Raw genomic sequence first — 56,345 nt, 5'->3', positions numbered from 1 at the left:
GCACCCACCAGCGGATAGATTTGGCGGTCGTGGGGGGCCGGGTTTTGCAGGATGGCGGCGATGACGCCGGCCTGGTCGCGCCCGGCGATGGGAGCGTGGCGCCCGTTGCCGAACGGCAGCCGCAGCACACCCTCATCGCCGTTGCGTGCCCATTGCCATTTGAGCCACTCGGCGAAGAAGGTCGGGCGCAGGTGTGTGGTACCGAAGGCGAATCGGTCCAGCAGTCGCTCGGCGATCCAATGCTGCTGCGCGGCATTGCTTTTCGCCTCGCGCCGCGCGGAGATCTGGGACATGTTGACCACCGCCCGCACGCCGGCCTCGCTGGCGGCCTGGGCGAAGATGGCGGTGGCGGGCAGCAGGCTACCCGGGGCGATCGGGTAGCAGAAGTAGGCGGCGCGCACGCCGGACATCGCCGCGCTCACCGCATGGAAGTCGAGCAGATCGCCCACGACGATCTCGGCGCCGAGGCCGGCGAGCGCGTCGGAGCGCTGGTCGCGGCGGTGCACGAACGCGCGCACCGCGTGCCCGGCGTCGAGCAACATTTCGACGGTGGGCGCGCCGGTGTTGCCGGTGGCCCCGGTGATGAGAAACAGCTGATCCGATGACATTTCCCGACTCCCTTGCTGAGTAACGATTGCGTTAGTAAGATACTAAGTGGAGTAGGCTGAATAACGCAAGCGTTATCCAAAGGGAGAGCGATGGAGTTCGAGAACCGGCTGCAGGACCGCCAGCTCTGGTCGATCGGCGAAGGCTGTTCGATGTCCAAGGTCCTGGAGCTGCTGAGCACCAAGACCGCCTTTCAGGTGGTCCGCGAATTGTTTTTTGGTACAACACGTTTCGAGGATTTTGTGGAGCGCATCGCGACGTCGGCACCGGCGGTGTCACGGGCGCTCAAGCAGCTCGAGGCGGCGGGTATCGTCGCCCGCGTCCCCTACCAGGAGCCGGGGAAGCGCGCCCGCGACGAGTACCGGCTGACCGAGGCCGGGGAGGATTTTCTGCCGGTGTTCATGTCGCTGGTGCAGTGGGGAGACGCCTATCTGCAGGACCGCCCCGCCCCCCTGTCGTTCGTCGACGCCGACACGGGCCGCGCCGTCGGGGTGCGTGTGACCACCGATGCCGGCACACCGGTCAAGAGATCGTCCGACATCCGGATCCAACGTGGTGCCGCGTCCCGGCGACGCACATGATTGGGTAGTTCGGGGCCTAGGAGCCGGGAGGAAACGCATGACGCTGGTGGCCGGGCGGGGTCCGCTCAGCAGTGATCCCGCGGGGCGCTTCTCGCCCGCGATACCCAACGACGTCGTTTACGTCGAACCGCATCCCCGGCGCGTGCAGGCCGTCAAGGACGGGCGCGTGGTGATCGACACCGAGCGGGCGCTGATGGTGCACCGCCGGGGCCGGCCGCTGAGCTACGTGTTCGCGGCCGACGAGGTCGACGACCTACCGAACGAGCCGGAACCCGAGGCGCCGGGTTTCGTCCGGGTGCCCTGGGACGCGGTCGACACCTGGCTGGAAGAGGGGCGCGAGCTCGTGCATTACCCGCCGAATCCCTATCACCGTGTCGATTGCCGTCCGACCCAACGCCGCCTGCGCGTCCGCGTCGCCGGTACCACGTTGGTGGACACCGACGACACGGTGATCGTCTTCGAGACCGCGCTCGCCCCGCGGCTGTATGTCGATCCGGCACATGTGCGCACCGATCTGCTGCGGCGTTCCGAGACGTCGAGTTATTGCAATTACAAGGGCTTTGCGACGTATTGGTCGTTCGTCTCGGGTGAGCATGTCGTCGAGGACGTCGCCTGGAGCTACCCCGGCCCGCCGCCGGAAAGCCTGCCCATCAAGGGATTCCTCAGTTTCGACGACACCCGCGTCGAGGTGACGGCCGAGCTGCCGGTCAGCGGCCGTAGCTAGGACGCCCGAGGCCCAGCTCGTGCTGGGCGATCATGTTGCGGAACACCTCCAGGGTGCCGCCGTAGATTCCGGTCGGTACGGCCAGCCGGAACAGGTACTCCACTGCGCCGTCGGCCGCGGAGCCTTCGGTGTCGGTGGGCAGCGCCGCGGCGGTCCCCATGACATCCATCAGGTCCGGGGAGATGTCGCGCATGGTCTGGGCGATGGCCACGCGGCCGTACATGCCGGGGGTGTGCAACGCCGCCTCCATCCGGGCGGCCGCGCGCCCGAGCCGGTATTTCACCGACTCGTCGTCCACGCGGCGCTGTCCGTCCGGACCGGGCCGCGCCACCACCGCCGCGACCGCGTCCACCGCCTCGGCCATCAACACGCCGTGGCCGGACATGGTCGCGACGTTCTGCAGGCCGTGATCTTCTCGATCGACGATGCCGTGCTCGGAATCCAGCGCCGAACGCATCACCGTCCAGCCGCCGTTGACCTCGCCGATGCGGTAGAGGTCGTCGACGCGAACGTCGCTGTAGTAGACGATGTTGGTGCGGTCGCCGTCGACGGTGCGGATGCCCTGGATCTCGACTCCCGGGGAATCCAGCGGCACCAGAAACATGGTGAGGTTCTTGTGTTTCGGGCCTTGCGGATCGGTGTTGGTGAGCAGGAAGACATACGTGGCGTTCTGCGCGTTCGAGGTGAACATCTTGGCGCCGTTGATGATCCACGCGTCACCGTCACGCACCGCACGGGTCTTGCAGGTGGCGACGTCCGAACCGCCCTCGGGTTCGGTGTAGCCCAGGCAGAGCCGGGTCTCCCCGGACAGCACCCCCGGCAACACCCGGTCGCTTAGTTGCGGTGCACCGAACTGCCGCACCAGCCGCGCCACCACCGACGTGGTGCCCCAGTGATACCAGGGCGTGTGGGCGCGGCCGATCTCGAGCTCGAAGATCCGGCGTTGAACCGGGCTGAACCCGCCCTCGGTCTCCAGCTTCCAGTCCGACGCCAGATATCCCGCCTCGCCCAGCGCCAAATGCACTTCCTCGTCGAAGTTTTCGCCGGTCTCGCGGTCGCGGCGAAGTACCTCGTCGGTGACGTGTTCGGCGATGAACGCCCGGGTGCGTTCCTCGAAGGCGGCGTCGTCGGCCGAAAGTTCGACCCGTGAGAAGTCCATGTCCCGTTAGGCCGCGTCGATGACCAGGGTGCGGAACCGGTCGAGAGTCTCGAGCGCATGCGCCATGCTGTTGCCGGGCAGGTGGATGCCGAACACGTCACACCGAGCTTCGCCAGCGTGTCCAGACCCTGGAGGTAAGCGTCGGCGTTGAAGTCGTCATTCGCGGGGCTGCCGCCCTCGAAGTTGGTGAAGGTGATGTCGATGGTCGACCAATCCCGGCCCGCCGCATCGCATCTGCGCCGCAGATCGTCGATGCCGTCAGCGAGCGCGCGCACGGAGTCGATGACGGCCGTGCCGGCCGTCTGGGCCAGTTGCGGCGGGGCGGGGAACGGGCACCAGCCGTCGCCGTACTGCGCCACCCGCCGCCGCGACGACGACGTATTGCCGCCGATCCAGATCGGCGGATGCGGATCACTGACCGGGCGGGGATGCGCGGTGATGCCGCGCGCGCTGAAATGCTTGCCCTCAAAGGAAATGTCATCGCCGGCCCAGATGGCCCGAATCACCTGTAGGGATTCCTCGAACAGCTCGGCGCGCTCGTCATAGCTGACCCCCAGCGCCGCGAACTCGCGCTTGAGGTAACCCACGCCCACCGCGAGGGTGAATCGCCCACCCGACAGCAGGTCCAGGGTGGCACCGGACTTGGCCACCACGAACGGGTTTCGATACGGCAGCACCACGATGTTGGGGATCAGCCGCAGCGTGGACGTCGTGGCGGCGGCGAAACCCAGTGCGACGAAAGGATCTAACGCATCGTGCCCGCCGGCCTCAAGCCACCGCTGCGAGGGTGCCGGGTGGTCGGTGAAGCCAAAGCCGTGGATCCCGGCCGCTTCCGTCGCGGCGGCCACCTTGCCGATACCGTCCCCGCTCACCAGCTCCCGGTTGTAGGGATGACTGTGCATCGGGTGGGTGATGGTGAACCGCATGGCCGTTAGAACCGCGCGCGGGAGTCGATCGTCGTGTCGCTGGTGCGCAGCGGACGGATCAGCGCCTCCTGGGCGAAGGAGGCCAGCAGCTCGCCCTCTTCCGAGTGCACGGTGCCGCGCACATACGACATCCCCGCACCCACCTGGGTGCTCTCGTGGGTGTAGAGCAACCACCCCGTCCAGTCCACCGGCTCGTGGAACGCAACCGAGATGCTCATCGGTGCGGTGGACACGGTCAAGTGCGCCTGGGCGGTGCCGATGCCCTCATGCGGGCGCATCGTGGTGGAAATTCCGAGATGGCCGGTGAAGTACGCCAGCAGCGCCTTGGCCAATTCGTCGCGGGTCGGGATCGGGTCGTAGCGCAGCCACGCGTAGAGCTCCGGCGGCCCGACCTCGTCGGGGCTGTTGACGTCGACGACGTCGACGAGGCGCAGCTCGCGACCTTTCATCGGCATCGCCGAGTGGTGCGCATCGGCCGGGGCGGCGACATCGGGGCGCGGAAGATGGTGACGGATGACGTCGGCGGTCGGGACGTCGGCCAGCACGGTGATGCTCAGGCAGCGCCGGCCGTTCTGATGCACGGCGACGACGGCGGTGGCGGTGGAGCGGCCTTCGGCCACGACGTCGAGAACGAGTTCGATGGGCGCGCCGACGGTGACCGCGCGCGAGAAGACCGCGTGCGCCGAGCGCACCGACTTGTCGGGAAAACGCTTCGCCACCGCGACAATCGCCTGCGCGAGCACCTGGGTGCCTTCCACCACTTGGCGTTCGTCACCCATGGCAATGCCGGTGTCACCGGTGAACCGGTCGTCCCCGTCGGCGGCCTGCACGTCAAACAGATCCAGCAGGCCCTGCACGGTCCACTCGGTCTGCTCAGATTCCGTGGTCAATCCAGTCCACCTCTCGCGCTCGCAGCTCAGCGCTCAGCGTGACACTTTGAGTAGGATTTGTAAAGCTTGGCTAACAAGACGGTGGCCCAGCCGATCGATGTGACGACCGAACACCTAGGGAGGCAACAGAATTGGGTATCGTGACCACCACTTCGGAGACCGCGTTCACGCAGTCGGCCGAGACGGTGTACGACTTCGTCACCAATCCGCAGAACTGGACCAAGACCTACCCCGGCAGCGCGCACATCGGCGAATTGCCGGAGCTGCCCATGAAGGTCGGTGACACCTGGGAGGAAGCCGGCCCGGACGGCGACCGCGTCTTCAGCTGGCAGCTGGCCGCGGCGGTGCGCCCGTCGCTGTTCGTGTTCACCTCGATCGGCCGCCTGGGCCATGACCGCGACGATCCCACCGGTCTAAAGAGCGGAATGGAGGGCCGCATCACCGTCTCCTACCGCTTCACCAGGCCCGGGCAGGACATCACGCTGTTCTCCCGGACCATGACGATCGAGGCGTACAAGCACGCGCCGCTGCCCGATCAGCTCTTCGTCCAGGCCAATCCTGCGAAGATCGACGCGTACCACGAGGCCGTGGCGCGGGAGCTCGCCCGATCGGCAGATTGACACCGGTACCCGCGGTGCATGACACTTTTTCGGTGTTTTGTAAAGCGGACCGGTTCGCCGAAGGCAGGGACGGATGATTCCCGAGCCGCTGGCCAACGGATTCTGCTTCGGCGAGGGCCCGCGCTGGTTCGAGGGCCTGCTGTGGTTCTCCGACATGCTGGGCGAGGCGGTGCACACCGCAACCATGGGTGGATCGCTGACCACGCTCCCGTTGCCCGGGCACTCGCCATCCGGGCTGGGCTTCCGGCCCGACGGGTCGCTGCTGATCGTCTCGACCGAGGACCGGCAGGTGCTGCGCTATGACGGCGAAACCGTCGCCCCCATCGCTGATCTCGCCGAGCTGGCGCCGGCCAGCCTCGGCGACATGGTCATCGACGACGCGGGCCGCGCCTACATCGGGTGCCAGGCGTTGCGCGGCGGCGTCATCATTCGTCTCGACCCCGACGACGGCGTTACCAACGCCACTATCGTGGCGACAGACCTCGACTTCCCCAACGGCATGGCGATCACCCCGGACCGCGGGACGCTGATCGTCGCCGAATCGACGGGCCGGCGGCTGACGGCGTTTTCCATCGCCACCGACGGCGCACTGTCCGATCGCCGAATTTTCGCCGACGGCCTGGACGGGCCGCCCGACGGCATCGCGCTGGACGCCGAAGGTGGCGTGTGGGCGTCCATGACGCTGGCCCACCAGTTCGAGCGGATCGTGGCGGGCGGCCACGTGACCGACCGCATCGACATGGGCGAGCGGGTCGCCATCGCCTGCGCCCTCGGCGGCCCGCAGCGCCGCACCCTGTTTCTGTTGTCGAGCACGGAGGCCTATCCTCAGCGCCTGGTCGGCACCCGGCTTTCCCGGCTGGATGCCGTCACGGTGACCACTCCCGGCGCCGGCCTGCCCTGACCGAGAGGTTGACGATGACCGACGCCTATTACGAGCTGATCGACCCGACCGGCGGAGACGCCGGCGTCCTGGGCGAGAAGTTCCGGGCGACCGATCTGGCGCGCGGCACCTGGTCGGCGGCGATCCAGCACGGTGGCCCGGTGTCCGCCCTGCTGGTCCGGGCGCTCGAGCGGTGCGAGCAGCGCGACGACACGCGCCTGTCCCGCGTCGTCATCGACCTGCTGGGCGGGGTGCCGTCCGAGGGCGATCTGTGGGTGCGCGCGCAGGTGCAACGCCCCGGCAAGCAGATCGAACTGCTCAGCGCCGAGATGCTGGCCCCCGGCCCCGACGGCGCACCGCGGCCGGTGGCGCGCGCCAGCGGATGGCGGTTGCAGCACCAGGACACGGAGCCCCTGGCGCACGCCGCGGCCCCACTGCCCCGGCCGCGGGCCGAGGCCTTCAACCGCAACCTGAAAGCACGGGACTGGGACCGCAATTACGTGCACAGCCTCGAGTGGCTATGGCTGACCGAGCCGCTGAGTGAGGGCCCCGGCGAATCCTGGATCAACCCGACCGTCGACCTGGTCAACGGCGAGCCCATGACGCAGCTGGAACGGCTGTTCGCGGTGGCCGACTGCGCCAATGGCATCGGCAGCAAGCTCGACATCACCAAATGGACGTTCCTCAACACCGATCTGGCGGTGCATGTCTTTCGTGTTCCCGACGGTGACTGGATCGGCATCCGGGCGGAAACCAGCTACGGGCCGGACGGCATCGGGACGACCATCGGCACCTTGTTCGACGAGCAGGGCGCTGTCGGCGCCATCCAGCAGTCGGTGCTGGTGCGCCGGCGCCCGCCTCGGGCCTAACGTGAGAGCGAATGACCATGACACCTCGGCGATACTTCGAAAAGTTTGAATCATGAGCCAGCCGGCCCGGGCGACGACGATCGCCGAAACGGACACCTCGACCCGTCAGCGCATTCTGGCGGCCACCGCCGAGGTGCTCGGCCGCAACGGCAAGACCAAGCTCAGCCTCTCCGACGTCGCCACCCAGGCCGGGGTCTCCCGCCCGACGCTGTATCGCTGGTTCGCGTCCAAAGAGGAGCTGCTGTCGGCGTTTTCGAGCTATGAGCGCCAGATCTTCGAAAGTGGTCTGGTGAAGGCCACCGCCGGCCTGAAGGGCGTGGACAAGCTCGACGCCGTGCTGCGGTTCATCGTGGAGTACCAGCATTCGTACTCCGGTGTTCGCATGGTCGACGTCGAGCCCGAGCACACCATCGCCCAGTTCTCCTGGGTCATCCCGCAGATGCGCGAAGGCCTGCAGCGGCACATGCCCGGGCCCAACGCGGCGGTGAAGGCGGCGACGGTGATCCGGATTGCGATTTCGCACTACATCGTGCGAAGCGACGACGCCGATCAGTTCCTGGCGCAGTTGCGGCACGCGGTGGGAATCAAGGCCAGCTGACTCGCTCAGTGTTGGCGGCGACCAAACGTCCGCCGGTAACCGAGTTGTCGATCTCGATACTGATTACTCGCTGCGCTTGTCAACTCGGCTGAACTCGACGGATAAGATTGCTAATCCCGCAATCCCGCACACCCGACGACCCGTGCTGGCTTGGGATAGAACTTCTCGCCGATCGAACCGGTCCGGTCGTCATCGCTGCTACCCGCACCAGCTTCAGAGAGCTTGACGTCGACGAAGCGATCGAGCGCATCCGAGTTGGGCGCGATCGCCGACCTCGCATACCCGCGAGTCGCCTGGACAAGAACCCCGCCTGTTCTGAGTCCGCGCGGGCCAAGCTCTTGGGGGATTTTCACGAGCCGCCAATCGGGGCGCTGGTGCGGCGAACCTGGCGCGCCACGTGGACCAGTTAATCTTCGCTCAATCCGTGGGCTCTGCTGCCAGGTCGACTGACGGTACGTCACCTCTGCCAATCCCAGCGCCAGGATCAACCTTGGTTGATTCCTGCGAGCGTGCAATAGGATTCGGTCCATACCGGTCAGATATACCAGCGCCTGCAATGCACGAACCCGCGCGGTCTGAGCCACATCGAGGAGACGTTGCGTGCGAATCAAATGCTTCCGTGTCCAGAATTTTCGACGGCTCAAGGATGTTCTAATCCACCTTGACCCGCGGCAAACGATTTTCGTCGGCGCGAACAACAGCGGTAAGACGTCGGCGACCCATCTGTTCCACATGTTCCTCTGTCAGCACTCCCCTTTTCAAATCTACGACTTCTCCGCCGATTGCTGGGATCAATTCAGTTCCTTCAGTCCCGCTACTGGTAATGCCGACACCGAATTGCCACAGATCACGTTCGACCTCTGGTTCGACGTCGACAGCGACAACGTCCATCGCGCGCTGGACATCCTTCCGAACCTGGACTGGGCCGGCGAGCCGGTCGGGGTTCGGATGGTCTACGCGCCGCGCGACGGGTCGCGACTAGTCGCCAACTACGTCGAGGCCCGAACGAAAGCCGAGCAGGAAATCGCCGACATCAAGGACAGCGCTTACAAGCCTTGGCCGCAGACGATGTTGGACTACATGCGAAGACGGCTGGCCGACGAATACGAAATCAAATACTTCAAACTTGACGCCAACCGATGCAACGCCGACTTCCTGCCCGATGACGGCTACCAGCCGTTTCCTATGGGCACTCAGGCCAGCGGTGCTGCGAAGGTGATGAATTCTATTGTCCGGGTGGACTTCCTCGACGCTCAGCGCCATCTGTCTGACATCGATTCACGCGGCCGAAGCGAAGACCTGTCGAAACGGCTGAGCCGCTTCTACAACCGCAACCTCCAAAAACTGGAAAACGATTTCGACGCCCTAGCCACAATCGCCGACTCCGAAGCAAAGCTGAACGCACATTTCGCCAAGGTCTTCAGCCCAACCCTCGACCGCCTCGGAGAGCTGGGCTATCCCGGAATTAGCAATCCCGGGTTGGTCCTCAAGGCATCCTTCGACGCGCGTGGCATCCTCAACACGAGCGCCAAGATCCACTACGCCCTGCCCGTGGAACAGGGCCTTCCGGCTATCGATGAAACGTTGCCCGATCAGTACAACGGGCTGGGCTTCAAGAACCTCATCTACATGGTCATCGAGGTCCTCGACTTCCATCAGGAGTGGGCCGACAAAGAGATAGACCGCGCGCCAATACATCTGGTGATGATCGAAGAACCAGAGGTGCATCTGCATGCCCAGCTGCAGCAGGTCTTCATCCGCAAGATCCTAGACATCCTGCCAAAACCTGAATCGGGCTTCCACACCCAGCTGGTTGTCACCACGCACTCACCCCACATCATCTACGAAAGCAACTTCACACCAATCCGCTACTTTGCCCGATCAGCACCACACGGCCTCCACCTCACCGACGTCAAAGATCTCTCGATCTTCTACGACAACGAAGAGATCCCAACCCGCGAATTCCTCCAGCAGTACATCAAACTCACGCACTGCGACCTTTTCTTCGCCGATGCGGCCACCCTGGTTGAAGGCAACGTCGAGCGACTTCTACTTCCCGCCATAATCCGACGATTCGTGCCTGCCCTGCGTTCGTGCCACCTGACAATATTGGAAGTCGGCGGAGCCTTCGCGCACTGCTTCGAGAAGCTGGCGCACTTCCTCGGGCTACCAACCCTGGTGATCACTGACCTCGACAGCTGCTCTCCGGCAGCAGCCGGCCAAGACCCTGACGAGCAAGCCGACCTCACCGACGACAGCGACGATTACGGCCCGGCCTGCATGGTCGACACGCCGGGTGCCGTTACATCAAATCAGACACTGCGGCAATGGCTTCCCAAGATGAACACGATCGCACAGCTGCTAAACGCCGATGAGGGCGCCAAATCGCCACCCAATCCTGACGGCTCGGCGGGCCTGGTGCGAGTCGCGTATCAGACTGCGGAATCAGTGTCCTGGCAGGGCGAGACCGAGGAACGGACCGGTCGAACATTGGAAGAAGCATTCGCGCTGCAGAACCTCGCGTGGACACAAAGCGACGCCGGCAAAGACCTGGGCCTCAAGATCGCCAATGCTGATCAGCTGCCGATTGCACAGTTGCACGTCAAGCTGTACAGCCGCGTGAGGCATTTCGACAAAACCCGCTTCGCCCTGAGCGTCATCGCCACACTGGAACCCACCTGGGTCGCGCCGGCCTACATCATCGACGGGCTGCAATGGTTGCGGGCCAAACTCGAGCTCCCGATCATCGACGGCATCGACAGCGACACGCAACCACCGGCGGCCGACCAATGAGCTCGCGCATCGACGCGCCGGACACCGCCGCCGACCGGCGAATCCGAGAGATACTCGATCTCGACAAACTAACCGGCTTCACCGTCGCGGCCGGTGCGGGTTCGGGCAAAACAACTTCGCTCGTCAAGGCCTTGGCGCACATCACCAAGACACGCGGCCCCACACTCCTGCAGCGGACCCAACGAGTCGCCTGCATCACCTACACCGAAGTCGCCGCCCAAGAAATCCACGCTGACCTCGACAACGATCCGCTGGCCACTGTCTCCACCATCCATAGCTTTCTGTGGGCGTTGGTAAAGCCGTTTCATGATGACATCGGCGCCTGGGTCTCGAAGCGAATCGACGATGAAATCGCAGCCCTGCAAGACAAACAGGCGAACTACACGTCTCGCACGCGCCCGCAGACCATTGAGAAGGATGCGGCTGACCTGGAACGCCGACGACACCAGCAGAGCGCAATCCCAGGCGTCTCGCACTGGCAATACGGAATCGGAAGTGATTACACGCGAGGCGTTCTCGGTCACACCGACATCATCAAAATGGTTCCAGAGATGATCCTCACGCGAAACCTTCTTGCTCAGCTGACGTTACGACAATTTCCATTCATCTTTGTCGACGAGAGCCAGGACACCTTTCCTGAAGTCGTCGAATGTTTGAAACATGTCTCGTCGTTAGCGTCCGGGACGATGTGCCTCGGGTTCTTCGGCGACCCGATGCAACAGATCTATACGCAGGGTGTGGGGGCCATCAGCCCCGAGCCGGGCTGGGGCGAAGTCAAAAAGCCCGAGAATTTCCGCTCGTCGAAACGCGTCCTTGCCTGCGTCAATGCCGTGCGCGCAGAGGGCGATGCACTGCAGCAGGTTCCCGGTCGCCCGGATGAGCAATCCGAAGGTCATGCTTACTGCTTCATCCTGCCCGCCGACGACAAGCGCAGCGAAAACCTCGATCGGGTCCGCAGCTGGCTCGACGAGCGCAGCCACACAGGGGCCTGGACACGCGCCGCCGGTGACGGCGGCGCGAAAGTGCTCATGATTGTCCACCGGATGGCCGCTCGCCGTCTCGGTTTCGACGGCCTGTACGCGGCCTTCAACGACCACGGATCCGGCAGCCTCTCGGAGGCATTCACCGAAGGCACCGCGTGGCCACTTACGCCATTTCGCACCGTCATCCTTCCGCTCTGCCTAGCCGCGGGACCGGGATCCCCGACCGTGCTGGCCGCCCTCCGAAATGAGAGCCCACCGATTCGTGAAGCACGGACATCAGGTGGGCTTCAGACCGCGCTCAGTACAGCCCGATCGGCGGTAGCCGAACTGCAAAGCCTCGCTGGCGATCCAGCGCAGGTGACGCTTGGACAGCTCCTCAGGCTCGCGGTGGCGCAACAACTTTTCGAACCCGATCCCCGCTACAGCGTTTACCTGGACCCCGACGGTGAGCACAGCGACGTGGTTCTCGACGAGAAAACACGCACAGTGCTCGATGTGATGAGCCAGTGCACCCTCTCAGAACTCACCGGTTACTACACCTACATCGATCAGGAATCGCCCTACTCGACGCAGCATGGCTCTAAAGGCGCGGAATTCGATCGAGTTGTGGTCGTCCTCGACGACGACGAGGGCAAATTCAGTCAATACTCCTACGACAAGCTGTTCGGACTCAAGCCTCTCTCCGCCACCGACCTCGAAAATCAATCTCAGGGCAAGGATTCGGCTATCGAACGAACCCGGCGTCTGTTATACGTCTGTATCTCCCGAGCGAAGGAGTCGCTGGCGATCGTACTGTTTGCACACGATGCTGCGAGCGCCGTCGATGCGGTGCGCAACGCGCCTATCGGCGCATATGTCGACATCGTGACGCCAGAGGTGCTTTTGGGCTGAGTCTCATGCACGCCGGCGATGACCCGATTTCGTCGATCCTGCTGAGTGGCGGTCGGCCGAGCGTAAATAAGCATCTCTGCAGCTGCTGCAGGAGGCGGCCAAAGAACACACAGGAGCGCATTCGACAGGATTCCCGTGTGATCGTGCGAGTTGCACTATCGACACTGGAGTTGCCGGACAAGAAGGACGAGCCGATTCGCTCATAAAGCGTCCAGAGTACCGCTCGACCGCGCACAATTTGAGTGAGTTGCGAGCCGGACCGGGCCCCGAAGGCTGCAACCAAGCGTCTGCCTCGCCGGAAATGTCCGAGGCAATGCTGGGCGCATCCCGGGACGTCTGCAGTGACGGTCACAAATAGTCTGAGGAGCGCCGTGAAGTATCCCGAGAATCCGCCGCTGAAATGCGACATCGTAATGAAGGGCGGAATCACCAGCGGTGTGATCTATCCCCGCGCTATCTGCGAACTCGCGAAGAGCTACCGACTGGCTTCGGTCGGCGGGTCCTCGGCAGGCGCCATCGCCGCCGCAGGCGCCGCTGCCGCTGAATTCGGCCGCATCACAGGCGGATTCGAGATACTTGAAGAGCTCCCGGCTGCGATAACAGAGAAATCACCGGCTGGCGACTCGGTCCTATTCCGCTTATTCCAACCGACGAAACGCGCGTATCCCTTGTACCGGGCCCTTACCGCCGGAATGAGCAAACGGGCCAAGGCGCCGCGCATCATTGGAGCACTGTTGGTCGGATTCTGGTTGCCGGCATTGGGCGGCGCGTCCCCCGGGATCCTGCTTATCCTTCTCAGCCGTTTTGGCCATGGACCTGCGGTGTGGGCCGCGGGAGCGGGCGGTTTGGTGGTGGCAGTGGTGGGCGCCGCCGTGTGTGTTGCCTGGGCGGCCCTCGCACGGCTCGCCGGCGCCGCCAGCGCGGGATTCGGCTTGTGCACCGGGATGCCGGGTGTGGGCGCGAAGGGTGCGGTGGCGCTCGCACCGTTTCTGCACCAACAATTTCAAACCATGTCAGGTCAGCCCAACGGAAAAGTGCTGACGTTCGGTGACCTTCGGGCCAAGGACATCGACCTGCGCGTGATGACCACTAACCTTACTCGTCGCCAGCCAATGCCGATGCCGTGGGCAACGAAGGAATACTTCTTCGAGCCAGCCGAGATGCGCGCGCTATTTCCTGAGGACGTGGTGCAGTGGATGGAGGACCATCCACCCCCGCTCACACCGGGGCCGGACGGAAAACCGCCGTCCGACATAGTCACTCGCGCACAGAAACTGCTTCGAGCGCAAGCCGGGTCCAAGCGGCCTTGGCCGGCGCCGGACGACGTACCGGTGATCGTGGCGACCCGGATGAGTCTCAGCTTTCCGCTGCTGATTACCGCCGTCGCCCTCTACGCGGTGGACTACTCACTCGTCGCCAACCAGAAGGCGTCGGCCGCTGCCCAAAAGTGGCTGCGCGATAACCCCAACCGGCCCGCGGCTGAGGGCGCACGCGACTTATCCGATATTCCCCTTATCTTTGACCGGAACTGGTTCTCCGACGGCGGCATCTGCGCCAACCTGCCAGTGCACTTCTTCGATACTCCGTTGCCCGGACGCCCGACATACGCCATCGACCTCGAGGAGTTCCCACCCGACCGTACGAAGAGCAAACACGAGCCCGACAACTGCTATCTGCCCACAAACAATGGGGAGGGCTTACTGCGACCGTGGACGAGGCTCCAAACCTCGAGCGCGACAACCGTGGCCGGGATTAAGGCACTTGGGTCGTTCCTGTCTCAGATTGTGAATACCGCTCGCGGCTGGCTGGACGCCGCGCAACTGGTGACGCCCGGCTACCGCGACCGCGTGGTCACGGTCTACCACGACAACACCGAGGGCGGCATGAACCTGACGATGCCTGCCGAAGTCGTCACAGAGCTCGCCGACCGCGGCCAGGCCGCCGCCGCCAAACTCGTCCAAAAGTTCGTAGGTACGGTGGGAGACAAGCCCGAGGGATGGGGCTGGAACAACCAGCGGTGGATCCGATTCCGGACGTCCACGGCCGGGCTGAACACATGGCTGGCGAAGTTTAACGAGAACTACCATGCAGCCGCTTCGGGAGCTGCACTGCCTTACGCAGATCTCGCCGGCCTTAATGCGTCCGCTCCGTTACCATCCTATCCCCCCGGTGACCGCGCGGCGGTCAACAACCTGACAAGCAGCCTGCTGGATCTCGCGACGGCTTGGGGACCTAACAACGCGCTATCAGTAGATCCGCCCAAACCGCCGCCCCAGTTGCGCCTGATGCCGGACGACGGAGCCGACCGAAACCCCCTGGCTTCGCCGACTCCCGAGCCATAAACACCTGGCTCCGCATAGGAGGAAATTTCATAGGAGACATCGATCGCCGTAGCAAATGCCGTTTACGGGGGGCCAGATCGGGGTGCATTCGGTGACTGCACCGCGTTTCGGTTCGTGCTCGCCTAATCGAAAAGCACTGCGGCATTGAGGAACCCGGTCGGATCCAGCGCCTCTTTGAGGGTCCGCATCGCGGCGATGTCGGCGGGCTCGCGTGACATGGCGAGGTAGGGCCGTTTGCGGGTGCCCACACCGTGTTCGGAGCTGACGTTGCCCCCGCACCGCGCGATGAGGTCCATCATCGGCTCGTAGAGTGTGCGTTCGCGATCGGCCGGGCAGCGCAACACATTCAGATGCAGGTTCCCCTCGCCGATGTGGCCGAACAGTACCGGCAGCGCGTCGGGGGCATGCGTGTGAACCAAATCGACTGCGTGCCTTTCGAATTCGCTGATCGCCGACAACGGCAGCGAGACATCGAACTTCAGCGGCGGCCCGTACACTCCCAGCACCTCGGCCAGTGATTCGCGGACCTGCCACAACCGTTGCTGCGCAGCAACATCCACGCCAACTGCGGGATCGGCGCGCATCGGCACGTCGTCGAGCAGCTCGGCGAGTCGCTCGGTCTGGTCGTGATCGGCGGCCAATTCCACCAGCAGCAGCCAGTCGCCGGCGACCGGGGCGCCGACGCCGCGATGCTCCTGGGTCAGCGCGGCCGCCCGCCCGTCGATCAACTCCAGGGCCGCGATGCCGTCCACATCGCGGAAAGTGCGCCCGGCGGCCACCAGCGCGTCGAGGTCGGCGAACCCGCAGATCGCCGTCACCCGGTGCGACGGGGTGGCGTGCAGCCGCAGGTCCAGCTCGGTGATGACGCCCAGCGTGCCCTCGGCCCCCACGAACAACGCCGGAAGGTCGTATCCGGTGTTGTCCCGGCGCACCCGGCTGTGCCGGCGCAACAGCGCGCCGTCGGGCAGGGCCACCTGCACGCCGACCACCTGCTCGCCCATGTTGCCGTAGCGGACGGTGCGCAGACCGCCGGCATTCGTCGACGCCATGCCGCCGACGGTCGCGGTGTCGCGGGCAGCCAGATCCACACCGAACACCAAACCGGCCGCGCCCGCGGCACGCTGCACCGCGGCCAGGGTGGTTCCGGCACCGACCTCGATGCGGCGTTCGACGGTGTCGACGTCAGCCATGGCGTGCAGCCGCTCGGTGGACAACAACACGTCGTCGTGTTCGGGGACGGTGCCGGCCACCAGCGAGGTCCGGCCGCCCTGCACCGTCACGTGCGCCCCGGCATCCCGGCACACCCGCAGCACTTCGGCGACCTGCTCGGCCGTGCCGGGCCGCACCAGCGCGCTCGCCTTGCCCCGGTAGCGGCCGGTGTGGTCGACGCTGCGCGCCGCCAGCACGTCGGGGTCGGTGACGACGTGGTTCGATCCGACCAGGTTCGCCAGGCTGCGCAGCATGCTCGCGGTTATAGCACCGCCCTAGAACTCCTTGTGATTCACGTCGGTGACCAGGCCGCCGTCCATCACGTACTCGCTGCCGGTGGAGTAGGACGACTCGTCGCTGGCCAGGAACAGGATGAAGGTCGCGACTTCCCGAACCTCTCCCGGACGCCCGAGCGGAATGGTCACCATGTCCTCGGGGAGGTGGGCGGTCATCGGGGTGCGGATGAAACCGGGGTGCACGGAGTTGACCCGGATGTTGTGCGGCGCCAGCTCCAAGGCCGCCGACTTCGCCAGGCCGCGCACGCCCCACTTGGACGCGACGTAGGGGTGCACCATGGGCGCACCGCGCAGGCCCTCGATGGACGACACATTGATGATCGAGCCGCCGCCGGCCGCCATCATCGGCTCGACCGCCGCCCGCATGCCCAGGAACGTCCCGGTCAGGTTGACGTCAATCACCTTTTGCCACTTGGCCAGATCGAAACTCTTCAGCGCGCCGAGCGCGACGGTGCCGGCGTTGTTGACCAGCACGTTGAGTTTGCCGAATTCGCCGATCGCGGTGGCGACGGCGGCGTCCCACTGGTCGGGCTGGGTGACGTCGAGGTGCACGTAGCGCGCGGAGTCGCCGATCTCGTCGGCCAGCGCCTTGCCCTGGTCGTCCAGGATGTCGCCGATAACAACCTTGGCGCCTTCCTCGACCAGCAGGCGCGCGTCTTCGGCTCCCATACCGCCGGCGCCACCACTGATGATCGCTACCTTGCCGTCTACCCGACCCACACGGGTCTCCTTTCGTTATAGGTGGTCACCAAAGTGCTCGGTGCGTAAAGGCCTTTGCCGGTTACCAGCGGTAAATCGAGCGTGCTCCGAATGCCCGGCGGCGCCGCGATCACCGCGGGGATGGCATTGACGATGCGGCCCGCGGCGCCCGCGATCGCCGCGTGGTTGTGGTCGCCCTTGCGGCTGCTGGGAATGATGTCGACCGCATACGATGGCTCGCCGGTGATCTCGACACGGTACGAGCCGTCGCCCGCGGCCGGCTGGGGCAGGTCGGGGCGCAGGTCCGGCCGCAACCGGGTGACGTGCTCGATGACGATGGCGGGATGCCCCTTGACCATGCCGCGAATCTCGAACTGCAGCACGGCCACGGTGCCCTTGGCCACGTGGCCGACCGCGATGTCGAAATCCTCGGGAGCGGGCTCGCGCTGGTATGACTCGGTGATCTCGTCGACCTCGAGGCCGAGACCGGCGGCCAGCTGACGGATCGCCGTGCCCCAGGCGATGCTGAGGATGCCGGGTTGCAGCAGCATCGGGATTTCGTCCATGGGCCTGGCGAATCCCATGTAGTGCATGACTTCCGCGCCGTCGTAACTGGCATAGTCGTGAATCTCCATGCAGCGCACCTGCTCGATGCGCTGACAGGTGCCGGCGAGCGCGAACGGGATCAGGTCGTTGGCGAATCCCGGGTCGACGCCGCTGATGAAGATGCTCGAATTGCCTTGCTTGGCAGCGTCTTCCACGCGGTCGATGTACTTGTCGGGCATCACGCCCCACGGATATTGCAGCAGCCCCGGCGACGACCCGACGACGTTGATGCCGGCGGACAGGATGCGCATGACGTCGGCCATCGCTTCGGGCAGCCGGGTGTCGCCCATCGCGCAGTAGACGACGCACTCGGGCTTGGCGGCGATGATGGCGTCCAGGTCGTTGACGGCCGCGACGCCCGTGACCACACCCGTGTCAAGGCCGACGCCGCACAGCTCGCCCGCGTCCCTGCCCACTTTCTCGGGCGTAGAGACGCAGACCCCGGTCAGCTCGAACTGCGGGTTGGTGATGAGTTCGGCGAGGGCCAGCCCTCCGACATTTCCGGTACCGACGTGCGCGACTCGGATCGCCATGAGAGTCTCCGTCCCTCGAACCTGGACAACTTTTCTAGACAGTAGTCCATAAATTTTGGGGAGCATACCTGCGGGACGGGCAGCGGTCCGCGGGGCAGAATCAATCGCTGATGACGCAACGCGAAGACCTTCGGTTCCCGTCCGGCGACGACCTGATCAGCGCCTGGCTCTACCGGCCCCCGGGCGGTGGACCCGCCCCGCTGCTGGTGATGGCGCACGGCCTGGGAGCGGTGCGGACTATGCGGCTGGACGCCTATGCCGAGCGTTTCAGCGCGGCCGGGTACGCCTGCCTGGTGTTCGACTACCGCAACTTCGGCGACAGCGACGGCCGGCCGCGGCAAGTCCTCGACGTCGGCATGCAGCTCGCCGACTGGGCCGCGGCCGTCGCCTACGCCCGCACCGTCCCGGGGATCGACCCCGACCGAATCGGGTTGTGGGGCACTTCTTTTGCCGGCGGCCACGTGATCGCCACGGCGGCCCGGCTGCCGGGCATCGCCGCGGCCGTCGCCCAGTGTCCCTTCACCGACGGCCTCGCGTCGGCACGCACCATCACCAACCCGTTGATCGTCGCGCGCATCACCGCCCGAGCGGTGCGCGACCTGCTTGCACGCCGGCGGGGCAGGCCGCCGGTGATGGTCGCGACCGTCGGCAAGCCCGGCGAGGTCGCGTTGATGAACACGCCCGACGCGTATGCGGGCTACCTGCGGCTGGTGCCCGAGGGGGTCGAACTACCCAATGAGGTCGCCGCCCGAATCGCGTTGCAGGTCTTCACCTATCGCCCAGGTCGCGCCACGCCCAAAATCGCCTGCCCGATCCTGTTCTGCGTGTGCGAAGCCGACTCGGTGGCCCCCGCGGCGGCGACGCTGCGCCACGCGGCGAAAGCCCCCCGCGGCGAGGTCAAGCTGTATCCCGAGGGCCATTTCGCGATCTATGTCGACGACGCCTTCGACCGTGTGGTCGCCGACCAGCTCGCGTTCCTCGATAAGCACCTGAAAGGTGCGCGCGCCTAGGGTCCCAGCGGTGAGGTCGTGCGGATGCCTTCGTCGCGGATCAGCCCACGCAGCAGTGCGGTGCTGAATTCGGCGGCGATCTCCTTGGCCGAGCGCCGTCCGCTGGGCCGCAGCCAGCGGTAGCTGCCCAGCGTCATGCCGATGTAGCCCAGCGCCAGCACATGTGAGTCGCACTGGTAGAACTCACCGTTGGCGATCCCGCGGTCGATCAGGCCGTGCACGTGGTGGTAGACCTGAGCCTCCTTCTCGCGGACCTCGGCGACCTGCTCACTGGTGAACCATTCGGTGATGTACGGCTGCTCCTGGAAGTACACCGCGGCACGCTCCGGGTCGCTGGCGATGCCCGTGAGCAGCCGGACGGTGTACTGGTAGAGCGCCTCGCGCGCCGTCCAGGACGGGTCGTCGTGCACGGCGGCCAGCGTGCCCTCGGCGGCCTGCCGATAGATGTCGAACAGGATCAGCGACTTGCTGGCGTAATAGTGATAGACGGTCGCCTTGTTCAGACCGATCACGTCGGCCACATCGTCCATCCGGGTGCCGTGATAGCCGCGCGCCGCAAACAGCTTGGTGGCAACCGCCAGCAACTCTTCGCGCCGGGTCAGCCCATTCGGGGTGATGCTGTCGGTGGGCATCTGTTCTCACTATCGTCGGTATGGCCAGGCCAGGGCCGGTTCGGCCCAGAATAGCTATCAATCAACTGGTTGGACAGTTTATGCAAAACGCCGGGTGTCACGTGGCGCGTATGCGACTAGACTCCTCATTGAACGAGATGAGTCGAGAGGTGGGGCCGATGGATCCGAGTCCGGATTACGACGGAAGCGACGAGATCGAGTTCTTCATGCGATACCTGACCTGGGGCTTGCGTGGGGTCACCGACGGGAACGGATACCCGCCGCCGGCATACCCGCCCGTCTAAACTCCCAGCGCACAAGACGCCTTTGGGCGTACCTGAATTGCTCGACTACAGCGCTTTGAGCTCCTCGGCGACCTCGGTCACCGATTTCTTCGCGTCACCGAACAGCATGCTGGTGCCCTCGCCGTAGAACAACGGGTTGTCGATGCCGGCGAAGCCGGAGTTCATCGACCGCTTGAGCACAATTACCGACTTGGCCTTGTCCACGTTGAGAATCGGCATGCCATAGATCGGGCTGGACGCGTCGTTGCGGGCCGCCGGGTTGGTGACATCGTTGGCGCCGATGACGATCGCAACGTCGGTGCGGGCGAATTCGTCGTTGATGTCGTCCATGTCCTTCATGGCGTCGTAGTCGACCTCGGCCTCGGCCAGCAACACGTTCATGTGCCCGGGCATCCGGCCCGCCACCGGGTGGATCGCGTACTTGACCTCCACGCCCTTGTCCTCCAGCAGGGCCGCCATGTCCTTGACGGCGTGCTGAGCCTGCGCGACGGCCAGGCCGTAGCCGGGCACCACGATCACCTGGTTGGCGTAGGCCATCTGGATCGCGGCGTCGGCGGCCGAGGTGGCCTTGACGGTCTTGTCACCGCCGTCACCGCCGCTGGGGGCGACCCCCCCACCGCCGAAGCCGCCGGCAACGATCGCCGGGATGGAACGGTTCATGGCCTTGGCCATCAGGTTGGTCAGGATCGAACCCGACGCGCCGACGATCATGCCCGCCACGATCATCGCGGTGTTGTTCAGCGCCAGACCCGCGGCCGCGGCCGAAAGCCCGGTCATCGCGTTCAGCAGCGAGATGACCACCGGCATGTCGGCGCCGCCGATGGGCAGCACCACCATCAGACCCAGCACACCCGCGGCGGCGAGCAGCCCGATCATCCACCACAGTGATGCTCCGGCTGTCCCGCCGGGAGGGCCGGGATGGGCGTGCAGACCGATGACCACCGCGGCGACCACGGCGGCCGCCAGCAGCAGCAAGTTGATCAGTTGCTGGGCCTTGCCTAAGCCGATCGGCTTGCCGGGGATGATCTCTTGCAACTTGCCGAACGCGATGATCGATCCCCAGAACGAGATCGACCCGATGATCGCGGCGAACAACGAGGCCACCACGATGTGCACGGTCGGGGATTCACCGTGCTGGAAGGCCGAAAAGCCTTTGGTATCCATGAATTCCGCAAGCGCGATCAGCGCGACCGTGCCACCGCCCACGCCGTTGAAGAACGCCACCAACTGCGGCATGGCGGTCATTTTGGTGTAGCGGGCCGGCGGGACACCGAGCACGACGCCCACCACCAGGCCGGCGATGATCAGGATCCATTGGTCGGTGTGGCGGATCTTGATCAGCGTCGCAGCCACCGCCAGCGCCATTCCCACCGCGGCGATCAGGTTGCCCCGCACCGCCGTCTTGGGTCCGGTCAGGCCCATCAAGCCATAGATGAAGAGGGCGAAGGAAATGATGTACAGGCCGATTACCAAGTAGTTCATTTGGCCGCCGGCTCCTCAATCTTCGCGGGCACGGGCTTCTTTTTGCCCTTGAACATGCCCAGCATCCGGTCGGTGACGATGAAGCCGCCGATGACGTTCAGCGTGCCGAACACCACCGCGACGAACAGGATGATCTGCACCGCCAGCGAGGGGTGCTCAACCGAGCCGAACACCACCAGCGCGCCCAGCACCACGATGCCGTGGATGGCGTTGGTGCCCGACATCAGTGGGGTGTGCAGCGTGTTGGGCACCTTGGAAATGACTGCGAACCCGACGAATCCGGAGAGCACCAGGATCGCCAGGTTGGCCAAGAGTTCGTCGTACATCTAGGAATCCTTCCCGGGAGTCTGGCGCGTCACGCATGACTCGGCGACGACCTGGTCGTCGAAGTCGGGGGCCAGCTTGCCGTCGGTGAGCAGCAAGTCCAGCAGTGCGGTGATGTTCTTGCTGTAGAGCTCGCTGGCGTGCTCGGGCATGGTCGCCGGCAGGTTCAGGGGCGACGCGATGGTGACGTCGTGCTTGACGACCGTCTGGCCGGGCTCGGTGAGCTCGCAGTTTCCCCCGGTCTCTCCGGCCAGGTCCACCACCACGCTGCCGGGCTTCATCGCTTCCACCGCCGCCGCGGTGACCAGACGCGGCGCCGGGCGGCCCGGCACCAACGCCGTGGTGATCACGACGTCGAATCCGCTGATCGCCTTTTCCAGGGACTTCTGTTGCTGGGCGCGCTCCTCGTCGGTGAGCTCACGCGCGTAGCCGCCCTCGCCGGACGCGTCGATGCCGATGTCGAGCCACTGGGCGCCCACCGAGCGCACCTGGTCGGCCACCTCGGGGCGGACGTCGTAGCCCGTGGTGCGTGCGCCCAGCCGCTTGGCGGTGGCCAGCGCCTGCAGACCGGCCACCCCGACGCCGAGCACCAGCACGGTGGCCGGCTTCACGGTGCCGGCCGCCGTCGTCAGCATCGGGAAGAACCGGGTCGACTCCGAAGCCGCCAGCAGCACGGCCTTGTAACCGGCCACGTTGCCTTGTGACGACAGCGCATCCATCGCCTGGGCCCGCGAGATCCGCGGAATGGCCTCCAGCGCGAACGCCTGCACACCCGCCTGCTTCAACGCGTCGATCGAGTTGTCGGCGTTGCGCGGCGCGAGGAAACCGATCAGCGTCTGACCGCTGCGCAACTTGGCGACCTCGGCCTGCGTCGGCGGCGCCACCTTAACCACCACATCGGCGGCCCACGCGTCCCCGATGCCGGCCCCGGCCTCGGTGTAGAGCGCGTCGGGCAGCAGGGCCCGCTCGCCCGCACCGGACTCGACCACTACCGCCACGCCGCTGCCCACCAGCGACGCCACCGCCTTCGGCACCAGCGCGACCCGCCGCTCGTCGGCGCCGGATTCGGCGACCACTCCTACCGTCGTCTGCGCATTTGTCATGGCGCGTACATCTACTTTCCGTACTTTCTCGTACTGTCCCTGCCGATGGACGTGGCGCCGGCTCGGCCGCGCGCTTCGCTACCTTAACCAGGTTTCACCATGGACGTGTGATCGGCTCTGGGCCGCCCGAGGCCGGGATACCCCGGCCGCGGTCGATCGACCCCGGTCGATGGTTCGCCCCCGCGAGGCGATGCAGTAGCGCCCGCGCCGTTGTGACGTCACAAGACACCGTTGTTGCGCCAAGTTCGATTGCGCGACTCCTCCGCACCCGGCTACGCCGGCCGCATCGTCACCACGCCAAGTTCGATTGCGCGACTACCACAACGGGATGTCGTGGCCGTGTTCGGATTCCGGACGGGGCCCGAAGTAGCGCCGCTGCGATTGCTCGATCGGCACGTCGTTGATGCTCGCCTCGCGGCGCGCCATCAGCCCCGACTCGGTGAACTCCCACAGCTCGTTGCCGTAGCTGCGGTACCACTGGCCGGACTGGTCGCGGCACTCGTACTGGAACCGCACCGCGATGCGGTTGTCGTGGAAGTCCCAAAGGCTCTTGCGCAGCGAGTAATCGAGTTCGCGCTGCCACTTGCGGGTCAAAAACGCCACGATCTCATCGCGGCCCACGACGTGTTCGCCGCGATTGCGCCACTGCGAGTCGACCGTGTAAGCCAGGCTGACGCGTCGGGGATCGCAGGTATTCCAGGCATCCTCGGCCGCCTGCACCTTCTGGATCGCGGTTTCCCGGGTGAACGGCGGGAACGGGGGGCGGGCTTGCGAGCTGTCGGTCATGATGTCCATGGTGCGCGCAGCGCGGCCGGCAACTTGAGCCCACACCGGGTGTCTTCACCGTCGATTCAGCGTCGCGCCGGCGACCGGAAACTCGCCCGACTCGACACGTGTCCTATGGTGACGGGCATGGACTTCGCGATGTCGGCCAAGGCCAGCGACTACCACAAGCGGCTGTCCGAATTCATGACCGAGTATGTGTTTGCGGCCGAGGCCGATTACGACAAGTTCCGTCACGAAGCCGGTCCGCACGACCACACCGTGCCACCGGTTGTCGAGGAGCTGAAAACCCAGGCGAAAAAACAGGGCCTGTGGAACCTCTTCCTGCCGGCCGAGTCGGGCCTGACCAATCTGGAATACGCGCCGCTGGCCGAGATCACCGGCTGGAGCCTGGAGATCGCCCCCGAGGCGCTCAACTGCGCGGCGCCCGACACCGGCAACATGGAGACCCTGCACCTGTTCGCCACCGAGGAGCAGCGCAAGCAATGGCTCGAGCCGTTGCTCAATGGCGAGATCCGCAGCGCCTTTTCGATGACCGAGCCCGCGGTGGCCAGCAGCGACGCGCGCAACATCGAGACCTCGATCGTGCGCGACGGCGGCGACTACGTGATCAACGGGCGCAAGTGGTGGACTTCGGGGGCGGCCGACCCGCGCTGCAAGATTCTGATCGTGATGGGCCGCACCAACCCCGACGCGGCCAGCCACCAACAGCAGTCGATGGTGCTGGTGCCGATGGACACCCCGGGCGTGACGGTGGTGCGCTCCACGCCGGTGTTCGGCTGGCAGGACCAGCACGGGCACTGCGAGATCACTTACGAAAACGTGCGGGTGCCGGTCACCAATCTGCTCGGCGAGGAGGGCGGCGGCTTCGCCATCGCGCAGGCCCGGCTGGGCCCGGGCCGCATCCACCACTGCATGCGCGCGCTCGGTGGTGCCGAACGCGCGCTGGCCCTGATGTCCGACCGGGCCTCCAAGCGGATCGCGTTCGGCCGTCCGCTGGCCGAGCAGGGTGTGGTGCGAGAGTCAATCGCCAAGTCTCGCAACGAAATCGACCAGGCGCGGCTGCTGTGCGAGAAGGCGGCGTGGACCATCGACCAACACGGCAACAAAGCCGCGCATCTACTGGTCTCCCAAATCAAGGCGGTGGCGCCGCGGGTGGCGTGCGACGTCATCGACCGTGCCATTCAGGTGCACGGCGCCGCCGGTGTCAGCGACGACACGGTGCTGGCCCGTCTCTACGGCTGGCATCGCGCCATGCGGATCTTCGACGGCCCGGACGAGGTGCACATGCGGACCATCGCGCGCGCCGAGCTCGGCAAGGAGAAATCCGCGCTCGCCGCGGCGGTCACCGCGCATGACTGAGGCTCTGCGAGAACTGTCCGGCGCGTGGAACTTTCGTGATGTCGCCGACGGCGCATCCGGGTTGCGGCCGGGGCGGTTGTTCCGTTCCGGCGAACTGAGCGGGCTCGACGACGAGGGCCGGGCGACCTTGACCCGGCTGGGCATCACCGACGTCGCCGACCTGCGCGCGACCCGGGAGGTTGCCCGGCGCGGCCCGGGATTGGTTCCCGACGGCGTCGAGGTGCACCTGCTGCCCTTCCCGGATCTGGGCGAACAGGAGGCCGGGACCGACGATCAGGCCCCACACGAGCACGCCTTCCAGCGGCTGCTGACCGGCGAGGGTGCCGACGAATCGGAGCAGTCTGTCAACGCAGCCGCCAGCCGCTACATGATCGACGAATACCGGCAATTCCCAACACGAAACGGGGCGCAGCGGGCCCTGCACCGGGTCATCTCGCTGCTGGCCGCCGGGCGCCCGGTGCTGACGCACTGCTTTGCGGGCAAGGACCGCACCGGCTTCGTGGTGGCGACGGTGCTCGAAGCGATCGGTGTCGATCGCGACATCATCGTCGCCGACTTCCTGCGCAGCAATGACGCCGCTCCGCAATTGCGGGCACAGATCTCGGCGATGATCGCCCAGCGTCAGGACACCGAATTGACCCCAGAGGTGGTCACCTGGACCGAGGCGCGGCTATCCGACGGCGTGCTCGGGGTCCGGGAGGAGTACCTGGCCACCGCCCGTCAAACGATCGACGAGGAATTCGGGTCGTTGGACGCCTACCTGCGCGACGCGGGTGTCAGCGAGGCGGACGTGGAACGCCTGCGCGGCGAGTTGCTCGCCTGACTCGCTGACCACCCGGTCGCACGGGCTTACCCCAGCTTGAAATCGGCCTGCTTTGCCGCGGACAGGTCGGTGATCTCGCCCCACTGCGAGGCGATGTCCTCCACCGTCGGCGGCGTGTCGTAGTTGACGCCCTCGTTCTGGAACAGCGCGACGCGCTGCACCTTGCCGCCGCCGACCACGAAAACCGAAGCGCTGTTGGGGTTTTCCTCGGTGCACAGGTAGGCCACCACGGGTGCGACGTATTCGGGCGTCAGCTTCTCGAGCACCTCCTTGGGCAGGATGTCTTCGGTCATCCGGGTTGCCGCGATGGGGGCGACCGCGTTGGCGTGGATGTTGTACTTCGCACCCTCCAGCGCCAGGCTGTTGATCAGGCCGACCAGGCCGAGTTTGGCTGCGCCGTAGTTGGTCTGGCCGAAGTTGCCGAACAGCCCGCTCGTAGAGGTGGCGACCACGACACGGCCGTAGCTCTGCTCACGGAAGTGCGGCCAGGCCGCGCGGATGACGTTGTAGCCGCCGTAGAGGTGCACCTTGAGCACGGCGTCCCAGTTCTCGAAGGACATCTTGTGGAAGGTGCCGTCGCGCAGAATGCCGGCGTTGCTGACCACGCCGTGCACGGCGCCGAATTCGTCGAGTGCGGTTTTGATGATGTTCTCGGCGCCCTCGGGCTCGGCGACGCTGTCGTAGTTGGCGGCCGCCCGCCCGCCGGCGTCCTTGATCTCCTTCACCACCTCGTCGGCCATGTTGTGGCCGGCGCCGGTGCCGTCGCGCGAACCGCCGAGGTCGTTGACGACGACGCTGGCGCCCTCCTTGGCGAGGGTCAGGGCGTACTCACGGCCCAGTCCTCCACCGGCTCCGGTGACGATGATGACGCGATCCTGCACTCCGGGCATAAGTTTCCTCTCTGCTGTGAAAAAGTTTGCCTGGCAACGGTTTCAGTGAAGCCAGGTGTCAGAACATCCTGCGGGCCATCTTGAAGGCCCGCTCGGTGTACGGAGGGTAGATGAAGCTCGACAGGTCGGGCCGAGTGGGTTTGGTCAGCACCGACTTGCGGTGGCTGAACTCCTCGAATCCGTATTTGCCGTGGTAGGCACCCATTCCCGATGCGCCGACCCCACCGAACGGCAGCTTGGCCGTGGACACCTGGAAGGCGATGTGGTTGACCAGCATGCCGCCGGCCGGCACCTCCTTGATCACCCGCTCGCGGGTCTCACGCCGCTTGGTGAACAGGTAGGCCGACAAGGGCTTGGGCCGCGAGTTCACGAAACGTATTGCCTCGTCCAGGTTTTTGACGGTGACCACCGGCAGGACCGGACCGAAGATCTCGTTCTGCATCAGCGGGCCGTTTGGGTCGGGGTCGACCACGACGGCGGGCTGGATACGTAGGTTCGTGGCGTCGCAGGCTCCGCCGACGGTGACCTTGCCGTCGTCTCCGGACAGGTAACCACTGATCCGGTCGAATTGGCGCTGATTGATCACCCGCATGCCGTTCGGCTTGTCGGAGGCGAATTTCGTGATGGCGGCACCGATCTTGTCGACCAGCTCGTCGCGGATCGTGACGTCCGCCAGGACGTAATCGGGTGCGACGCAGGTCTGCCCGGCGTTGAGCAGTTTCATCCAGGCGATCCGCTTGGCCGCCACCTCCACGTCGGCGTCGGCCGCAACGATGACCGGGCTTTTGCCGCCGAGTTCCAGGGTGCAGGGGGTCAGGTGCGGTGCCGCACCCTCGTAGACCTTGCGGCCGATCTCGGTGCCGCCGGTGAACAGCACGCGGTCCAGACCCTGCGCGATGAGTTCCTGGCTTGTCGCGCCGTCACCCTCGACCACCGTAATGGCGTCGTTGTCAAGATATTTCGGCACCAGCTCGGCCATCAAGTGTGCGGACGCCGCGGCGATTTCCGAGGGCTTGAGGATGACGGCGTTTCCCGCGGCGATCGCTCCGACGGCGGGACCCAGCGTCAGGTAGAAGGGGTAATTCCAGGCGCCGATGATCAGCACGGTGCCGTAGGGCTCGTACTGCACCCAGCCGCGCCCGGGTAGTTGCGGTATCTCTAGCAGTTGATACTTGCGCCGCGTCCACTTCCGCACCTTCTTGGCCGCGTACTTGGCTTCACCGGCGGTGGTGGCGATGTCGGCGATATAGGCCTCAAAGGGGCTGCGATCCAGGTCTTCGGCAAGGGCGGCGGCGATCGCGGCCTCGTTCTCCTCCATCAGCTTCACCAGTTGCAGCAGCTGCCGCTTGCGCCATTCGACGTCGCGGGTACGTCCGGTGGCGAAGGTCTGACGAAGCCGGGCAACGGTGGCGGGGATGTCGCCCGGTGCGGTCCCGTTGGTGGAGTCCTTGGAGAGCGATGTCTTCGATGCAACCGATTCGGTGGTCATCATTGTCCTTCCCGAGCAGAGTCCCGCTGCATGGCGGCCGCTCATCGGTGATAACCGCGATACTAACCATCCGGTTGGGGGAGCAGTAGGAAGGATCCGGCCAACTGCGGTCTCGACGCGTCGGATCGCCGCGGACCCAAGCGTAGATGCGTGGCTACTTCACGCAGGGGACGTTCGCCGCGCTCATCTGGCTGAGGTCCGTCGGCGCCGGAGCGCGGTCGCCGGTGCCGGTGGCGGCGACGGCACTCACCTGCCCGGACCCGGACGGGTCGGTCGTTGCACCGGGATGGGCGAGATAGTCCGCTGCGGGAAACCGCGTTCCCACGGTCAGTCGCACCGTGCCGGCGGCCACGGTGCCGTTCGCCGTCGCCGGCACGTGCAGTTGATCGGCCAGCACCTGCGCGCCCGGGTCGGCCCCGGGGCCGTAGTCGATGATGCTGTCGTCGGCCGGGACCGCCGCGGTGGTGGCGCTGCCGCGCGTAAAGCCGCGGCCCGCGAAGGCCTCCTCCAGGGCGGCCGCGAGTCCGTCACGCGAGGTGGCGTTGACGACGTCGAGAATCGCGGGTTCGGCCAGTGGGGGCGGTGGCTGCGTGGTCGGTGACGCGGCCTCGAGCGCGGCAGGTGTGTCCGACATGAAGCGCTGATTGACGATGCGCCGGATGGTCGGAAGGTCGACCTGGTTGATGTCGGAGCCGTTGGCGTCTTTGCCGAAGCCAGAGATCGGCAGGGTGTACAGCGACAGCGGCCGCTCGCTCAGTTGCGAGGCCCGCGAGGCGAATTCCATGATGTCCAGGCCGTCGTCGACGGCGACGTTGTCGCGGGCGACCTGCAGCAGTTTGCGCAGGCCGCTCACGCTGGACAGCACACCACCGTTGCGGGCCGCCTTGACCAAGGCCACCAGGAACGCCTGCTGTCGTCGCGTCCGGTCGAAATCGGTGAAGGAGCCATCGTTTTCATCGCGCCGCTGCCGCACGAAGGCCATCGCATCCGCGGCATCGATGCGCTGAACCCCTTGGCGGAAGTCGGCACCCGAATAGCTGTCCCGCGTATCGGCATTGAGACACACGGTGATCGGCTCGACGGCCTTGGCTATCTGGAAGAACGCGCCCAGCGTGACCTCGACGAAGTGGTCGACCGAGATCCCCAGAAAGTCGTTGACGGCGCTGATTTCGGCCTTGCGGCCGGCCTCGCGGGCAGCCTGCTCGCGGGCCACCAAATTGGTGGCGCCCGCCCCGCCCGAATTCCCGGCCGCCTGCGAATTCAGCGACTGCTGATACGCCAGCCCGTACGCCTGTTTGATCTTGCCGGCGCAGACCGACCCCGGGCACCCCGGTAACTCCGCGTAGTCGTCGCGCGGGATCGATATCGCGGTGACCGGTCCGTCGCCGTCCGAAATATGCACGACGATAAGGACATTGGCGTTGTAGCCGCCCGAGCTTTCGTCACCGGCGTGCAGCGCCTCATAGATCTCTTGCGGCAGGGGCTGACCGTTCTGGTCCAACCGGCTGTCCAAGCCCATCAGCAGAATGTTCTGGTTGCCGTCCAGCGTCGTCGACGCATTCGGTAGTGCGTGGGAAATGATGATCTTGCCCAGGGCGGTGTGGTAGCCCGCCCATCCGACACCGGTGATGGCCATGACGAACGCCGAAGCGATACTGGCGACCAATCGGCCTTTCAACAACACCCAGCGGTGCGATTGATCGGATCCACCGCTGCCCATAATGAGTGCTCATTGTTCCCGATGACCTGGCGAATTCCCGGTAACCGCAACCGCGAGCCAACGGTGAACGTGCGACGGGCCTAGGACGCCGGGCGTACTGCGGCGTGGGTACTCAGGGCTTGCTTGCCGTCACGAAGCTGTTTGCGAACGGCCGGTCTTCCGGTCCCGGGGCACGGCCAAGTCGCAGTCCCTCGTCACGCGCACTCACCGTCGTGGTGGTCCAGCCATGCGCGGTGAACCACTCGGCGCAGTCCGGCCGGCCTTCATCAGCGAACCAGAGGTCAAAGGGGTTGAACGAAGTGTCCAGGCCACGGGCTTCGCGCTTGGCCCGCCGTTCCTGCCACTTCTGCTCGGCCTCGCGGCGCTTCTGGGCGTCGATCCCGAAGTTCTCGACGGCCACCCTGCTGCCCGATCCGCTCAGCCCGTCGATCGAGGCGAACAGGGCTTCCTGCGCCGAGGCCGGCAGGAACGGCAGCAGCCCCTCGGCGAGCCACGCCGTCGGCTGACCGGCGTCGAAACCGGCGGCGCGCAACGCCTTTGGCCAGTCATGGCGCAGGTCGACGGGCACCGGACGCCGATCGGCGTTGGGTGTGGCGCCGTGGTTGGTGAGTGTCTCGCCCTTGTACTCGAGCACCTTCGGCAGATCGATCTCGTACACGACGGTGCCCGCCGGCCAGTCCAGGCGGTAGGCACGTGAATCGAGGCCGGCGGCCACGATCACGGCCTGGCGGATACCCGCGCCCGCGGCGTCGGTGAAGTACGCATCGAAAAAGTGGGTGCGCACCGCCTGGTAGTTGATCATGTGACGGGCGTCGGGGGCGTCATCCTCGGGGTCGTCGTCCGGCTCGCCCGCCCACCACGCGGCGACCTGCTCACGGACCCCCTCGAGTGCGGGCGTGGACACCAGCGGCTCGGCGAACTGATCCCGGATGAGCGGATCGGCGCTGGCTGTTTCGGCGGCACGGGCCAGCGCGACCATCACCGCGGTCGCCCCGACACTGGTGGCGATATCCCAGGAGTCGTCCGTGGTGCGTGCCATTACAACCGTTCGGCGACGACGAAGTCGGAGAATGCGTCCTTGTCGTCGGCCAGCGGGACGTTCTCGATCCAGCGGCCCAACCGGCGCATCGCGGCGGTGGAGTGCTCGGCCGTGGCGCGCCAGCCGTGTTCGTTGAGCCAGTCGGTGACGTCGGCGCGGTGGTCGTCGCGGTACATCAGCTCGCCGACGTCGACGGTCTGCTCCATGCCGATCTCGTCGGCCACCTTCTTGAACCGCTCCCGCATCTGCTGACGCCGCTCTTCGGCGTGATTGGGTGCGGTTTCCGCCGAGACGCGGCTCCCGGCCGGGCTCAGCTCGCCGATCAGCGTGAACAACCGGTCCTGAGCCTCAGCCGGCAGGTACATCAGTAAGCCCTCGGCCAGCCACGCGGTGCGCTGCGTCGGGTCGAAGCCCGCGGCACGCAGCGCGGCCGGCCAGTCCTGACGCAGGTCGATGGCGACTTCGCGGCGATCGGCCGACGGCGTCACCCCGTTCTCGGCCAGCGTGGTCGATTTGTAGGCCAGCACCTCGGGCTGATCGATCTCATAGACCGTGGTGCCGGCGGGCCAGTCCAGCCGGTAGGCGCGGGAGTCCAGCCCGGACGCCAGGATCACGATCTGGCGGATCCCGGCGGCGACGGCGTCGGTGAAGAAGGTGTCGAAGAAGTGCGTCCGAACCGCTTGGTAGCCGCGCATGTGGTGCAGGTGCGCCGCGGAGTCTTCGTCGAGGGCTTCGACCTTTGCCGCGACCTCCGGGTCGAGCATGGCCTCCCACAGGACGCCGGCGCCGGCGTTGCTGACCAGCAGCCGGGCGTACGGATCACGGATCAGCGGGTCAGGCCCTTCGGTCTCGACGGCGCGCGCGGCGGCCACCATCACCGCGGTGGTGCCGACGCTGCTCTTGATGTCCCAGGTGTCGTCGTGGGTGCGCAGTGAACTCATGTCGTTGCTCCTTGGATCGATCCTTGGTCAGGCGGTGGGCTTGCCAAGACGCGCCCGCACCAGGGTGCTGCGGACCGCCTCGTCGTTCAGGTCGTCGGGGACCGGACGGCCCAGTCGGGCCATCTCGTCGCGGTTGCTCACGCTGTGCACCTGCCAGCCGTGGTCGGCCAGCCACGCCGCGGCGTCCGAACGGTCCGGCTCGTGGTAGGTCAGCGCCTGGACGTTGACATCCAGACCGAGCCGTTCCCGCATCCGCAGCCAACGCTGCGAGTTGCTCCGGGCGTTCATGCCGAACATTTCGATCGCGACCTGACTGTCGGGGGCGCTGAGCGCGGTGAACATCTCGAACAGCCGGTCCTGAGCGTCGCTGGGCAGGTACGGGAGCAGGCCTTCGGCCAGCCACGCGGTGGGTCGGGTGCGGTCGAATCCGGCGGCCGTCAGGGCCGCGGGCCAATCGTCCCGCAGGTCCACCGGGACGGGGTGCCGGATGGCGGAGGGCACGGCACCGTGCTGGTGCAGGATGCCGGCCTTGTACTCCAGCACCTGGGGCTGGTCGATCTCGTAGACCGTGGTGCCGGTCGGCCAATCCAGCCGGTAAGCCCGCGAGTCGAGCCCGGCGGCCAAAATCACCACCTGCCGGATCCCGGCGCCGACGGCGTCCGCGAAGTACTCATCGAAGAAGTGGGTGCGCACGGCCTGGTAGTCGATGCCGCACCGGTGCGAGCGCTGTCCGTGCTCATCACCCTCGAGCCAGGCGAGCTCCGGGTCGGCCAGCCGGGCCCACTCTGGACCGGCCGACGACACCAGCAGGCGCGCAAATTCGTCGCGAATCAGAGGGTCGGGTCCGGCGGTTTCGGCCGCCCGCGACGCGGCGACACCCAGCGCGGTGGCGCCGACGAGTTCGGTGATGGTCCAGCTGTCGCCGGAAGATCGGACGGAAGGCGGTAGTGAGGCATCCAGATCAGTCATATCCCGTCCATGATACCGGGATAAGTTAGTTAGCCTATGCGCTTTGTGCGCAACTTCACTGCGCCGAAACGCGCTAGGCCTCCGGGCGCCAGAGCGCGCCTTCCAGGACCTGGCGCAGCATTCCCACGACGGCCAGCATATCTTTGTAGCTCTTGATGTAGCCCGCGTAGAGACCCACGCCGGAGATCACCACCAGCAGGGTTTCAACCAATGCCGAGGCATCGACGCCGGCGACGACCTCACCGCGCTCGATCGCGTCGTTGACGACGCGCATCAAGAATTCTCGAGCAATCCGTATGGAATCATTTTCGGTCCCGCTCCATTCCGGGTGCCGCTGCGATTCAAGTACGCCGCCGATAATGAAAGCCGATCCGGCTGGATTCTCCGAATTTGCTTTCACTGCCGCGTCGATGAACGCCGTCAGCTGCGCCACCAGCGAGGTCTCGCCTTGCGCTTGTTTAATACCAACCCCGAGGATGAATTCATTGGTCTCGTCCATAACTTCCCGATATAGCGCGCGCTTGCTCGAGAAATAATGGTTGATCGCCGGTCGGGTAAGGTCAGCGCGGGCCGCGATGGCCTGGAACGTCGCGCCATCGTAGCCGCGTTCGCTGAACACCATACGAGCAGCTTGGATGATCCGCTGCCGCGTCTCGTCGGCCTTCGCGGCAGGCGGACGCCCTGGCCGGCGGTTCCCCCGTGGAAGCATTGCTAGAGTGTGCCACCCCCGTGGTGCGGCATTAGCGCATTTGGCGGAATGGTGCCAAATTTTCCGGCTTGGTAGTCCTCTAGCGCCTCGATCAATTCCACGCGAGTGTTCATCACGAAAGGCCCGTAGTGAAATACTGGTTCGCGAATCGGCCGACCGCCCAGAAGCAGCACATCAATGGCTCCATGGACTGGCGCGCCGCTCGATTCCTGGAGCCGCTGGGCGCCGACGGTGATCCGATCGCCGGGTCCCAGGACCGCTAACTGCCCCTGGTGGATCGGATGGGCGACCGGGCCGACGTATCCACTGCCGGACAACACGTACACCAGCGCATTGAAGTCGCGGCGCCATGGAATGTTGAGTCGGGCCCCGTTCTCGATCGTCGCGTGCGCGAGAGTGATCGGGGTGTGGGTGATGCCGGGGCCGCGGTGGCCGTCGATCTCGCCTGCGATGATGCGGATCAGCGCCCCGCCGTCATCGGAGGCGAGCAGGGTGGCGTCGCCGCCTTCGATGGCCTGATACCGCGGGGGTGCGAATTTGTCCTTCTTCGGCAGATTCACCCAAAGTTGGATGCCGTGGAACAGCCCGCCGCTGTCGACCAGTTCGGCCGGCGGCGTCTCGATGTGCAGGATGCCCGCACCGGCCGTCATCCATTGCGTCGCGCCGTCGGCGATCAGGCCGCCACCACCGTGCGAGTCCTGGTGCGCGAATTTCCCGTCGAGCATGTAGGTCACGGTTTCGAAGCCGCGGTGCGGATGCCAGTCGGTCCCCCGGGGCTCCCCGGGCTGGTAGTCAACCTCGCCCATCTGGTCCATGTGCACAAAGGGGTCCAGCGCGGCCGTACTTACCCCCGCGAAAGCACGCACGACCGGAAAGCCCTCGCCTTCGTAGCCGCGCGGGCCGGTGGTGATCGATCGGACCGCCCGCTCGGTGTCGGCGGGTCCGGGGCCGCTGACTCGCGGCAATGTCAGCGTGTCAGCCGTAATTGCAGGCATCTGGCCTCCTCATATAGTGATCGCCCTATATAACCGGACTGAGGTCCACTTATTCCGCTGCGATGCCGGCAGGCGGACGATAGTTCGGTAGGGCAATATTTGCTGAGACAAACGGTCGTCGCGGGCGTCGGGTTCGTGGACGTTCGATGTGGCTGCACATGTTTTCGAAACAGCGATGCGAGAAGGCCGCTGGAGAAGGGTGACGGGGGATGGAGCAGGACAGATCGGCCACCGATCCGGTTCGGACGCGCCGAACGGTGTCCGGTCTCGTAGGACAGGTCGCCCGCTATCTGCGGGCGAACCGCCTGGGATTGTTTTGCGTGGCGCTCGTGGTGGGGGTCGGCGCAGGCCTCGGGGCGGTGGCATTCCGCTACCTGGTCTTTGGCTTCACCTGGCTGGCAACAGGGCACGACGAGTTCGGCCAACAGGGTTGGGTCGCCAGCGATCATCTACGGTGGCTGGGCGTCGGGTTTTATGCGGTCATCCCCGTCATCGGGGGGCTGCTCTATGGGCCGCTGATCAGCCGGTTCGCGCGAGAGGCGCGGGGCCACGGCGTGCCGGAAGTCATGATCGCGGTCGCAGAGAACGGCGGTCGCATCCGGCCGCAGGTGACGGTCGTGAAGGCGCTGGCCTCGGCGATGTGCATCGGCACCGGTGGCTCGGTCGGTCGGGAAGGGCCGATCGTGCAAATTGGCGCCGCGCTGGCTTCAGGCTTCGGTCAATGGGTGCGGATGCCGGAGAACCGGCTGAGGGTGCTGGTGGCCTGCGGCGCCGCCGGCGGCATCTCAGCAACCTTCAACGCCCCCATCACCGGTGTGTTCTTCGCCGTCGAACTGATCCTGCGCGAACTCTCCGTCGAAGCGATCTTCACCATCATGCTTTCGGCGATGGTTGCCGACGTGATCGCCCGCGTGTTCTTCGGCTCCGCCCCCTTCCTCACCCAGCTCCCAGCAGGGATCGAACTCAATCACATCGCCAACTATTTGTTGGTGGCGCTTCTCGCGGCGATCGCCGGGGTGCTTGGGATCGTCTTCAAGACCGTGCTGTACAAGACCGAGGACGTGTGCGACCGACTATGGGGACGGCGACCGGACTGGGCCCGGCCGGCCGTCGGTGGAATCGTGCTCGGCCTACTGCTGCTCGCCGTGCCCCAGCTGTACGGGGTCGGCTACCCGGTCATGTACGCCGCCTTCGCCGGCCATTACGCGCTGTGGTTTTTGGTGATCCTCGCCGCCGGCAAGATGCTGGCGTGCAGCTTGACCATCGGGATCGGCGGCTCGGGCGGCGTGTTTGCTCCCTCGCTGTTCGTCGGGGCAACCTCGGGCATGGCCTTCGGGCTCATCGTGCAGCAAGTCATCGGCACGGCGGTCGGGCATCCGGCGCTGTACGCCATCGTCGGCATGGGTGCGGTGTTCGCGTCCGCTGCGCGGGCCCCGCTCACGGCACTGGCCAGCACCGTCGAGATGACCGGCGATTTCACCCTTACCTTGCCGGTCATGTTGGCGGTCGCCGTCGGAACCACCGTGTCGCGCGGGCTTTCCTACGGCACCATCTACACCACCAAACTGCTACGCCGGGGCATCGACATCGATCGCCCCGCACCCACGCATGCTTTCGCCGGCCTCACGGTCGCTGAGGCCATGCACCCATTCACCGCACCACTCGACTTGACCCATCCGGCGGGTGATACCGCGCACGACTGGACCACACTGCTCGGCCCCGTGACCCGGATCCGCGAACCGCAGGCGCTGTTTGCCAACGACAGCCTTGCCCAAGCCTTGCGTCAGCTCGTCCTCTACGGCCGCGATGGCCTGCCGGTGATCGACACCGACGCACGGCACGTTCGCGGGTGGCTGACCAATCAGAACGTGCTGCGGGCGGTCGGCGCCTACGTCACAGATCTCGAGCCAGGCGTCCCCGCCGACCGCCGGGGCGACGAGTCCGCCGACCCGAAAGCGGCCGATACCGAACACGATCCGCGAAGTCAGCTCGACGGGTACTGCATCGTCGAGCACACCCTGACAGCCGATTCAGTCGCGGTCGGGCGCAAGCTCCACGACCTCGATTGGCCGACCGGCCACCACCCGGTATCCGTGGTGCACAACCGACGACTCATCGATGCCCAGCCTGGGGTGAGACTCGCAGCAGGCGACCGGATCAATGTCCTGGTGCCCAAGAATGGCTCACGCAGCACCGAGACGGAGCCCGGTCAGTAAGACACGGAGACGTCAGGATTTGCCACGAGCGCTGCTGGCGGCATCCTTCTCAGTGCTCTTGCCCTTGTGCGCCAGCTCCCCGCCGGCGCTTTCCAGGTGCGCCCGGACGAACCATTGGAACTTCTCCAACTGCCCCGCCTGGCCGATCAGCAGGTCCTGGGTCACCTGGTCGAGTTCGTCTGTCTCCTCGATGTATTGGCGGATGTCCTCGATGACGCCGGTGTAGACGAGGTCCAGCGCGGCCAAGTGCGCCTGTACCGTGTCTCGGCCGACCGAGTAGTCGTCCCACGACCGGTCCTTGATAATGGCGCCCGGCGTCCCTTGCGGCGAAGCACCAAGGGCCGCAATGCGTTCGGCAACATCGTCGGCAAACCCGCGCACCGCGTCCACTTGCGGGTCGATCATCTCGTGCACGCCGATGAAATTCGGCCCAACCACGTTCCAGTGAATGTGCTTCAGCGTCAGATGAAGATCGTTGTAGGTGCTCAGTTGCTTTTGCAGCAGTTCGGTGAGCCGCGCCGCCTGCTTATCGGTCAATCCCGGGATTGTGAACTGAGTCATTGCTTTTTTCCTAGCTTCCTTCCATGGGGTTCACACACGGTTACTGCCCCGTTGGGTACCCGATGGCCGAGTGCGAAAACCACGGCGGATCAAAGCGAGTGGATTTGCTGCACTGGCAGCCGCGGCCCACGGCGGGGTTCGTACGCCAATCGGCTGGCTTCGAGCAGCCGGACCACGCGCTGGCGGTGCGGTCGCATCGGCTCGAGCAGTTCGAGCATGCCCGCGTCGTCGACCGGCCGCCCCAGCAATGTCCAGCCGATCATTTTGGGAATGTGGTAGTCGCCCACCGATAGGGCGTCGGCGTCGCCGAAGGCGCGTTGTGCCGTCTCGGCGACGGTCCACTCCCCCACGCCGGGCAGCGACATCAGCGCCTCACGCGCCTGCACGGTCGACCGTGACACCAACCGTTCCAGCGAGGTGGCCCGCCGCGCACAGGTAACCACCGTCTGCGCCCGTCTCGGGTCGACGTTGGCGCGATGAAACTCCCACGACGGAATGTGTCGCCATGCCTCCGCCGACGGCATGACGCGCATCCCATCCGGCGCCGGTCCCGGTGCCGGGGTCCCGTACTTCGACACCAGCACCCGCCAGGAGCGAAAGGCGTCGGCTCCCGGCACCCGCTGCTCGATGATCGCCGGGATCAGAGCCTCCAGCACCAGCCCGGTTCGACCTAAGCGCAGGTGTGGAACCCGTTGATACGCGGCGGCAACCGTCGGATGCCGCGGCACGAAGTCCGAGTCGTCGTCCTCGAGACCGAGCATCGCGGGCAACCTTTCGACGAACTCCTGCGCGCCGCTACCCCACGCAACAGCGTGCGCGGCGTTGGGCGCGACGCGGCTGATCCGGGCCGTCACGGGCCCGGTGGGCAGCAGGCTGGTGCGCCAGATCGAGCCGTCACCGGGAGCCCGGAAGCACGGATCCCCGAGGCCGCGGCGAAGGGGCGCCAAGGTGTGTCCGAAGCTGACGGCTCCGGGAAACACGACCGTGCGCGTGCTCTTCACCTGATGATTCTCCGACTGATCTGATTGACCCTGAACTGCGTCCCAGGTCAGTATTGCGGTGTGATGACGCCGTTCGATGACCCCCAGGGCGAACTGGCCTGGATGTTTCTACAGAGCACCAGCGACGACGGCGATCTGGACGAGGGCTTCGCCCTGCTCAGTGACGACTTCACCTACTGGACCCTCTACACGCGCACACCCTGCGATAAGGACGCTTTTCGGCGTGGGATCGAACGGCGCAAACAAGACCTCGAGCTGACCATCGACTTGGTGCGCTGCGTCAACGAGGGAGAGACGGTGGTGGTGGAGGCGCAGGCCACCGGCACCACGACGGACGGCGTCGACTACGACAGCCCGTTCGTGTGCATCTTCGACACCCGCGATGGGCTGATCGTCTCGATGCGCCTATACGGCGACACCCGTGCGGTGGCGACCGCACTTCCCGGGTGGATCCCCTACTGAGCCGAGACGCTGATGTCGGCCTTGTTGGGGTAGAACGCCACATGCCCGGCAATCGCCGCGACCGCCGGATACGGCTGCTCGTACGTCCAGATCACGTCGTCGACGGTGTCACCGGCCGAAGTGGTCACGCTGTAGTAGCCGGCGTCGCCCTTGAAGGGGCAATACGTGCTGGTGTCCGTGCGGGTGAGCCGATCCTGTACCACATCGGCGATCGGAATGTATTGCACCGCAGGCAAAGTGGCTTCGCGTAATTCCAGTGCGGCGGTAGTGTCGGCGACGAGCTCGCCATTCACGCGCACCTGCACCCGCCCCTTGATCGGCTCGATGGTGATCGGGTGCCCCGCGCTGGGTTCTTTGATTTCTGGGTGGGCCATGGTGGTTCCTCCTTTAGACGCCTATCAGTTTTTCAACGCGCGTCCGTGGTCAAGGCTTCCCGTCCGGCTGACCGAATGCGTAGCGGTGGTATTGCGCCATGTTCGCAACCGCCTCAACCTGCGACATGACCTTACCCAGGACTCGGGATGAGCGGGGCAACTGCGCGAAGGTGTACGACTCGAACCATCGTTCCCAGGCCAGCAGCCGCACCGCCGGCACGGCTTCGATGATGTCGTCGGGCCCGTTGATCGCCCAGTGCAGGGTGGATCCCGACCGTCGCACCACCGTGTTGAGCCATTGCGACTTGATCCCAAGCCAATTGAACGCGTCGAACTGTAGCTCACCCGAACCGAATCGGCCGACCACCCGGCGCAGTAGCGCGGTGCCGTCCTGCTCGGTGAGGTACATGGTCAACCCCTCCCCGATCATCAGTGCGGGACGGTCGGCGGGGATTTCCGCCAGCCATGCCGGATCGGTCACCGAGGCACCAATGACGCGATAGTGATCGCGGCTCGGGTAGAGCTGGGCGCGCAGCGCTGCGACCTCGGGGTAGTCGACGTCGTACCACTGAACGTCCGGGCCCGGCTGTAAGCGGAAAAATCGGCTGTCCAGCCCGCAGCCCAGGTGCAGCACGACCGAACGCGGGTGCGCAGCAAGGAATTTGCGCGCCCACTGGTCGAAGTGCGCCGACCGGGTAGTCACCGACGGCGCCCGCCGCGGGGTGATGGTCGTTTTCTTCCAGTCGTAGTCGATGCGCTCGACGATCTCCTTCGCGTACCGATCGCCCAGGATCGGTTTCGGGAAGTCGGCGTCCAGCGCCTTCGCGTAGAACGTCGCCAGCATGGTCTGGGGCGCCCCGCTGAGGTCGACAGGCACCCGTGCGGTAGTCACACCGCCCGAGGCTAGTCCCACACCAACCGCCGCGCCGCATCCTGAACAGCGGTCGGCATGGTGTTCAGCCGGGGGTCGTGCTCCTGCCTTTGGCATTTCGCATCGCCGCCCAGAAGCGGGCCGCCTCGCGGATGGATTCCTCGACCGGGCGTGGTTGCCAGCCCAATTCGCGGACGGCCTTGCTGTGGTCGACGGGCGCTTCGGCGCGCATCATGCGCACCGACGCGAGGCTGAGTTCGGCGTCCTTGCCGGTGAGGCGGGCTCGTAGGCTGCCCAGCGCACCCAGTGCGTACAGCATCGGGACGGAGATCGAACGCCGCGGCGCGGGCACTCCGGCCTCGTCGGCGGCGATCTGGACCACCTCTTTCAACGCGATCATCCGCTCGGAGATCAGGTATCGCTCGCCGATGCTCCCGTGTTCGGCGGCCAGGATCATGGCCCGGGCGGCGTCCGTGACGCCGACGACTTCCAGCTGGATGCCCTCCATCGTGAAGGGCAGCTTGCCGAAGACCGCGCCGGCGATGAACGCGCCGTGCGGGGTACGACCCCAGTCGCCGTCGCCGTATGTCGTCGACACGCACATCGCCACCGCGGGCAGCCCGGACTCGGCCACGTAGCGCATCACCAGGTTCTCCGCCTGGACCCGGGATTGGACGTAGTCCGACAACCCGCGGCTGCCGACGGTGTCCTCTTCGGTCGCGACGTGTCCGGGCCGCCGGCCGACGGTCGCGTAGGTGCTGGTGAAGATGAAGCGGCGTAGGTCGGGTTGCGCGACGGCCACATCGAGCACGTTGCGCAGCCCTTCGACGTTGGTGCGAAACAGCGGCGAGGTATCACGCAGCCAGGCACGGGTGTCGACGACGCAGTAGTAGACGTCATCGACACCGTCCATCGCCTCCTGCAGCACGGCGGTATCGAACACGTCACCGTGGAACCGGGTCAGCGCAAGGTCGTCGATGCCGCGGGTGTTGGCGTTCGCCCGGACCATCGCCCGCACTTCCGCACCGTCGGCGACGAGCTGGCGGGTCACATGCGAACCCAGAAAGCCGTTCGCGCCGATGACCAGCTTCGGTTTCGTGCTCACTGCTCCCTCTTCCCTGGCTGTCCGGCGCCGCCGTTCTCCTGCATCCAGCGCGCCGCGTCGTCGTCGAGCGTGCCCAGTGCCTGCGCCCTGCGGCACCACTTCATCCCGGCCCGCAGGAACCGCAACGGGTTGTAGATGTCCTCCTGGCGACACCACAGCCCATCACCGGAGTAGGTGATGATCGAGATGTTGGTCGCGGTGATGACGCTGCCGTCCCCCGGGTCTTTCATCGGGTTGTCCAATTCGCAGATGATCCGACCGGTGGACTCGTCGATGACCGACCACAACGACGGGAACGCGACCATGTGGCTGCCCGGGTAGGTCGTCATCGTTCGCGTGATCCACTGGCGCACCTCATCGCGGCCGTGCATGGTGCCCGCCGCGTGCTCGATGTATTCGACGTCAGGGGTGTAGTGCTCCACCCACGCATCCCAGTCACGGCTTTCGGCCGCCCGGGCAACCGTGTCCTCGAACTTCGCGAATGCGACGGCCAGCTCGCTGCGGGAGAATCGCGGGGCGGTCATCGTGCGTCGGTTCCCGGTCTCCCAGTGGATATCAGCGCGCCGTTGCAGCTCATCGGCGGAGTGTAGCCTGGCGTCATTGTTGCCGGTTGGGAGGACGAACGATGACCAGTCAGAAAGCGATTCTCGCCGGCGGCTGCTTTTGGGGGATGCAGGAACTGATCCGCAAGCAGCCGGGCGTGGTTTCGACGCGGGTCGGTTACACCGGCGGTGACGTTCCCAATGCGACGTACCGCAACCACGGCACGCACGCCGAAGCCATCGAGATCGTCTACGACCCAACGGTCACCGATTACCGCACGATGTTGGAGTTCTTCTTCCAGATCCACGATCCGACAACGAAAGACCGGCAGGGAAACGACCGGGGAACCAGTTACCGGTCGGCCATCTTCTATCTCGACGAGGACCAGAAGCGGATCGCGCTGGACACCATCGCCGATGTCGAGGCGTCCGGGTTGTGGCCGGGCAAGGTGGTGACCGAGGTCAGTCCGGCCGGCGACTTCTGGGAAGCCGAACCCGAGCACCAGGATTATCTGCAGCACTATCCCAGCGGGTACACCTGCCACTTCATCCGCCCCGGCTGGAAACTGCCGCGCCGCGCCACCTTGAACCAGTAGGGACCAGTAGCGACCGGTAGGGAGTCCCGCCACAAATCCGGGGACTGTGCGTCACCGAGTTCAGCGGCGGCGCACCACAATCCGGCCGCCGTCCTTCGGGGTGAATGCGACCCCGCGACAGTGCCATCGTTCACCGGGCGCATCTGTCGTCTCAATGGTCAAGCGGCGCAACACCGTCCGAAGCACGACATCCATTTCCATGTTGGCAAATGCCGCACCTACACAACGGCGAGTCCCGCCACCGAACGGGATCCACGACAGCGCCGACGGCTTGGTGCCGATGTAGCGCTGCGGGTCGAAACGGTCCGGATCGGGGAAGACGTCGGGGTTACCGTGGATCTGGCCGATGCCGACGATGATCGAGTCGCCGCGCGGAATGGCCCACTCGCCGAGACGGAAAACCTCGGGGTAGACGTGGCGACCGGCGAGGTCGATCACCGTTCTGGCCCGCTGGACTTCCAAGATCGTGGCCTGACGCAGTTCGCTGCCGCCGTCGTCGGCCTCCTCGACGAGGGCCCTCAGCAGGTCCGGGTGCCGGCTTATCCGCTCGAATGCCCAGCCCAGCGTGGCCGCGGTGGTTTCGTGTCCGGCGGCCAGCAGGGTGAGCAGCTCATCACCGATGTCCTTGCGCGACATGGTCGAACCGTCTTCGTAGGTGGTGCGCAGCAGCATCGCGAGCACGTCGGTCCGTTCGGCGAAGTCAGCGTCGGCCCGCTCGTCGTCGATCAACTTGTCGATGACTCGGTCGTACTGGCGCCGCCATTCGGCCAACCGGCCCCACGGGCTGTACCGGCCGTAGTCGCGTTTGGGTTTCGGCACCGCCGCCAGTCGCGAGCCCAGGGTGACCCAAGGCGGAATCAACCGGCGCAGTTCATCGAGCTCGGCGCCTTCCGCGCCGAAAACCGCACGCAGAATGGCGTTCAGCGTGATCCGCATCATCGGCGGCAGCGTGGGAAATGGGCTGCCTTCGGGCCACTCGGCGATCTCGCGCAGTGTCTCTTCTTCGATGATGTTCTCGTACTTCTTCATGCTCTTGCCGTGGAACGGCGGGGCTAACAGGCGCCGCCGCTGGCGATGTTCCTCGCCCTCGAGCGCGAAGACCGACCCGGTGCCGAACAGCCTGCTGAGGTTGGGCTGGATGTTGCCGAGCTCATCGGGGCTGGTGGTGAAGATCTGCTTCGCCAACTGCGGATCACCAACGGCGACGACGCGGCCGTACATCGGCAGGTTCAGCGTGAAAACGCTGCCATAGCGGCGGGCCAGCCCTTGGAACATCCGGCGTCGCGACATCGCGAAACCAATGCCCTGAAACACCTTGGGAATCCGGGCCGTTGGAGGCAACTTGACCGCAGCCGGAGGGGCGGTGACCGGTTGGCTCATATTCGTGATCGCTCCCAACATCTGCCCCGGCACTGGGGGTGGTACGACGGTGTACCGCAACTCTTTCCCGGTACGGTACTCTGAAGTACCAAGCCTGACAAGGTGTCGCACTCACCGAAAGGGGCCCCCTGCGTGACATCAGCGGTGGCCGCAACGGCCGATGATGCCGCCCCCGGCGATCCCGATCCGTTTCGGCAACGGCTGCTCGACGGCCTCGCCGCCTCGATCGGCGAGCGCGGCTACCGCGCCAGCACGGTCGCCGACGTCGTCCGCTACGCACGCACGTCCAAGCGCACCTTCTACGATCATTTCGCCGGCAAACAAGAGTGCTTTATGGAACTGCTCGGCGTCGACATCGAGATACTCGGCCAACGCATCGAGTCCGCGGTCGATCCCGAGGCCGACTGGCACCACCAGATACGCCAGGCCGTCGAGGCCTACGTCGCCCACATCGAATCGCGGCCGGCCATCACCCTGAGCTTGATCCGCGAATTGCCGTCACTCGGCGATGCCGCTCGTCCGGTCCAGCGCCGTGGTCTGTCCGTGTTGGCCAGCCTGCTGATCGACCTCAGCGCCAGCCCGGGTTTTCGGCGAGCCGAGTTGCCTCCGTTGACCGCGCCGCTGGCCGTAGTCCTGTTGGGCGGTCTGCGTGAGCTCACCGCACTTGCGGTCGAAGACGGTCGGGCCATCCGCGAGATCGTGGAACCCGCCGTGGATGCGTCCGTAGCCCTGCTTGGACCTCGGCACTGACGGCGGAGAAACCCGTCGCGCGAGCGGTTTTCGGGGCCTAGGCTCATCGCCGGAATGGCTTTTGACGAAATGGAGGACCTAGCGATGCGGCTCTCAACCCGAAATCAGCTCAAAGGGACCATCACCGAGGTCGAACTCGGCACGGTGATGGCGGTGGTCAAGGTGACGCTGGACGGCGGCGACCAAGTCGTCACGTCGTCGGTCACCAAGGATGCCGCGGCCGACCTCGGACTCGAGGTGGGTCAGAAGGCAACCGTGTTCATCAAGTCTACCGAAGTCACCATCGGCGTCGATTAGCGTCGCGCGTCCCAAAAGCACTGTCGCAGATCACGTTACGGTTCTGAGGAACGCCCGGACCCGGTCCAGGACCAGCTCGGGCCGCTGATCGACGATCCAGTGTCCGACACCCTCGACGAGCTCGACCTCGAAATCCCGTACACGATCGGCATATCCGTCGGTCAGATCCGGCGTGATCACCGGATCTTTTGTGCCCGTGAGCCAACGGACGGGCACGTCGACGCGAGCGTCGTCGTACTCTCCGCGCATCCAGCGCAGCATCTCTTTGGTCTGGAAACTGCGATACCACCGCGACCCGGCCTCCGCGTGTCCGGGCTGTTGCATGCATTCGATGTACATGCGGGTATCTTCCTCGGCAAGGGTGAAGCCCCCACCGACCCATGAGCCCAGCAGGCGGACGAACCGGGAATTGGGATCGCTGATCACGCGCGGCCCGATGATCGGCAACGAGATGGGGATCTGATACCAGAAGCGCCAGATGTTGCGGAGCGTCGACAGGCTCCGCTTTACCCATGGCGCAACGGTATTCACCCCGAAAAAGCCGGTCACCCTTTCCGGATGGCGCAGCATCATGATGAACGCGACCGGACCGCCCCAATCGTGGGCCACCAGATTGACGGAGGCGATGCCCAAGCGATCCAGCACACCGGCCAGATCGTCGGCCATCTCGTCCTTGGTGTAGCTGGATCGCGGCGCCGAGCTCCAGCCCGAGCCGCGCAAGTCCGGGCACAACACCCGGTAGCCGTCGGCGGCCAGCGGCCCGATCAGCTCGTGCCATTCCCACCAGTTCTGCGGGAAGCCGTGCACCAGCATCACGGCCGGCCCGTTCGCCGGACCCGCGTCCGCGACGTGAATCGTCACGCCTTCGCCTACATCGACATACCTGTGTTCGACGCCGTCCAGGGCGGGCATAGTGACCATGATGAGAAGGTAGCCGACCAGGCCTACGCCAGGAACCGCTCGGCATACGGCGCGAAGCGCTCTCGCAGGCTGTCCTCGTTCAGCCCGAACATCTCGTATGACGTTTCGACGTTGCCCAGCCGGCCGCGCCGGTGGCCTGTCAGGTAGCCGACGATGGCCTTGCGCGCCTCGTCGGTGAACGGTTCACCGGCGAGTGCGTATACCCGCTCGCCAACGCCGAGTTCGTCGGCCATGAAGTCGTCGAACCGGATGTCGATCGAGCGGTCCGGCCCGATGGTGTCGCGGTCACGGATCAGGGCGGTGAGCATCTGATCGAGGCGGTCGATCCAGGAGTTGGCGATCTGCTCCACCGGTACCGGCGAGCGGTGCATGCGTGCGGAGTACGTGATCATCGCGATCATCGACAGCGCCACCGGTACGGGGTCGCGGTGGGTGAACACGACGATGCTGTCGGGAAATACCCGATCCAGGACCGGCACCTGCTCGAGATGCTGGGGCGATTTGAGGAGCCAGCGCCGCCCGCCGCGCAGGTACTGCATCGCCCGGAGTTGAGTGGCCAGGTATTCGTAGTGCGGCGTCTGGTCGTGAGCGTGGTAGTAGTCGCGCCAGCGGGGCACGTCGGCGAGCGTCTCGAGCAACATCGTGGACACGTCATTGGCCAGCAGCTGGATCTCTTCGTGGACGTGATCGGTGGTCATCTCGTGCATGAGCGCGAAATGCGGCATCACCATGTTGATCACCCCGACCGCGACATCCATCCGGGTTCGCCGCGGATCCGGTTCGACGCCAACTTCATTCGGCATCGGGAACGGCTCATTGCTTTCCCAATACGGCATGGTGCGGAAGGTCGGCGGCGTGGCCAGCAGGTTGTGCAGATGCGTGGTGCCGGTACGGGGCAGCCCGGCAATGACCACCGGTGAGTGCAGTTCGATGTCGTTGATCTCGGGATCGCGATTCAGCAAGTCGGTCAACAGCAGCCGGTTCTTGAGAACCTGCAGTAGCTGGCCGTAGAAGTTCACCACCCCGGCGTCGTGCAGTCCGTCGATCTCGCGTAGCGCGGCGAGGTAGACATCGAGGCGTTCCCGATAGTCGTCGGGCCCGAAATCGTGCAGGCCGGTGTCGGCGCTGGCCCTGGCATGCAGCGCGGCTGCGTCCAACGGGCACTCCGGGGCCATCGCGGCCATCATGTCCAGGATCTGCTGGCCCTCGGCGCTGAATCGGGGCGAGGCAAGGTCGTCGAGGCGTACGTTCACGGCGACTTATGTTACTTTGAGTTCCGTAATGGTAGTGGATTTTGGCAGACCCCGTGACCCCCGGATCGACGCCGCGGTGCTTCGCGCGACGGTTGAGCTGCTGGCCGAAACCGGTTATCCCGGACTGCTGGTCTCCGCCATTGCCGAGCGCGCGGGCACCAGCAAGCCCGCCATCTATCGCCGCTGGCCCAGCAAGGCGCACCTGGTGCACGAGGCGGTGTTCCCCATCGGGGCAGGCACCGCCATCCCCGATACCGAATCGACGCCCGAGGGCCTGCGCGAGATGGTGCGCCGCACAACGGTTTTCCTCACCACACCGGCCGCCAGGGCGGCGCTGCCGGGGCTGATCGGTGAGCTGGCCGCGGATCCGACTCTGCATTCGGCGCTGCTGGAGCGGTTCGCCGGCGTCATCGGCGGCGGACTTGCCGACTGGCTCGCGGCCGCCTCGGCGCGTGGCGAGGTGCGGTCGGACGTGACCGCCGGGGAACTCGCCGAGACGATCGCCGGCATCACCCTGGTAGCTCTGCTCACCCGCGCCACCGAACTCGACGATGCGTGGGTCGATCGCACCACCAGGTTACTCCTGAAAGGAATCAGCGCATGACGCACCAGTCGACGGACGCCTGGCAGGAATTACTGAAAACGCTTGGCGAACTGGGTAACTCGTTCCTCGAGGGTGCCCGTGCCGTCACCGACGACCGGCACGTCGCCGATGGCTATCGCATGCTCGCCGCCACCTTGGGCGTGGCCCTGGACACGTACCTGTTTCCCGAACCGGGTCGGCCGCAGTTCGTCGCGGTGAACACGCCGTTGCGCCGCGACCGCCGCTGGGGCGGGGACAACACCGACGCCTACTACAACATGTGCCCGGTCGATCCCGATCGCCGGTACCGCATCAGCGGGAATAAGGGTGACAGCGTGTATTTTTCGGTGACGGCCTACAACGAGCCATCACCTGGCGCCTGGTCCGACCGGGTCGTCGCGATCGTCCGCGACACCGATCTCGATATCGACGCCGACGGCAACTTCTCGTTTGAATTTCCCGCCACGCCCGACGCGGCCGTGCTGATGACCCGCGACTACCAGGCCGATCCCCTGACCGGGCGCCCGGTGACGTGGCACATCGAGGCGCTCGACGAGCCCGACCCTATACGGCACGGTGACGCCGAGACCGCGGCGAGTCTGCGCGCCGCCGCCACGTGGTTGCGGACCATGTTCGCCATCGTGCCGCTGGCCGTCGCGGAAAGGGTCCGCGAGAAGGACGACGTGCCGCACGCGCTGGGGCACGAAACCGCACATGCCGCCAACGCATTCGCCGATCCCTATCAGGTGCCGGACGCCAACTTCGGCTGGTCGGCGCGCGACGCCTGCTACTCCTACGGCAGCTTCGTGCTCGACGACGACGAGGCGCTGGTCATCACGCACCGACCTCCGCCGTGCAGATTCTGGAACCTGGTGGTGTGGAACCAATTCATGGCCACCTTCGGCGCGCGGGATGCCCGGTGCTCCGTCAACGGCCACAGCGCCGCCGTCAACAGCGACGGCTCCGTGACGGTGGTCTTGTCCCCCAGTAAGACGGCGCACCCGAATTCGCTTACCACGCTGGGCTATCCGCGCGGGAACCTGGCATTTCGGTGGTTCCTTGCCGACGGTGTGCCGCAACGGCCCGAGGTGAAACTCGTCAAGGCGGCCGACGCCCCCACGACGGCGAGCTGAGTCACCCGGCCTGCTGCACCAGCTCGATCGCCCGGCCCAGCGTTTCCAGCTTGGCGTCCTGCGTGTCGCCCGCGGGATACAGCCGCACGGTGTTCACGCCGGCCTCGCGCCACACCGCAAGGCGCGCGGTCACCATCTCCTCGGTCCCGATAAGCGTAGTGGCCAGCACCATCTCGTCGGTCACCAAGCCGGCCGCCCCGTCCCGGTCGCCGCGCTGCCAGCGCTCGCGCACCTCGGCGGCAACATCTGCCCAACCCTGCCGGCTGTAGGCCCGGTTGTAGAAGTTTGTGCTCGACGATCCCATGCCACCGAGACTGAAGGCCAGCTGTTTTTTGCGGCCCGCGATCATGCCCCGCAACTCGCCTTCGTCTGCGGCGAAAGCGACTTCGGCGCCCTGACAGATATCGATATCGGCGCGAGTACGGTTTGCGGCCGCGAGCCCGTCATCGAGATGGGAGAAGTAGGCATCACCGGCGCCTTCGGGAACAAAGCTGGTGCCCAGCCACCCGTCGGCGACCCGTCCGGTCAGTCGCAGCATCGCCGGTGCCAGGGCGGCCAGGTAAACCGGAATGGCGTGCTCGGCGCGGGTCGACAAACGCATCGGCACCGCCTCACCGCCAGGCTTGGGGATCTCGAATTCCTTCCCCGCATAGGAGATTTTGCCGCCATCGAACACCTGGCGCACGACGTCGATCGTTTCGGAGATGCGCGCCAGCGGTCGATTGAACGAGACACCGTGCAGGCCCTCGATCACCTGCGGGCCCGAGGCGCCCAAACCGAGTAGAAATCGCCCATTCGACAGATTGGACAGCGTGACCGCGGTCTGGGCGACCATGACCGGTGACCGGGTGCCTACCTGCAGGACACCGGAACCCAGCAGCATCCGCTCGGTCCGCGCCGCCAGGTAGCCCAGCGCCGACGGCGCATCCGCGCCCCACGCCTCGGCCACCCAGCAGACATCGAGACCCAGCTTCTCCGCCTCGACGACCAACGCCACGACCTCAGCGGCCTCGCTCCCGGCACCGGAAAACTCGACTGTCGTGGCGGTACGCATCAATGCACTCCCTGTTCGGCCAGCCGTTTGATCGCCGCCAGGGTCTTTTCGATCGCGCCCTCGAACTCGCGCAGCCGTACGAACACAATCTTCTGTTCCTTATCGGGCATCGACTCGATGGCCACCGACAGACCCGAGCGTCCCGGCCCCATCTGCATCCAGTAGTTCAGGACGGTGCCGCCGTCGCGGGGCGCCAGCCGGAATCGCCACATCGCCGCGGGATTGTCGGGTTCGCCGACGGCCCAGGTGAATTCGTGCGGCTGATCACAGGCCACGATCTGCGAGGTGGTGCTCCACTGCCCAAACGCATCGTGCTCGTTGTGTCCGACGAAGCGAGCGCCCACCCGCGGGCCGGCCGATCCTTCGGCCCATTCCACGTCCTTCAGCTCGCTGCTGAACGCCGGCATCAGCTCGATATCGGAGACCAGGCTCCAGACCCGGTCCGGGTCGGCGGCAATCCACGTCGAGGCTTCCACGGTCGGGGTATCCGCATAGCGCGCACCGGTCCATTCCACGGACCTCATTGTCCCCCTGTCCCGGCGCGCGGCAACGGCCGGACCCGCGCGGCTTTACGCGGCGACCGGCTCGGGCTCGGTGGACGTGTCGGCACTGGCTTTGTGCACCCACGAGTCTGGGAAGGTGAGCCGGACGATCTTGCGGACGACGGTGCCGAATTGACGCAGCAGCGGACCGCGGTTGTACGGGATGCCGTAGCGTTCGCAAATCTCCTGCACCTCGGACGCGATCTCGGAGTAGCGGCGGGCCGGCATGTCGGGGAACAGGTGGTGTTCGATCTGGTGCGACAGGTTGCCGGATAACAGGTGAAAGAGCCGGCCGCCGGTAAGGTTTGCCGAGCCGAGGACCTGGCGGAAATACCACATGCCGCGTGACTCGTCCTTGGTCTCTTCGACGGTGAATTCCTGTGTCCCGTCCGGGAAGTGGCCGCAGAAGATGATCATGTATGACCACACGTTGCGCATCAGGTTGGCGGTGAGGTTGCCGGTGAACACGAACGGCGCGAAGGGCCCGGCCAGCAGCGGGAAGGCGACGTAATCCTTGAGAGTCTGCCGGCGGGTCTTTTTCCAGATGGCCCGCAAGACGTCGAGCTTGTCCTCCAGCCGGATCTCACCGGAGCGAATGCGCTCTGTTTCCAGCTCGTGCAGCGCGACGCCGTACTGGAACAACACCATCAGCAGGAAGGCGTAGATCGGGTTGCCGATGAAGTATGGCTGCCACCGCTGGTCTTCGCTCATCCGCAGAATTCCGTAGCCGATGTCGCGGTCCATCCCCACGATGTTGGTGTGGGTGTGGTGCATGTAGTTGTGCGAGTGCCGCCATTGATCGGCCGGGCATGCCGTGTCCCACTCGAAGGTCCGACCGGAAATGGCCGGGTCGCGCATCCAGTCGTACTGGCCGTGCATGATGTTGTGGCCGATCTCCATGTTGTCCAGGATCTTTGACAGGCCCAGCATGGTGGTGCCGGCCAGCCATGCCGGGGGCAGGAACCCGGCGAACAACAGCGCCCGGCCACCGACTTCCAGCGCTCGCTGAGCCCTGATGACGCGGCGGATGTAATCGGCGTCCTGTTCGCCGAGTTCTGCCATCACGCGCTCCTTGATGGCGTCGAGTTCACGGCCGAATGCATCGGCCTGTTCGGGTGTCAAGGCAATTTTGTCGTTCGACATTGCTTGTCCTCCAAGAGGTTTCATGGGCTGGATAGTTCAACCGTTACAGCGACAGATCCACGTCACCGACAGGAACGGACACGCAGATCTGCACGTCCTCATCGGCAGCGGTCGAGACCGCACCGGTGACCAGGTTGCGCACGGTGCCGGCGGTTTTGCGCCGCGTGCAGGTGTGGCAGATGCCCATCCGGCATCCGTTTTCGGGCGTCAGGCCGGCGGATTCGGCCTGCTCCAACAGCGGCCGTCCGTCGTCGGCGACGTCAACACCGCTGTCGGAGAAGGTGACTCGTCCTCCCGACGGGTTCGCTGGTGCATCCAGGGCCGGCGGGACGAAGCTTTCGGTGTACACGTTGTTGCAGTGCGATCGGACCGCCTCAACCAGAGCCGTTGGTCCGCAGACGAATACCGCATCGGGTGACGGCATCGCGGCGGCCAGGTGTTGTGGACCGAAACGTCCGGCGAGGTCGCCGCCACCCGATCGGGTGTACCCGTGCAGCACCCGGACCGACGGCATCGCGGCCAGTTCATCGCGGTAGCAGGCCTCTTCCGGTGTGCGTGCGTAGTGAACGAACGCGATGTCGCCCCGATGTCCCTGGGCGACCAGGGTGCGCACCATCGACATCACAGGAGTGATACCGCTTCCGCCGGAGACGAAGAGGACGCGCTGCGGGCTCTGGGGTTCCCGCGTCGGCAACGTGAAGTCGCCGCCGGTGCCGGTCAGACCGACGACCATGCCACGGCGGGCGTGTTCGTACAGATAGTTCGAGACCAGGCCGCCTTCGTGCCGACCGATGGTCAATTCGAGGGTGGTCGCGCCTTCGGCGTTGGCGGGCGAATAGCACCGGGTGTGCCGGCGGCCATCGATCTCGACGCTGAGGTTGACGTACTGACCGGCTCTGAGGGTCTGAGCGGACAGGAAGGTGTCGTTGGGTGTCAGGGTCAGGGTGACGCTGCGGGGGGTGGTCCGGCGCACGTCGGTCACTTTGGCGCGGGCTTCGCCCAGCGTCCACGTCGGCGCGACCAGTTCGGTGTACCGGTCGACGCCGTGCGGACCGGTCAGCAGGTCGAGTAGCTCTGAACCCAACACGCGCTGCCGAAAAGTCCGCGCGAGGACTCGGCCAGAAGATTGAGCGGTTTGAGTGAACATATGTACACCGTGCGTCCTCAATGCCCTGGCAGTCAAGGGTTTAAGGCCTGTCTGTGGTAGGGTTCACACAGTGAACAGCCGTACTCCTGGCTCACGGACGCGCGGCTCTGGCCGCGAGCGCTCGCGCGAAAGTCAATCTCGTGAAGAGCGCAAGGAGGCGACACGCCGAGCCATCATTGCCGCGGCGCTCAAGCTCTTGCAGGACCGCAGCTTCTCCAGCCTGAGTCTGCGCGAGGTCACCCGCGAGGTCGGAATCGTTCCGGCGGCGTTCTACCGGCATTTCGAATCCATGGAGGCCCTCGGCCTGGTCTTGATCGACGAGTCCTTCCGGAGTCTGCGCGACACCCTGCGTGATGCGCGCGCCGGCAAGCTCGACCCGAACCGGGTGATCGAGTCATCCGTCGAGATCCTGGTGGCCAGCGTCGCCGACAGGCGCGAGCACTGGCGGCTCATCGGCCGGGAGCGCAACAGCGGCCTGTCGGTGCTGCGGTACGCCATTCGTACCGAGATCCGGCTGATCACCTCCGAACTGGCCACCGACCTGGCGCGATTCCCCGGGCTGAACAAGTGGACCACCGAGGACCTCAACGTGCTGGCCACCCTGTTCGTCAACGCCATGATCGTCATCGCAGAGGCCATCGAGGATTCGCAGAGCATCGAGGCAACCGAAGACATCCGCAGGCTTGCGGTCAAGCAGTTGAGAATGATCGCGACGGGCATCGCCGGCTGGCGAAGCACGCCCTGATTATGTCGGCCGCAGTAAACAGCCGAGCACTGACTTACTCGTCGACGACGTCGTACAGCGAGTCGCCGTCCTCGGGGGTGCCGTCGATCTGACCCCGATGAGCGCGCCGGGGACCGTCCTCGACCGGCTCGATGCCAGCGGGGACGTCGGGCTCTTCGGCCGCCAGACGGGCACCGAGGGGTTCGCCCTCGCGCTCTTCTCTGGCCGTCATGCCGAACCGGTCGGCCTCACTCCAGCCCTCGGGGGGGTCGACGACGATGTCACCGTCGTCGTTGCGCAATTCGTCCGAGTCGGTGCCTTCGCTCGCGTTCAAGGTGTCACCGGGCCCGCCCTCTTCGGGGAAGTCCGCGGGATCCACCAGTTCGTCGGGCTGGGGGTTATCGCTCATGCCAAACCGGTTGCCCGCCGCGTCATGGGGTTAAACGCGGCGGGCGACGACCGCCGGCGGGCCGCTACCGCGGCGGACGCCACATGGCCCACAGGCTCGGACCGCCATCCGGCAGCACGATCTCACGGGTGACGCTGAAGCCGAAACGCTGGTAATAGGGCACATTTTCGGGCTTGCTTGACTCGAGATAGGCCGGACAGTACTCGGCGTCGCAGCGGTCCAGCCGCGACCTCATCAATGCCTGGCCAAATCCCGTGCCGCGGACCGCCGGATCGCTGCCGATCACAGCCAGATACCAGTGCGGCTCCTCGGGATGCACGCTCTTCATCAATTCCTGCACCGCGCGTCCACGCATCGAGCGCAGGCCGAACACCCGGATGAATGTCGGCGTCATCGCCAGCTGCCCACCGGTCGTCTCTTGCCACTGGTCGGGCGGATCCCACAGGGCCGCCGCACCGATCTCCGTGTCCACACCGGCCACCTCCACGCCGCCGCGCGCGAGGTGGTGGTGGCGGGTCATCGTCGCGAACAGCCGGGACAGGTGCGCGATCCGCTTGTCCTGATCGGGAATCAGCCAGATCATCACCGGGTCGTCGTGGAACGCGCGGGCCAGCGTGCGCGACAACGCGCGGATATCGGCTTTGACTGCCGGGCGGACCTGCGGGGTCATCTACATCACGCTAGTGCGTGTGAGGCCTGGCGTGAGGGGTATGCCGACCCGGTGACCGGCATCTCGCGGCGCGCGTTCGGACGGGCGGCAGCCGGTGCGGGCGTGCTCGGGGCCGTCGGGCTGGCGGACGGATGCGCGAAACCGGCCACCGACCATGGCAAGTCCAGCGGTCCACCGCGGCCGGCGGGCAAGGGCGTGGGCGTCGTCCTCTCACACGAACAGTTCCGCACCGATCGGCTGGTGGCACAGGCTCAGGCGGCCGAACAGGCCGGCTTCCAATACCTGTGGGCCAGCGACCACATTCAACCGTGGCAGGACAACGAAGGTCATGCGATGTTTCCGTGGTTGACGCTGGCGCTGGTCGGCAACGGCACCAGCCGCATTGCGTTCGGCACCGGTGTGACCTGCCCGACCTACCGGTACCACCCCGCCACCGTCGCCCAGGCGTTCGCCTCCCTGGCGATCCTTAACCCGGGCAGGGTGTTTCTGGGAGTCGGCACCGGCGAGCGGCTCAACGAACAGGCCACCACGAACACCTACGGCAACTACGCCGAGCGCCACGATCGCTTGGTCGAAGCGATCGTGCTGATCCGTCAACTGTGGGGCGGTTCACGAATCTCTTTCGCCGGCCGCTATTTCCAGACGAATTCGCTGAAACTCTACGATGTCCCGGCCACGCCCCCACCGATCTTCGTGGCAGCCGCCGGCCCGAAAAGCGCCAAGCTGGCCGGACAGTACGGGGATGGCTGGATCACCCAGGCCCGCGATGTCACCGATCCAAAACTGTTGGCGGCCTTCGCCACTGGGGCGCAGGCTGCGGGGCGTGATGTGGGCACCCTGGGCAAACGCGCCGAACTGTTCGCGGTGGTGGGCGACGATGAAGAGATGGCCCGCGCCGCCACGTTGTGGCGTTTCACGGCCGGTGCCGTGGATCAGCCCAATCCCGTCGAGATCCAGCGCGCGGCCGAGCGCAACCCCATCGACAAGGTGCTGTCCGGCTGGACCGTCGGCACCGACGCGGCGCCCCACATCAACGCCGTGCAGCGGGTTCTCGACGCGGGCGCCGTGCCGTTCCTGCACTTTCCCCAAGACGATCCCGTCGCCGCCATCGAGTTCTACCGCGCCAACGTGCTACCGAAGTTGCGCTGACGGACGTCGGGCGCCGACCGTTTCGGCGCCGGCACCCCGGGTATCCGCACGCAACTTCGACTGACAGCCCATTGGAAGGCAACGCATGGACGCAATCACTTTTCTTCGTCAGGACCACAAAAGCGTGCTCGGTTTGTTGGAGACGCTCGACGGGGCGCCGTCGGGCTCAGGCGCTGAGGCGAGCGGCTTGGAGACCATGGTGAACAACCTGATCATTGCCGAGTCGCAGCATGAGGCCATCGAGGAGCAGTTTTTCTGGCCTGCGGTGCGCGACGCGATCGGTGACGGACTCGTCGACAAAGCGATCGAGCAGGAACAGGCGGGAAAGAAACTGCTGCAGCGTCTCGAGGACGGCAAGCCGGGCGACCCGGATTACCACGAAGCGCTGCAGGAATTCGTCAAGGCGGCCCGTGAGCACATCGCCTACGAACAGAACGAGGTGTGGCCACAGGTCGAAACGGTGCTCAGCCGTGAGGAATTGGAGAAGATCGGCGCAAAGCTGGAGCAAGCGAAGAAAATCGCTCCGACGCGGCCGCACCCCGCTACCCCACCCAACCCGACCGTGCTGAAAACGATGGGGATGGGGGCGGCGGCTGTCGACCATGTCCGCGACGCGCTCACCGGCCGCGCAGAGGACAATCCGCCGGACCCTCAGATGCACTGACGAGTTGCGGAGGCCGGGCGTTGAATACTCAGCGCCCG

General features: G+C 65.8%; 57 protein-coding genes and 1 pseudogene (1 of these 58 only partly in view). 23 read left to right on the top strand and 35 right to left on the bottom strand.

All coding sequences use genetic code 11. The annotated features are described in order from the left end of the window. On the bottom strand, positions 1-608 hold the 5' portion of the coding sequence (locus A5782_RS22565) for an NAD(P)H-binding protein (RefSeq protein ID WP_067104305.1). 313 nt of this gene lie to the left of the window's left edge; 608 of the gene's 921 nt are visible here — the first part of the coding sequence; it begins with the start codon at positions 606-608; its stop codon lies off the left edge, out of view. A 90-nt stretch (positions 609-698) separates the two neighbouring features. On the opposite strand from A5782_RS22565, the gene A5782_RS22560 reads away from it, so the two are divergent. Further along, a complete protein-coding gene (locus tag A5782_RS22560; protein ID WP_067104304.1) occupies positions 699-1,187 on the top strand; it encodes a helix-turn-helix domain-containing protein in 489 nt (162 codons plus the stop codon). A 37-nt stretch (positions 1,188-1,224) separates the two neighbouring features. Continuing rightward, complete coding sequence (locus tag A5782_RS22555; protein ID WP_067104303.1) at positions 1,225-1,911, top strand: DUF427 domain-containing protein; 687 nt, start codon at positions 1,225-1,227, stop codon at positions 1,909-1,911. Here A5782_RS22555 and A5782_RS22550 read toward each other — a convergent pair. The 3 genes and pseudogenes from A5782_RS22550 to A5782_RS22540 all read right to left on the bottom strand — a co-directional run bounded on the left by A5782_RS22550 (position 1,895) and on the right by A5782_RS22540 (position 4,886). Beyond that, positions 1,895-3,070 (bottom strand): acyl-CoA dehydrogenase family protein, encoded by a 1,176-nt coding sequence (locus A5782_RS22550; protein ID WP_067104302.1) that lies wholly within the window; start codon positions 3,068-3,070, stop codon positions 1,895-1,897. The two genes, A5782_RS22555 and A5782_RS22550, sit on opposite strands and share 17 nt — an antisense overlap. Positions 3,071-3,076: 6 nt before the next feature. Continuing rightward, positions 3,077-3,996, bottom strand: a pseudogene (locus A5782_RS22545) (LLM class F420-dependent oxidoreductase). A gap of 5 nt (positions 3,997-4,001) precedes the next feature. After that, on the bottom strand, positions 4,002-4,886 hold the full coding sequence (locus A5782_RS22540) for an acyl-CoA thioesterase II (protein ID WP_067104301.1): 885 nt from the start codon (positions 4,884-4,886) through the stop codon (positions 4,002-4,004). A 131-nt stretch (positions 4,887-5,017) separates the two neighbouring features. On the opposite strand from A5782_RS22540, the gene A5782_RS22535 reads away from it, so the two are divergent. The 7 genes from A5782_RS22535 to A5782_RS22505 all read left to right on the top strand — a co-directional run bounded on the left by A5782_RS22535 (position 5,018) and on the right by A5782_RS22505 (position 14,862). Next, complete coding sequence (locus A5782_RS22535; protein WP_067104300.1) at positions 5,018-5,506, top strand: polyketide cyclase; 489 nt, start codon at positions 5,018-5,020, stop codon at positions 5,504-5,506. Between the two features lie 73 nt (positions 5,507-5,579). Then, complete coding sequence (locus A5782_RS22530; RefSeq protein ID WP_067104299.1) at positions 5,580-6,407, top strand: SMP-30/gluconolactonase/LRE family protein; 828 nt, start codon at positions 5,580-5,582, stop codon at positions 6,405-6,407. Positions 6,408-6,421: 14 nt separating this feature from the next. Continuing rightward, entirely contained in the window at positions 6,422-7,255 is an 834-nt protein-coding gene (locus A5782_RS22525; protein ID WP_067104298.1) for a thioesterase family protein, read from the top strand. A gap of 52 nt (positions 7,256-7,307) precedes the next feature. Beyond that, positions 7,308-7,853, top strand: a complete 546-nt coding sequence (locus A5782_RS22520) for a TetR/AcrR family transcriptional regulator (RefSeq protein WP_067104297.1) — start codon at positions 7,308-7,310, stop codon at positions 7,851-7,853. Positions 7,854-8,453: 600 nt separating this feature from the next. Next, positions 8,454-10,646: an ATP-dependent endonuclease gene (locus A5782_RS22515; RefSeq protein WP_067104296.1), complete on the top strand. Its 2,193-nt coding sequence runs from the start codon at positions 8,454-8,456 to the stop codon at positions 10,644-10,646. Continuing rightward, positions 10,643-12,520: a UvrD-helicase domain-containing protein gene (locus A5782_RS22510; protein ID WP_067104295.1), complete on the top strand. Its 1,878-nt coding sequence runs from the start codon at positions 10,643-10,645 to the stop codon at positions 12,518-12,520. The genes A5782_RS22515 and A5782_RS22510 overlap by 4 nt, the downstream gene beginning before the upstream one ends. A 371-nt stretch (positions 12,521-12,891) precedes the next feature. Continuing rightward, positions 12,892-14,862, top strand: a complete 1,971-nt coding sequence (locus A5782_RS22505; RefSeq protein WP_067104294.1) for a patatin-like phospholipase family protein — start codon at positions 12,892-12,894, stop codon at positions 14,860-14,862. A gap of 122 nt (positions 14,863-14,984) precedes the next feature. Here the strand turns inward: A5782_RS22505 and A5782_RS22500 are convergent, their stop codons facing one another. The 3 genes from A5782_RS22500 to A5782_RS22490 are packed head-to-tail and all read right to left on the bottom strand — an operon-like array spanning position 14,985 to position 18,205. Continuing rightward, complete coding sequence (locus A5782_RS22500; protein WP_067104293.1) at positions 14,985-16,325, bottom strand: FAD-binding oxidoreductase; 1,341 nt, start codon at positions 16,323-16,325, stop codon at positions 14,985-14,987. A 21-nt stretch (positions 16,326-16,346) separates the two neighbouring features. Continuing rightward, positions 16,347-17,087: a glucose 1-dehydrogenase gene (locus A5782_RS22495; RefSeq protein WP_067104292.1), complete on the bottom strand. Its 741-nt coding sequence runs from the start codon at positions 17,085-17,087 to the stop codon at positions 16,347-16,349. Beyond that, a complete protein-coding gene (locus A5782_RS22490; RefSeq protein WP_067104291.1) occupies positions 17,075-18,205 on the bottom strand; it encodes a diacylglycerol kinase in 1,131 nt (376 codons plus the stop codon). The genes A5782_RS22495 and A5782_RS22490 overlap by 13 nt, the downstream gene beginning before the upstream one ends. Before the next feature lie 110 nt (positions 18,206-18,315). Between A5782_RS22490 and A5782_RS22485 the strand changes: the two genes are divergently transcribed. Then, positions 18,316-19,215 carry an alpha/beta hydrolase gene (locus tag A5782_RS22485; RefSeq protein ID WP_067104290.1) on the top strand — a complete coding sequence of 300 codons (900 nt, stop codon included), beginning with the start codon at positions 18,316-18,318 and terminating at the stop codon, positions 19,213-19,215. On the opposite strand, the gene A5782_RS22480 is transcribed toward A5782_RS22485, so the two are convergent. Next, positions 19,212-19,847 (bottom strand): TetR/AcrR family transcriptional regulator, encoded by a 636-nt coding sequence (locus A5782_RS22480; RefSeq protein ID WP_067104289.1) that lies wholly within the window; start codon positions 19,845-19,847, stop codon positions 19,212-19,214. The genes A5782_RS22485 and A5782_RS22480 overlap by 4 nt on opposite strands. Positions 19,848-20,005: 158 nt before the next feature. Here A5782_RS22480 and A5782_RS26320 point away from each other — a divergent pair, with 158 nt between their 5' ends. Continuing rightward, entirely contained in the window at positions 20,006-20,131 is a 126-nt protein-coding gene (locus A5782_RS26320; protein WP_003874194.1) for a hypothetical protein, read from the top strand. 45 nt (positions 20,132-20,176) lie between these two features. On the opposite strand, the gene A5782_RS22475 is transcribed toward A5782_RS26320, so the two are convergent. The 4 genes from A5782_RS22475 to A5782_RS22460 all read right to left on the bottom strand — a co-directional run bounded on the left by A5782_RS22475 (position 20,177) and on the right by A5782_RS22460 (position 23,826). After that, positions 20,177-21,613 (bottom strand): NAD(P)(+) transhydrogenase (Re/Si-specific) subunit beta, encoded by a 1,437-nt coding sequence (locus A5782_RS22475; protein ID WP_067104288.1) that lies wholly within the window; start codon positions 21,611-21,613, stop codon positions 20,177-20,179. Beyond that, positions 21,610-21,939 carry an NAD(P) transhydrogenase subunit alpha gene (locus tag A5782_RS22470; protein ID WP_067104287.1) on the bottom strand — a complete coding sequence of 110 codons (330 nt, stop codon included), beginning with the start codon at positions 21,937-21,939 and terminating at the stop codon, positions 21,610-21,612. The genes A5782_RS22475 and A5782_RS22470 overlap by 4 nt, the downstream gene beginning before the upstream one ends. Then, entirely contained in the window at positions 21,940-23,040 is a 1,101-nt protein-coding gene (locus tag A5782_RS22465; RefSeq protein WP_067104286.1) for a Re/Si-specific NAD(P)(+) transhydrogenase subunit alpha, read from the bottom strand. 315 nt (positions 23,041-23,355) lie between these two features. Beyond that, positions 23,356-23,826, bottom strand: coding sequence for a nuclear transport factor 2 family protein (locus tag A5782_RS22460; protein WP_067104326.1), 471 nt, complete (start codon positions 23,824-23,826; stop codon positions 23,356-23,358). Between the two features lie 138 nt (positions 23,827-23,964). Between A5782_RS22460 and A5782_RS22455 the strand changes: the two genes are divergently transcribed. Together A5782_RS22455 and A5782_RS22450 are read left to right on the top strand one after the other, a co-directional pair. Next, entirely contained in the window at positions 23,965-25,185 is a 1,221-nt protein-coding gene (locus A5782_RS22455) for an acyl-CoA dehydrogenase family protein (protein ID WP_197694317.1), read from the top strand. Further along, complete coding sequence (locus A5782_RS22450) at positions 25,178-26,008, top strand: tyrosine-protein phosphatase (protein WP_067104284.1); 831 nt, start codon at positions 25,178-25,180, stop codon at positions 26,006-26,008. The genes A5782_RS22455 and A5782_RS22450 overlap by 8 nt, the downstream gene beginning before the upstream one ends. 26 nt (positions 26,009-26,034) lie before the next feature. Here A5782_RS22450 and A5782_RS22445 read toward each other — a convergent pair whose 3' ends face one another. The 8 genes from A5782_RS22445 to A5782_RS22410 form a co-directional block, all read right to left on the bottom strand. Further along, positions 26,035-26,898 (bottom strand): SDR family oxidoreductase, encoded by an 864-nt coding sequence (locus A5782_RS22445; RefSeq protein WP_067104283.1) that lies wholly within the window; start codon positions 26,896-26,898, stop codon positions 26,035-26,037. Between the two features lie 58 nt (positions 26,899-26,956). After that, positions 26,957-28,390 (bottom strand): aldehyde dehydrogenase family protein, encoded by a 1,434-nt coding sequence (locus A5782_RS22440; RefSeq protein ID WP_067104282.1) that lies wholly within the window; start codon positions 28,388-28,390, stop codon positions 26,957-26,959. Positions 28,391-28,541: 151 nt separating this feature from the next. After that, on the bottom strand, positions 28,542-30,107 hold the full coding sequence (locus A5782_RS22435) for an LCP family protein (protein ID WP_067104281.1): 1,566 nt from the start codon (positions 30,105-30,107) through the stop codon (positions 28,542-28,544). Positions 30,108-30,219: 112 nt separating this feature from the next. Then, entirely contained in the window at positions 30,220-31,146 is a 927-nt protein-coding gene (locus A5782_RS22430; protein ID WP_067104280.1) for a class I SAM-dependent methyltransferase, read from the bottom strand. Beyond that, on the bottom strand, positions 31,146-32,078 hold the full coding sequence (locus A5782_RS22425; RefSeq protein ID WP_197694316.1) for a class I SAM-dependent methyltransferase: 933 nt from the start codon (positions 32,076-32,078) through the stop codon (positions 31,146-31,148). Before A5782_RS22425 ends, A5782_RS22430 begins: the two co-directional genes overlap by 1 nt. Before the next feature lie 36 nt (positions 32,079-32,114). Continuing rightward, positions 32,115-33,056 (bottom strand): class I SAM-dependent methyltransferase, encoded by a 942-nt coding sequence (locus A5782_RS22420; RefSeq protein WP_067104278.1) that lies wholly within the window; start codon positions 33,054-33,056, stop codon positions 32,115-32,117. A 73-nt stretch (positions 33,057-33,129) separates the two neighbouring features. Then, positions 33,130-33,765, bottom strand: coding sequence for a TetR/AcrR family transcriptional regulator (locus A5782_RS22415; protein WP_067104277.1), 636 nt, complete (start codon positions 33,763-33,765; stop codon positions 33,130-33,132). Between the two features lie 2 nt (positions 33,766-33,767). Continuing rightward, positions 33,768-34,760, bottom strand: coding sequence for a pirin family protein (locus tag A5782_RS22410; protein ID WP_067104276.1), 993 nt, complete (start codon positions 34,758-34,760; stop codon positions 33,768-33,770). Between the two features lie 209 nt (positions 34,761-34,969). On the opposite strand from A5782_RS22410, the gene A5782_RS22405 reads away from it, so the two are divergent. Further along, complete coding sequence (locus tag A5782_RS22405) at positions 34,970-36,976, top strand: chloride channel protein (protein ID WP_067104275.1); 2,007 nt, start codon at positions 34,970-34,972, stop codon at positions 36,974-36,976. A gap of 12 nt (positions 36,977-36,988) precedes the next feature. Here A5782_RS22405 and A5782_RS22400 read toward each other — a convergent pair whose 3' ends face one another. Both A5782_RS22400 and A5782_RS22395 read right to left on the bottom strand, forming a co-directional pair. Then, on the bottom strand, positions 36,989-37,537 hold the full coding sequence (locus A5782_RS22400; protein ID WP_065029347.1) for a Dps family protein: 549 nt from the start codon (positions 37,535-37,537) through the stop codon (positions 36,989-36,991). Between the two features lie 89 nt (positions 37,538-37,626). Next, positions 37,627-38,538: a DNA-3-methyladenine glycosylase gene (locus A5782_RS22395; RefSeq protein ID WP_067104274.1), complete on the bottom strand. Its 912-nt coding sequence runs from the start codon at positions 38,536-38,538 to the stop codon at positions 37,627-37,629. A 60-nt stretch (positions 38,539-38,598) separates the two neighbouring features. On the opposite strand from A5782_RS22395, the gene A5782_RS22390 reads away from it, so the two are divergent. Then, positions 38,599-39,000 (top strand): nuclear transport factor 2 family protein, encoded by a 402-nt coding sequence (locus A5782_RS22390; RefSeq protein ID WP_067104273.1) that lies wholly within the window; start codon positions 38,599-38,601, stop codon positions 38,998-39,000. Here A5782_RS22390 and A5782_RS22385 read toward each other — a convergent pair. From A5782_RS22385 to A5782_RS22370, 4 genes are all read right to left on the bottom strand, one after another. After that, positions 38,994-39,374: a DUF427 domain-containing protein gene (locus A5782_RS22385; RefSeq protein ID WP_067104272.1), complete on the bottom strand. Its 381-nt coding sequence runs from the start codon at positions 39,372-39,374 to the stop codon at positions 38,994-38,996. The two genes, A5782_RS22390 and A5782_RS22385, sit on opposite strands and share 7 nt — an antisense overlap. Positions 39,375-39,423: 49 nt before the next feature. Beyond that, complete coding sequence (locus A5782_RS22380) at positions 39,424-40,251, bottom strand: class I SAM-dependent methyltransferase (protein ID WP_067104271.1); 828 nt, start codon at positions 40,249-40,251, stop codon at positions 39,424-39,426. 79 nt (positions 40,252-40,330) lie between these two features. Continuing rightward, a complete protein-coding gene (locus tag A5782_RS22375) occupies positions 40,331-41,350 on the bottom strand; it encodes an NAD-dependent epimerase/dehydratase family protein (protein WP_067104270.1) in 1,020 nt (339 codons plus the stop codon). Beyond that, positions 41,347-41,874 (bottom strand): nuclear transport factor 2 family protein, encoded by a 528-nt coding sequence (locus A5782_RS22370; protein WP_067104269.1) that lies wholly within the window; start codon positions 41,872-41,874, stop codon positions 41,347-41,349. The genes A5782_RS22375 and A5782_RS22370 overlap by 4 nt, the downstream gene beginning before the upstream one ends. Before the next feature lie 101 nt (positions 41,875-41,975). Between A5782_RS22370 and msrA the strand changes: the two genes are divergently transcribed. Beyond that, complete coding sequence (msrA, locus tag A5782_RS22365) at positions 41,976-42,488, top strand: peptide-methionine (S)-S-oxide reductase MsrA (RefSeq protein ID WP_067104268.1); 513 nt, start codon at positions 41,976-41,978, stop codon at positions 42,486-42,488. Between the two features lie 60 nt (positions 42,489-42,548). On the opposite strand, the gene A5782_RS22360 is transcribed toward msrA, so the two are convergent. After that, positions 42,549-43,868 (bottom strand): cytochrome P450, encoded by a 1,320-nt coding sequence (locus A5782_RS22360; RefSeq protein ID WP_067104267.1) that lies wholly within the window; start codon positions 43,866-43,868, stop codon positions 42,549-42,551. Between the two features lie 144 nt (positions 43,869-44,012). Between A5782_RS22360 and A5782_RS22355 the strand changes: the two genes are divergently transcribed. Next, the gene (locus A5782_RS22355; RefSeq protein ID WP_067104266.1) at positions 44,013-44,618 is read left to right on the top strand and encodes a TetR/AcrR family transcriptional regulator; all 606 of its coding nucleotides are present in this window, start codon (positions 44,013-44,015) and stop codon (positions 44,616-44,618) included. Positions 44,619-44,702: 84 nt separating this feature from the next. Next, positions 44,703-44,915, top strand: coding sequence for a molybdopterin-binding protein (locus A5782_RS22350; protein WP_067104325.1), 213 nt, complete (start codon positions 44,703-44,705; stop codon positions 44,913-44,915). Between the two features lie 30 nt (positions 44,916-44,945). Here A5782_RS22350 and A5782_RS22345 read toward each other — a convergent pair whose 3' ends face one another. Continuing rightward, positions 44,946-45,836 (bottom strand): alpha/beta fold hydrolase, encoded by an 891-nt coding sequence (locus A5782_RS22345; protein WP_067104265.1) that lies wholly within the window; start codon positions 45,834-45,836, stop codon positions 44,946-44,948. Positions 45,837-45,859: 23 nt separating this feature from the next. Further along, positions 45,860-47,089: a sulfotransferase gene (locus A5782_RS22340; RefSeq protein WP_067104264.1), complete on the bottom strand. Its 1,230-nt coding sequence runs from the start codon at positions 47,087-47,089 to the stop codon at positions 45,860-45,862. A 28-nt stretch (positions 47,090-47,117) separates the two neighbouring features. Here A5782_RS22340 and A5782_RS22335 point away from each other — a divergent pair, with 28 nt between their 5' ends. Then, positions 47,118-47,693: a TetR/AcrR family transcriptional regulator gene (locus A5782_RS22335; RefSeq protein WP_067104263.1), complete on the top strand. Its 576-nt coding sequence runs from the start codon at positions 47,118-47,120 to the stop codon at positions 47,691-47,693. Then, a complete protein-coding gene (locus tag A5782_RS22330; RefSeq protein WP_067104262.1) occupies positions 47,690-48,805 on the top strand; it encodes a DUF1214 domain-containing protein in 1,116 nt (371 codons plus the stop codon). Before A5782_RS22335 ends, A5782_RS22330 begins: the two co-directional genes overlap by 4 nt. 1 nt (position 48,806) lies before the next feature. Here A5782_RS22330 and A5782_RS22325 read toward each other — a convergent pair whose 3' ends face one another. The 4 genes from A5782_RS22325 to A5782_RS22310 are packed head-to-tail and all read right to left on the bottom strand — an operon-like array spanning position 48,807 to position 52,691. Beyond that, the gene (locus tag A5782_RS22325) at positions 48,807-49,859 is read right to left on the bottom strand and encodes an LLM class flavin-dependent oxidoreductase (protein ID WP_067104261.1); all 1,053 of its coding nucleotides are present in this window, start codon (positions 49,857-49,859) and stop codon (positions 48,807-48,809) included. After that, entirely contained in the window at positions 49,859-50,383 is a 525-nt protein-coding gene (locus A5782_RS22320) for an SRPBCC family protein (protein WP_197694312.1), read from the bottom strand. Before A5782_RS22320 ends, A5782_RS22325 begins: the two co-directional genes overlap by 1 nt. A 45-nt stretch (positions 50,384-50,428) precedes the next feature. Next, positions 50,429-51,544 (bottom strand): acyl-CoA desaturase, encoded by a 1,116-nt coding sequence (locus A5782_RS22315; RefSeq protein ID WP_067104259.1) that lies wholly within the window; start codon positions 51,542-51,544, stop codon positions 50,429-50,431. Between the two features lie 43 nt (positions 51,545-51,587). Continuing rightward, a complete protein-coding gene (locus A5782_RS22310) occupies positions 51,588-52,691 on the bottom strand; it encodes a ferredoxin reductase (RefSeq protein ID WP_067104258.1) in 1,104 nt (367 codons plus the stop codon). A 70-nt stretch (positions 52,692-52,761) separates the two neighbouring features. On the opposite strand from A5782_RS22310, the gene A5782_RS22305 reads away from it, so the two are divergent. Next, a complete protein-coding gene (locus A5782_RS22305; protein WP_067104257.1) occupies positions 52,762-53,436 on the top strand; it encodes a TetR family transcriptional regulator in 675 nt (224 codons plus the stop codon). Positions 53,437-53,470: 34 nt separating this feature from the next. Here the strand turns inward: A5782_RS22305 and A5782_RS22300 are convergent, their stop codons facing one another. Continuing rightward, positions 53,471-53,824 (bottom strand): hypothetical protein, encoded by a 354-nt coding sequence (locus tag A5782_RS22300; protein WP_067104256.1) that lies wholly within the window; start codon positions 53,822-53,824, stop codon positions 53,471-53,473. A 64-nt stretch (positions 53,825-53,888) separates the two neighbouring features. Next, the gene (locus A5782_RS22295) at positions 53,889-54,494 is read right to left on the bottom strand and encodes a GNAT family N-acetyltransferase (RefSeq protein WP_067104255.1); all 606 of its coding nucleotides are present in this window, start codon (positions 54,492-54,494) and stop codon (positions 53,889-53,891) included. Between the two features lie 51 nt (positions 54,495-54,545). Here A5782_RS22295 and A5782_RS22290 point away from each other — a divergent pair, with 51 nt between their 5' ends. Next, a complete protein-coding gene (locus tag A5782_RS22290) occupies positions 54,546-55,643 on the top strand; it encodes a F420-dependent hydroxymycolic acid dehydrogenase (protein WP_067104254.1) in 1,098 nt (365 codons plus the stop codon). Positions 55,644-55,728: 85 nt separating this feature from the next. Continuing rightward, positions 55,729-56,307, top strand: a complete 579-nt coding sequence (locus tag A5782_RS22285; protein WP_067104253.1) for a hemerythrin domain-containing protein — start codon at positions 55,729-55,731, stop codon at positions 56,305-56,307. Positions 56,308-56,345: the final 38 nt, after the last annotated feature.

The organism is Mycobacterium sp. 852002-40037_SCH5390672 (genome assembly GCF_001665875.1).
Lineage (GTDB): Bacteria > Actinomycetota > Actinomycetes > Mycobacteriales > Mycobacteriaceae > Mycobacterium.
The sequence above is the reverse complement of the archived record's forward strand: the minus strand, read 5'-3'. Positions and strand labels throughout refer to the sequence as shown.

Coding starts and splice junctions, on each gene's coding strand:
- A5782_RS22560 (WP_067104304.1), top strand. CDS start 699: ATGGAGTTCGAGAACCGGCTGCAGGACCGCCAGCTCTGGTCGATCGGC.
- A5782_RS22555 (WP_067104303.1), top strand. CDS start 1,225: ATGACGCTGGTGGCCGGGCGGGGTCCGCTCAGCAGTGATCCCGCGGGG.
- A5782_RS22550 (WP_067104302.1), bottom strand. CDS start 3,070: ATGGACTTCTCACGGGTCGAACTTTCGGCCGACGACGCCGCCTTCGAG.
- A5782_RS22530 (WP_067104299.1), top strand. CDS start 5,580: ATGATTCCCGAGCCGCTGGCCAACGGATTCTGCTTCGGCGAGGGCCCG.
- A5782_RS22525 (WP_067104298.1), top strand. CDS start 6,422: ATGACCGACGCCTATTACGAGCTGATCGACCCGACCGGCGGAGACGCC.
- A5782_RS22520 (WP_067104297.1), top strand. CDS start 7,308: ATGAGCCAGCCGGCCCGGGCGACGACGATCGCCGAAACGGACACCTCG.
- A5782_RS22510 (WP_067104295.1), top strand. CDS start 10,643: ATGAGCTCGCGCATCGACGCGCCGGACACCGCCGCCGACCGGCGAATC.
- A5782_RS22500 (WP_067104293.1), bottom strand. CDS start 16,325: ATGCTGCGCAGCCTGGCGAACCTGGTCGGATCGAACCACGTCGTCACC.
- A5782_RS22490 (WP_067104291.1), bottom strand. CDS start 18,205: ATGGCGATCCGAGTCGCGCACGTCGGTACCGGAAATGTCGGAGGGCTG.
- A5782_RS22485 (WP_067104290.1), top strand. CDS start 18,316: ATGACGCAACGCGAAGACCTTCGGTTCCCGTCCGGCGACGACCTGATC.
- A5782_RS22480 (WP_067104289.1), bottom strand. CDS start 19,847: ATGCCCACCGACAGCATCACCCCGAATGGGCTGACCCGGCGCGAAGAG.
- A5782_RS26320 (WP_003874194.1), top strand. CDS start 20,006: ATGGATCCGAGTCCGGATTACGACGGAAGCGACGAGATCGAGTTCTTC.
- A5782_RS22475 (WP_067104288.1), bottom strand. CDS start 21,613: ATGAACTACTTGGTAATCGGCCTGTACATCATTTCCTTCGCCCTCTTC.
- A5782_RS22470 (WP_067104287.1), bottom strand. CDS start 21,939: ATGTACGACGAACTCTTGGCCAACCTGGCGATCCTGGTGCTCTCCGGA.
- A5782_RS22465 (WP_067104286.1), bottom strand. CDS start 23,040: ATGACAAATGCGCAGACGACGGTAGGAGTGGTCGCCGAATCCGGCGCC.
- A5782_RS22460 (WP_067104326.1), bottom strand. CDS start 23,826: ATGACCGACAGCTCGCAAGCCCGCCCCCCGTTCCCGCCGTTCACCCGG.
- A5782_RS22455 (WP_197694317.1), top strand. CDS start 23,965: ATGTCGGCCAAGGCCAGCGACTACCACAAGCGGCTGTCCGAATTCATG.
- A5782_RS22450 (WP_067104284.1), top strand. CDS start 25,178: ATGACTGAGGCTCTGCGAGAACTGTCCGGCGCGTGGAACTTTCGTGAT.
- A5782_RS22445 (WP_067104283.1), bottom strand. CDS start 26,898: ATGCCCGGAGTGCAGGATCGCGTCATCATCGTCACCGGAGCCGGTGGA.
- A5782_RS22440 (WP_067104282.1), bottom strand. CDS start 28,390: ATGATGACCACCGAATCGGTTGCATCGAAGACATCGCTCTCCAAGGAC.
- A5782_RS22435 (WP_067104281.1), bottom strand. CDS start 30,107: ATGGGCAGCGGTGGATCCGATCAATCGCACCGCTGGGTGTTGTTGAAA.
- A5782_RS22430 (WP_067104280.1), bottom strand. CDS start 31,146: ATGGCACGCACCACGGACGACTCCTGGGATATCGCCACCAGTGTCGGG.
- A5782_RS22420 (WP_067104278.1), bottom strand. CDS start 33,056: ATGACTGATCTGGATGCCTCACTACCGCCTTCCGTCCGATCTTCCGGC.
- A5782_RS22415 (WP_067104277.1), bottom strand. CDS start 33,765: ATGCTTCCACGGGGGAACCGCCGGCCAGGGCGTCCGCCTGCCGCGAAG.
- A5782_RS22410 (WP_067104276.1), bottom strand. CDS start 34,760: ATGCCTGCAATTACGGCTGACACGCTGACATTGCCGCGAGTCAGCGGC.
- A5782_RS22405 (WP_067104275.1), top strand. CDS start 34,970: ATGGAGCAGGACAGATCGGCCACCGATCCGGTTCGGACGCGCCGAACG.
- A5782_RS22400 (WP_065029347.1), bottom strand. CDS start 37,537: ATGACTCAGTTCACAATCCCGGGATTGACCGATAAGCAGGCGGCGCGG.
- A5782_RS22385 (WP_067104272.1), bottom strand. CDS start 39,374: ATGGCCCACCCAGAAATCAAAGAACCCAGCGCGGGGCACCCGATCACC.
- A5782_RS22370 (WP_067104269.1), bottom strand. CDS start 41,874: ATGACCGCCCCGCGATTCTCCCGCAGCGAGCTGGCCGTCGCATTCGCG.
- msrA (WP_067104268.1), top strand. CDS start 41,976: ATGACCAGTCAGAAAGCGATTCTCGCCGGCGGCTGCTTTTGGGGGATG.
- A5782_RS22360 (WP_067104267.1), bottom strand. CDS start 43,868: ATGAGCCAACCGGTCACCGCCCCTCCGGCTGCGGTCAAGTTGCCTCCA.
- A5782_RS22350 (WP_067104325.1), top strand. CDS start 44,703: ATGCGGCTCTCAACCCGAAATCAGCTCAAAGGGACCATCACCGAGGTC.
- A5782_RS22345 (WP_067104265.1), bottom strand. CDS start 45,836: ATGGTCACTATGCCCGCCCTGGACGGCGTCGAACACAGGTATGTCGAT.
- A5782_RS22335 (WP_067104263.1), top strand. CDS start 47,118: ATGGTAGTGGATTTTGGCAGACCCCGTGACCCCCGGATCGACGCCGCG.
- A5782_RS22330 (WP_067104262.1), top strand. CDS start 47,690: ATGACGCACCAGTCGACGGACGCCTGGCAGGAATTACTGAAAACGCTT.
- A5782_RS22325 (WP_067104261.1), bottom strand. CDS start 49,859: ATGCGTACCGCCACGACAGTCGAGTTTTCCGGTGCCGGGAGCGAGGCC.
- A5782_RS22320 (WP_197694312.1), bottom strand. CDS start 50,383: ATGAGGTCCGTGGAATGGACCGGTGCGCGCTATGCGGATACCCCGACC.
- A5782_RS22315 (WP_067104259.1), bottom strand. CDS start 51,544: ATGTCGAACGACAAAATTGCCTTGACACCCGAACAGGCCGATGCATTC.
- A5782_RS22310 (WP_067104258.1), bottom strand. CDS start 52,691: ATGTTCACTCAAACCGCTCAATCTTCTGGCCGAGTCCTCGCGCGGACT.
- A5782_RS22300 (WP_067104256.1), bottom strand. CDS start 53,824: ATGAGCGATAACCCCCAGCCCGACGAACTGGTGGATCCCGCGGACTTC.
- A5782_RS22295 (WP_067104255.1), bottom strand. CDS start 54,494: ATGACCCCGCAGGTCCGCCCGGCAGTCAAAGCCGATATCCGCGCGTTG.
- A5782_RS22285 (WP_067104253.1), top strand. CDS start 55,729: ATGGACGCAATCACTTTTCTTCGTCAGGACCACAAAAGCGTGCTCGGT.